Origin of the sequence: Acinetobacter sp. Lyrl_1, from assembly GCF_051948795.1 — a bacterium.
GTDB lineage: Bacteria > Pseudomonadota > Gammaproteobacteria > Pseudomonadales > Moraxellaceae > Acinetobacter > Acinetobacter towneri.
On sequence record NZ_JAYJLK010000021.1, the window covers coordinates 1 to 43339 of the forward strand.

Genomic DNA, 43339 nt, shown 5'->3' on the forward strand with positions numbered 1-43339 from the left:
CTTAGAGTTGACTTTGAATATAGTTTTCAATGCCTACCGTTTCAACCAAATCAAGTTGTGTCGTTGCCCAGTCTAAGTACTCTTCTTCTTTCTCTAGAATTTCCTGAACCAAATCACGGGTTACATAGTCCAGTTGTTGCTCTGCCAAAACCACCGCTTTTTGAATCGCTTCAATATTTTCTTGGACTTTACGCACATCGCAGTTTAAAACTTCAACTGTATGCTGACCGATATACAATTTGCCCAAGTGCTGTAAATTTGGCAGCCCTTCTAAAAATAAAATACGTTCAATAATTTTGTCAGCATGTTTCATTTGACGAATCGACTCTTTATATTCAGCCGAGCCGAGTTGTTCAATGCCCCAATCATTAAACATACGTGAATGTAAAAAATATTGGTTAATTGCAGTCAGGTGATGATACAAAACTTGGTTGAGTTGATTAATCACATCACGATTGCCTTTCATTGCAGCACTCCATCAACAATTTCTGCCTTAAACCGCTTAAGGCAATCTATATTTCTATCTTAAACAAGACTGGGCAAAATGGCGAGTGATTTAGGGGCTATTTATACTTCATAAATGGTTTGCGCTGTCGGCTAAAACTGAGCAGATAAGGCATGAAACGAAGGGAATAGCGAGACTATTGCCAAGTTTCATAACGCAATCTGAGAAAGTTTTAGCCACAGCCTTTCAGGACAAGCATATTTTTTGCTGCTATTGCGTTATGTGCCAGTCATTTAGAATGACTAAATTTCCTGTCCCATGCCTTATATCAGCTAAAAAATATGCGTCGTCGCAAACGTAGATGAAGTATAAATAGACCCCAGACCGCAAATGACAATCGCAATCAAAAACAATTGGCTAGGCAATGTGGAAAAATGTAAGCCAAGAAAAACCTGCTGTAGTCGGAAGCGGGAGAGGGAAACCTAGTAAAAATTATAATACTTAAATGCGGGAGAGCAATAAAACGTCAGCTTTAGGCAGCAACGGCAAGACGAGACGCAATTTGTGCAATTTCATCGCTAATGATAGCGCGAGTTTCAGGTGCACAGCGACCACAACAAGTGCCCAAGTCAAACATATCGCGAATTTCACGATAGCTCTCTGCACCATTGGCAACGGCTTCTTTGATGTCTTGATCTGTAATACCACGGCATAAGCAAACGTACATGAATGCAACCACAATAATTGAAATAAGATAAGTGTTATTATTGATAATTATTATCGTTTGTCAATAAAAATCATTTGAAAAGTCATTTATTGTAATTGGGTTTTTGAATTAAAAAATGCCACTTAATAGGTGGCATCGTTTATTTGTTTTTAAGTATCTGAATGATAATGACTTATGAATTGATAATCACCACGCCATCCATTTCAACTAAAGCACCTTTAGGTAAGCTGGCCACACCTAAGGCTGCACGCGCAGGGTAAGGTTGTGCAAAATATTCACCCATAATCTGATTGACCAATTGGAAGTGTGATAAATCGGTCAGGAAAATATTGAGCTTGGCAATATCGGCCAAAGAGCCACCCGCCGCTTCGCAAACGGCCTTTAAGTTATCAAATACGCGGCGAATTTGCGCTTCAATGCCTTCTACCAATTCCATGCTGTACGGGTCTAAACCAATTTGACCTGATAAATAAACGGTATTGCCCACTAAAATAGCTTGTGAGTAAGTACCAATTGCTGCAGGTGCATTTTCAGTATGGATGACTTGGCGAGACATTGATTTCTCCTAAAATAATGTACGAACATGATAGACCATCCGACTACCTTTCAGTAGCCTGATGAGTCAGTTATGCAAAAGCGATTGAATATGCAGCAATATCACCATGCAACACATTGAATTAACAAGCTTTGGCTTCTTCTACAATGCTGATGGGACGCGCTAAACGGCTAATCCGTGGGAAGCCATAATGCATACGCAAATCACGAATGATTTTTGCAATTTGCTTACGGTTATTCACCACAATATTGACATGGGTTTTGCCTTCGTGGCTACGCACCATCTCTACCCCAGTTTTCGCTTTACGGCATTGATAGATCAAATCGGAAATTTGTTCGTCATTCATATCCATATCAATGCTGAGGTAAGCGGTAAAACTCACGTCATCGACATCTTCTGAAGTCCATTGTAGCGGCATGATATTTTCAGGATGTTGATGCTGCTCATGCAGTAAGTTGTTGCAGCGCGCACGATGCACAATCAAACCACGACGTGACAAGTTGCCCTGAATTGGATCGCCCAGCACCGGGTTGCAACAGTGTGCATATTTGACGTCAATACCTTCTGTACCTTGAATCAGACGGTCAGAATGTTCGTTGCTATCCTGATCAAGTGCGTAAATGTGGTTTGCCACCAACTGCGGTAATAAATCACCGACTGCAATTTGCTCAAATAAACGGTCTTTGGAGTCGATATGACGCCATTGCAACACATTTAACCAATCTGCTTCGGTCAGGTCTTGAATCGAGTGATTAAACAGTTTTAGTGCACGGTTAAGTGCTTGTTGACCCACCAAACGCTGTTCTTCAATATCTTGATCACGCAAAATATTCTGTAGTGCACGACGGGCTTTTTGGGTATTAATAAAACTCAACCAATCTGGGTTGGGTGTGGCTAAAACATCGGTGATGATTTCGACCACTTGTCCGCTAATGAGTGGCGTCGAAAGCGGTTTGCTTTCGCCATTAATTTTTGTGCCTACAGCGTGGTTGCCTAAGAACAGACTGGCTGCATAGGCAAAATCTACCGCAGTTGCACCTTGTGGCAATTCATGTAAATGCCCGTGCGGGGTATAGACATGAATTTTCTCTTGATGCAGATAATCCAGCAAATCGCTAAATGTGGTTTTGGCACACTCACCATCAATCAACACATTCAAGCTTTTCATAGAGGCTTGAATGGCAGAACGGCAGGCTTGAGGTGCGTTTTCACCCAAGACCACACCAAAACGTGCCGCTTTACGCATCAGTTCAGTTTGAATGGTGAGTGATAAGGTGGTTTGCTCGCCTTTTAGACGCATCATGAGTGATTGGTTGCCACCTGGTAGTGGGCGACGAATATGATCTTCATAATGCAAGACCTGAAAGCTGTCACGTAAAATATCAGCCAAACGGTCACAGTCAGCAATACTTTGTAAAATAATTTCGAAGGCGTGGCTGTGGGTCAGTTCTTGTAGATCAATATCGTTTTTAACAAAGTGGCGCAGTAATTCAATGTTGTTATTTTTCTTTTTAATACGGCCTGCAATTTGATTGTCTTGCAGCAGGTCGGCAAGGTTTTGTTCCCATTTAGATTGGTATTCGCAGCGTTTTGGCTTGGTGTGCAACAGGGCAGCTTGCACATCGTTATACATATCTAAATCAAGGTTTTGATAACACAAATGTTCAAGGTTATCTGCCATTTCATTCATACCCACGATACGTGCCATGGGTACAAATACATCAAAGGTTTCTTGGGCGATACGTGCGCGTTTGTCTGGTCGCAGCGCATCTAAAGTGGTCATGTTGTGATAGCGGTCTGCCAGTTTCACAATAATGACACGTGGATCCTGTAAGGTCGCTTGCAGAATTTTACGGAACGATGCGGCTTTGTTGTATTCCTTGTCGCTGGAATGGCTAAGTTTGGTCACACCATCGACTAGTTCGGCAACGGTACGCCCGAATTTCTCCGTGATGTCATCCTTGCTGAAGTCAGTATCTTCAATAACATCATGCAAGAGGGCGGCAATCAAGGTGTCGGCATCCAAACGCATGTGCGCCAAGATACAACTTACCGCAATCGGGTGTAGCACATAAGGTTCACCACTTTTACGGGTAACGCCATCATGCGCATGCTCGGCATAATCGCAAGCCGTAAGCACCTGTTCGACTTCACTTACACTCAGGTAAGGTTCGATCATGGCTTGAAGCTGTTGTTTGGCTTGGCTAACCATCGTGCCTGGCATATAACACCCTTTAAAATACAAGTGATAACGAATCTACAGTTAGACCTTATAATGAAAAGCATATTGCATGACTTGTCAATTTTTTTCGTACCAAAACATAAGGTCATTAGACCATTTAAAATTAGGTCTTAATCCTTATGTTATAACGGTTTTTAGCGCAAGATTAAAGTTCAGACAACAAAAAAGCCTAGTAAAAAACTAGGCTTTTTCAGAAAGTCGTTCTTATTGGAAAGAAAAACCATCTAAATTCAAGTTATTTGCTGAAAGTGCGAGGTCAAGACTCGAAGTTTGATAATCTTGATCACGTTGTTTCAAAATGTCTTTAGAAACGTGACCTTCTGCAATTTCACGTAAAGCAACAACGGTAGGTTTGTCGTTGTCCCACTCAACGGTAGGTTCTATGCCTTGACGTGCCAATTGACGCGCGCGCTTGCTTGCCACTAGTACAAGCTCAAAGCGGTTGTCTACATGGTCTAAACAATCTTCAACGGTAACGCGTGCCATAAGAATTCTCGTTCGAATAATAAATTTAAACAGACTGTGCAGTATAAGGTGCTTTGCTTATAGACTCAAGTTTTAATCACGCGCTTGGCGGGCTAATTAACTTTTGAATCAAGGCTTGATGACGATGCGCCTGCTGCGCCATCACCAAACGATTAGCCGTAATCACAGATTCTAAATCGTGCAGAGCCTTATTAAAGTCATCATTAATAATCACATAGTCAAAATTGACATATTGTTGCATATCTTCAACTGCGCAGCCCAAACGATGCTCAATTACATCGACTGCATCGGTGCCACGGTTAGACAAACGCTCGCGTAAATCAAACTGACTTGGTGGAAGAATAAAAATTTGCTTCGATTCAGGAAAAAGATTGCGTACTTGCTGAGCACCTTGCCAGTCAATTTCAAGCAATACATCGTGACCTTTGGCTAACTGCTCTTTAACCGTCGCTTGCGCGGTACCATAATAGTTGCCAAATACTTCTGCATATTCAATAAAACCGCCTTGTTCTACCAAGTCGATAAAATCTTGTTTTTGTGTGAAGTGATAATGCACACCATCGAGTTCGCCGGGACGCTGACCACGTGTTGTGTGAGAGACTGAAACGTGTAAATTATTCACACGCTCAAGTAGAGCTTTAACAAGGGATGTTTTGCCTGTTCCTGAAGCGGCCGAAACGACAAACAATAGACCCGACATGATATTTTTCCTGATATGATAAAATATCTTCTCTATTTTAGAGTAGACGCCCCTTAAACAAAATAGCCAAGATGGCTTTTGTTGGCATAATTTTTTAAACATCCTACCTATTTAACTTCAACATAGAGGGTTCTATGGAAATTGTATTGGCGAATCCACGTGGTTTTTGTGCAGGTGTAGACCGAGCAATTGCGATTGTAAATCGTGCCCTTGAGTGTTTTAACCCTCCTGTATATGTACGTCACGAAGTGGTACACAATAAGTTTGTGGTAGATGACTTACGCCAACGCGGTGCAATTTTTGTCGATGAGCTAGATGAAGTGCCCGATGACAATATCGTGATTTTTAGTGCACATGGCGTATCTAAAGCGGTGCAGCAAGAAGCGGAGCGTCGTGGCTTAAAAGTATTTGATGCGACTTGTCCGTTGGTCACCAAAGTACATATTGAAGTCACCAAATATGCGCGTGAAGGCACAGAGGCGATTTTGATTGGTCACGAAGGACACCCCGAAGTTGAAGGGACGATGGGTCAGTACGACAAGAAAAATGGCGGTGAAATTTATTTGGTGGAAGATGAAGATGATGTGGCTGCACTTGCGGTTCAGCATCCAGATAAAGTGGCTTTTGTGACGCAAACTACTTTGTCGATTGATGATACTGCCAAAGTGATTGATGCCTTGCGCCAAAAATATCCAAATATTCAAGGGCCACGTAAAGACGATATTTGCTACGCCACTCAAAACCGTCAGGATGCAGTGCGTGACTTGGCCAATCAGTGTGATGTGGTGTTGGTGGTTGGTTCTCCAAACTCATCTAACTCCAACCGTTTGCGCGAGTTAGCCGAACGTATGGGGAAACACGCCTATTTGGTGGATAATGCAGACGAGTTGGAGCAAGCATGGTTTCAGCCGAATACAAAAATTGGTGTAACTGCGGGTGCATCTGCACCAGAAATTTTAATTAAACAAGTGATTCAGCGTTTGCAAGACTGGGGTGCAACTGCCCCTGAAGAGCTTGCAGGCCGTGAAGAAAATATTACCTTTAGTTTGCCAAAAGAGTTACGTATTCCTATAATACAGGCTTAAACTGCGAAGTACATAACACTTTAAAAAATTGATGAAAAATAGGCAGATAACTGTTGCATGACGGTTATCTGCTTTTTTATGCCTTTTATCCTGAAGTGTGAGGGTTTTGTAAAGTTGTTTGCTATTATTTTTAATAGGGCAAAGTCTGTGTCTTGGGGGGAGTATGCGAAAAAAAGAAAACGGGTTCACCTTAATTGAGTTGATGGTGACCATTGCGGTGATGGCGATTATCGCGATGATGGCGGCTCCTTCGTTTGGGGATTTATTGCAAAATCAAAATTTGAATAGAAGTACGCAGGAACTGATTGGTCAATTGAATAGTGCGCGTTCTAAAGCTGTGTTAGAGCGTAGAGAAGTTACAGTTAGGTTGAACTCTTTAGATGCAGATACACCAAACCGATTAAATTGGTCACCTAGAGGCCAAGCAGTGTTAAAAACAGGCTCTCCCACTACAATTACTTTTCAATTAAGTGGAGGAATTCAGGACTTTGCAGCCGATATTAGTGGGCAGCCATTTATTATTTGTAATGAAAGTGGTGGTAATAAATCTAAAAATATCAGTCTCTCTTTGATGGGTACCATACAAGTAACGGAAGGGACGTGCTAATGAAAATAAACAACTATCAACATGGTGTGGGTTTGGTTGAAGTATTAGTTGCAATGTTGGTTTTAGCTATCGGTGTATTAGGCTTTGTGGCATTGCAGTACCGTGCTGTTGAAGCAACTGCTGAAAGTAGCTATAGGGTGCAGGCTATTAATATTGCAAGAGATTTGGCGGAGCGAGTGAGGGTGAATCGTGGGGTTGTAGCAACTTATATGCAAGAAATGGGCGATCCCGATAGTCAGACAACTTCAACAGTAAATTGTTTTACGACTAATTGCTCACCAGCAGAGCTTGCAGATTTTGATGTGTCGCAAGTAACAACGCGCGCAAGATCGGTTGGAATGACAATGAATGTCATTGAGTGTCAAGGTAATAATGATGGGCGAAATTGTGTCTATGTAGCTTGGAATGATACATCTGCTACAGATGGTACAGGCGATGGAGATTGCACCAATAGTATAGCTTATAACCCAGTTTCAACTTGTTTGATTATGGAGTTGTATTAATGACTATATTTTATTCATCAGATAACACACCTACATATGAAATGAGCTCTTCTGCAGAAAAGCTAGATATTCAGTCGCATCATAAATCATGGGGATATGCTTCTGGTTTTACGTTACTAGAATTAATGATTGCACTTGCATTGGGATTGGTTATTGCAGCAGCGGCGACAATGTTATTTCTCACAGGGCAAAAAAGTTACGTTCTACAAACAGGTATGTCTGATTTACAAGATAATGCCAATTTCGGTTTGAATTACATTGCCAAAGATATTCGACTAACCAATTTAAATGCAACAACAGCACAAGTAAATGATGAAACCAAATATGGTGGCATGGTTTTAACTTCTTCTGTTAATGCTACTCAAATCCCTGCTGTTCCAGCAACAGCTACCTCACCTGCAGTTGATGCTATTCCTTTAAGTAATCTTTATAAAACGATTGTGGGTACTACCGCAAACGTAAACTTATTATCTAGAAGTCAGGGAATGTCACCAGGAGGAGTTCCTGTGTGGACTGGAGCATCAAACGTACAGCAAATAGGTGAAGATGCTGAAGGTAATGCCACAGGTACAGATATACTTAGTGATCAGCTTACGATTCAATTCACACCACAATATGTTTTAGATGATAAAGGCACAGCTGCTACAAATGATGATGAGTGGGTTGGAGGGTTTGATTGTGAAGGGCAGGAGTTAAGGTTTAGCGTGGAAAATCCTGGTGGAAATATGCCTTTCGGGCGGCAAATGATCGTGCAACGCTATTTCTTAAGAACTGATAATAATGCAGGTAATGAGCCTAATCAGCCATTGGCGCTCGCATGTGAAGCGGGTTTTTATGCCTTAACAGAAACAGGTGTAACTCGTGTAGAAGGAGGGGCTCCATCTCAGGTGTTAGGTACAGCTAACTTTGGTGCAAGTACGGGGCAAATTATTATGAAGCGAGTTGATCATTTTAGAGTCCAATTGGGTGTTCAAAATAATAATAGTTATCGTTATATGTCTATCAATGACTATATGGGGCTTGCAGCAGGTTCACGTCCTCGTATTTTATCCGTACAAATTGGTGCTTTAGTGCGTTCCAATCAGGCGGTTGGAGGGGATGCAATGGTTTCGGATGATCAAACTTTTTGGGTGTTAGATCAGCATGTCAAAATAAGAACTCCAGCAGCGAACGCACCTAAATATGTACGAGAAGTTGTTTCTCAAACAGTTGCATTGCGTAACACGTTTGGAGAAAGATAATGAAGTTTTATACATCACAGCGTGGCGCAACACTAATAGTTGTCATGATTATGCTGCTAGCGATTACTGTTATTGGAACATTAGCGATAAGACAAGGTTTGGTTTCATTAAATGTTGCTACGAATAGCCAAGCACAACAGCTATTAATGCAAAACTCAGATGCAGCTTTTTTTAATATTGAGCGAGAAGAGAATCTAATTCAAAGCTTAAGTGCTAGTGGGATGTTTGGTTATATCAATGGCGCTGCTAATAAAGATAAAGAGTTGGTCTTTTGCTTTTTAGGAGAAGAAGATACTTTTTTTGATATTAGCAGAGCCAGTTTAATGACGTGGGAAGCAGGCAGTTCTACACCAACGAATAATACTTTAGGCACAGACGGATATTGTAGTGTTTCAGCGACGACAGGTAACTTTTTTACCAGTGGGCGTCGTGCTGTTATGACACAGGTTGCAGTGAAATTTTCAAGTCAGTCCGACAATGATCCTTTCTACGGGATGCAATATGGCACCGATGAAAAAGGTGTAAAGTTTGAGAAAAATAAACCTGTAAAAGTATTTGCTGTATCTATTATGCCAACTTTAACGACAGCAACAGCTGGACAGATTGATACCTGTTTAAACTCACGTATGAGCGAGGTTACGATTCCATCTGGAACTGCTGTGGCAACCAATTCTGTATTTCGGCAGAGCGTAACGGACTGCTTGGCTGAATTGAATATACCCTTTACTTCGCAAGTTACTGAATACTTGATTGCACAAGATTTTACATAAATGGGGAATAGCGAGATGAAACAAATTCAAAATAGAGAAAAAAAATCCTATTGTCAGAAATTGCTTGTGACCTGTATTGCAGCAGTTTGTACCAGCATTATAGCAAGTGGTATCACTCAGGCCAGCGATATTGATATTTATCAAGAAGCGAGATCTGGTGATATTTCACTTATGTTTATGTTGGATATTTCAGGGAGTATGGGTGCTCCTCAGCAACTAGGTAACAAAAGTTCTTGTGATATTCCTGATGGTACGAGTGTCGATAACAATAGTAATGAAAACTCTACTAATGGGAGCCCAGTCTATAAACGTTATTATTGTAAAGTCAAACACGATGCTTATTTTTATAAACGCATAGGCTCGAGTGGTAACTATCAGTATTTTAGTTGTGGACCAAGTGGCTCAACGGATCAGGATGATTGTACGGAATCACTCCCAGTTTTGCCTAAAGATGCAAGCCAAATGACCCAATCAGGGACTGATACTGTTTATTACTATAAACCGAAAAGTACAGCAAAATATTATGACCGTATCACACGTTTAAAAGATGGTTTATTCGATCTTTTACATGGAAACACCTCAAAAGGTATTGTTAAATTAGACGATACTAAAGTGATCGGATTATCCACCTATTCACGTCCTACAAGTTTTAAGGATGGACAGCCACTCACTGCAGATAATGTCAGTGGCCAGGTCCGGATTCCCGCACGACCGTTAGGTGAAAAAGTCAATGGAGTGACTCAGCGCCAGATTTTATTGAATGAAATTGCTGTATTAGGGGCAAGGGGTGGAACACCGACAGCAAATGCTTATGCTGAAACAGCTGCATATTTGTTTGGAACCAGAACAACAGGAGCAACAACTGTCAGTATCCCTATGTATTTTAGGTATTATCCTAGCACTTCATCAGTAAAAACGTATATGTATCGTAAAAGTGGGAAAACATATTACAAATGTAATGGTGATACAGGTGTAACAACCACTTCAAGCTGTACAGGTAGTTCTGATACGGTGAAAAAAAATGTGGCCACAGCACTGAAAAATGAAAAAGTAAACAAAACTACCTATTATTTCAAGGAGGCTTCAGTTCAATCAACGACGCCAAATTATAAGACCTGTACCGAATATAATGCGGGTGGTTGTAATGAGTGGGGGGAGGCTAGTACTGTAAATCCTACTACCTTAAATTATGATAAATCATGTACAGAAGATGGAATAAGTGGTTCTTGTGCTTTTGAAAATAAAAGCATTCCTTCCGAAACTACAGATAGTGGTTTCGTGTATTCTTATCCTGCGACTAAAAATACTGCCGGGACTTTATATGTTTCTCCAGCGTCTTTGATTCAGAGTAATGAGATTAAACAATGTAGTGGACAAGGTATTTATGTACTAACCGATGGTGTGCCTAATAATAACGGAAATGCGAAAGGGTTGATGCAAGCTGCACTAGGGGAGAAAAGTTCAACCTTAAGTTGTACAAACTCTAGTACAGGTTGGGACTGTGTGCATAACTTTACTAAAAATCTACTAGACTCAACTAAAAATCCATTGGGTTTAAAAATCAAAACAGCAGTCGTTGGTTTTGGCTCTGATTTTAACTCGATAGAATCTTTTAATAAGGCTTTATCTCAAGAAGAAAATTTAGAACCATTTTTACAACTGGATAGTAACGGTAATATTAAAAGGGATAGTAATGGTAATGTACTGATAAGAACGAACTTGTCAGACCAAGAAGCGGCAGCATATTGGGGGGTAATTGGAGAAGGAGGATGGTATTCAGGTAATAGCTCAGAAGATATTGTAAATAGTGTGAATTCATTCTTAGGGGATTTGGGAGCTGAGATTCCATCTGTGACTACAGGTTCACCGACTATTCCGAAGGATGCTCTTAACCCTGTCATTTTACAAGATGATGCTTACTATCAACAGTTTAAGCCAACACCCGACAAAAATTATAGTCTTTGGGTTGGAAACTTGAAAAAATATACCGTTGGTGCTAATGGTAGGCTTCAAGGTAAAAATAATCGCAATGTACATGATAGTCGTGGCCGTTTGATTGAACCTACTTATGATGATAATGGTAAATTGTTATCTGCTGTATATGATTCTTGGGCATATGCTATTAGCGACAATACGACAACTGCAGATGCAGATGAAAATACGCTTGGTAGTCGTAAATTTTCTGCTCGAGGAGGTGTGTGGTCACAACTAAAATTACGTAGTGCAGACGATGGCACTGTACAACGTAAATTGCTAACAAATCGCGTAGGTAGTGGCACTGGTACATCAGCAAGTTTTACTGGCAGTAATACAACATTGCGAACAGTCAATCTTAATTATTTGACCGATACTACTTATACAGATGACCCAAAACGTGACTATCTAATGAGTTTGTTAGGGTATCGGATTGATGCTGGTGATCCTGAATTAAATACAGCTATATTAAGACCAGAGCTTCGCCAAGTAGGTGCTGTGATGCACTCCCTTCCTGTGCTTGTAACCAATAAAGGTAAAGTAACTTACAACTTAACCACTAAAACAATTGGCTCAACCAACCGTGACGATTATGTACTTTTTGGTACCACGCAAGGTTTGTTACATGTTGTGGATGCCAAGACTGGACAAGAAAAGTTTGCATTTGTGCCAAATGAAATGGTTGATAATCAATATAAAGGTTTTACAGATTACACATTAACTAATGGGGGAGTTAATCATCTCTATTATGGTATAGATGGACCTTGGACTGTGCATACCGAATATGTAATTGATAGTTCTGGTAATTTAACTGTAGGTACAGGTAAAGGCATAAATCAAAAAGGCAAGCAACTTGCATTTGGTGGTCTACGTATGGGTGGGCGCAGTTATTACTCTCTGGATTTGCAAAATATTGATGCACCTAAGCTAAATTTTCACATTAATCCTGATGCTGCAACTTCAGGACCTTTGAGTTATATGGGTGAAAGTTGGTCTAAACCAAGTATTGGCTATGTTAATTGGGCTGGTAAACGTAAGTTGGTGATGTTTGTTGGTGGTGGCTATGATCGTGGTTATGAAAACCACAACTACAATCAAGCTAACAAAAAAGGCGCTGGCGTTTATATGTTTAGTGCTGAAGGTAGTGATGCTGGAAGTTTATTATGGTGGTCAAGTGCCAATGCAGGTACAAGCAGTAGCGCAACTACAGATACAGGCGTAATAAAAACACATCATGATGATTTAAAATATAGTGTGGTGGGTGAAATTCGCACCGTAGACCGCGATGGTGATGATTTGGTTGATCATCTATATTTTGGAGATTTGGGGGGGCAGGTATTTCGTATTGATTTAAACAATAAAGCAACCAAGCTGGGAGGGTTTGCAAGAACACCTGTGCGATTGCTAGATTTAAACAATGCTGAAAAAAGTCCACGTTTTTATGATATGCCAAGCTTTTCAATTTATAATGAAAAAGGCACAACATTCGCAGTTATTTCAATAGGTAGTGGTAATCGTAGTCAGCCTTTACAAAGCTATACCGTAGGGACTACAGGTGTAAGTTATGATGCGGTTTATAATCTTTACGATAAAGATGTAGCACGTAAAGACTTATATACGGCAAGTAGTTTAAATACTCAAAATATTACTGGTTTAGCTTTGCTAACTGAAGATAATCGTTATAGTAATACAACACCAGTTGCTCCATATTCAACTAATGGTTGGTACTACCAATTTAATAACTGTGTTGCTGGAAGTGATGGTACCAAAAAGGGTTGTGATGATTATAAATTACAAAGTGAAAAAGTCTTTGGCACACCTTTAGTAATGAACTATCGTTTATATGTTTCAACATTTGATAGTAGTAAACCTGGTATTTCAGGAGATTGTGGTGCCGGGGTGAAAGGCGAAAGCTTTATGACCACCTTCTGTATGCCTTTTGGTCAGTGTAAGTCAAGTGAAGAGGGCGGGCGAGGTGTGCCTATTGGGATTGGTATCCAAAATATCACTACAGGTAATGATAATAAGTGTGTAGGTGATGATTGCGGTGATGATGAAGGTGGTGATAACCCTGACGAAACTACCAAGAATGAAGATAAAGTAGCAAGTAGCTTAAATTATTGTGCCAATACTGGTGGACGAATTTTAGTTACTACTACTGGTGCGGGTGGCGTTGGCCAAGCTACCCAAATGTGCTTAATTCCTCAACGTTGGTATGAAAAAAACAGTTTAATTAGGTAAAGGAGAGGTATATGAACAACACATTATCTATCCAAAAAGGTTTTACCTTAATTGAGCTGATGGTTGTGGTGGTGATTGTTGCAATTATTGCAGCAATCGCTATTCCAAGTTATCAGGAATATGCACGTAGAGCTAACGCAGCACAAGCACAGCAGGAAGTGCAGCGTTTAGCAAGTGAGCTTGAACGTTGGAAATCGCGTAATTTTAATTATTTAGGTTTTAATCTTACTCCAAATACTGTTCAAAACTATACTTTTGTGGTTAGAGATGGTGCTACGGGAAATCCAGCTCTTACGGTTGCAGCAGCAAGTGGAACGAGTTGGGTAATACGTGCTGTGCACAATGATGGTCGAAACTTTACATTCTTAATGAGTAGTAATGGAATTCGTTGTAAAAATAAAACCAGCAGCAATGTGACATTCACAGGTTGTGGAACAGAGGCGACAGGGAGTGAGACATGGTGAAAAAACACTTCTCTGGATTTACGCTCATCGAATTGATGATTGTAGTGGCAGTTATCGCTATTTTGGCCGCAATAGCCTATCCATCATACCAAGACTCAGTGCGGAGAGCGAAAAGAATAGATGCGCAAAGTACAATGATGGATATTGCGAGTAGGTTGCAGAAGTATAAAATTGCTCGTTTTAGCTTTGAAAAAGCAGATGGCAGTTTTGTTACGTTAGCAGATGTTGGTGTGACGAACCAAATACCTTCATCAGGAACGCCTTTATATACGATTGCATTATCAGATCAGGGGCTTGGTAGTTGGACTTTAACTGCAACACCAACAGGATCACAAAGTACGGATGGTCATTTGGTATTAAATCATCGTGGGCAGCGTTGTTGGACTAAAGGTTCTGATATCAATAGCGGTACGGCTTGTGTTCCATCCGCAACTTCCAACTGGGACGGAAAATAAATAAATTCAAATCTGCGGATAAATACGTTTAGATCTTTCATTCAGGGCAAATTTCACGTAAAATACTGCCCTCTATGAAAGGGGTTTGAAATGTATCGATGGTCGATACAGGGATAATCCGTAAAAACTATAAGGTTGTATCATGGTAGTTATTCGTCTTACTCGTGGTGGTGCTAAAAAGCGTCCATTCTATCAAATCGTTGTAACTGACAGCCGCAATGCGCGTGACGGTCGTTTCATCGAACGTATCGGTTTCTTTAACCCAACAGCTCAAGGTAAAGCAGAAAAACTTCGTTTAGATGCTGACCGTTTTGCACACTGGGTTGCTCAAGGCGCTCAACCGTCTGAACGTGTTGCTTCTTTAGCTGCTCAAGCGAAGAAAGCTGCAGCTGCTGCATAATTTTTACAAATTAAGTAGTAGGTTAGCCCATGACACCAACACAGAATGTGCCCGAAGATCGTATTCAGATTGGACAGCTACGTTCAGCTTATGGATTAAATGGGTGGCTCTGGGTCTATTCCAATACAGAACCCATGAGCAACATATTTGACTACCTGCCTTGGTACATTGAGACCAAAGCAGGTTGGCAAATGGTCGATGTAAAACGTTGGAAACCACATGGCAAAGGCTTGGTGGTCAGCTTAAAAGGTGTGAGTGATCGTACCGCAGCAGACAACTTGGTTGGCGCAAATATCTGGATTTCAAAAGCGCAACTGCCTCAACCGGGCGTGGACGAGTATTATTGGTCTGATTTAAAAGGTCTAACAGTGTTAGGTCTGGACGATGACGAACAAGAAGTGAACCTCGGTCAAATCCATGAACTGTTTGAAACAGGTGCCAATGACGTGATGGTGGTTCGCGCAACTGCCGATAGCGTCGATGGCGAAGAGCGTATGATTCCATGGCATAAAGATGTGGTACAACGCGTTGATCTCGAAGCGGGTCGCATCTACGTGAATTGGGGCGTAGATTATTAATCCTTTCAGGATTCGCAGAGCAGGAAAATAGAGGAGTCTGCGGTGTTTTTTGCAGTCATTACGCTTTTTCCTGAAATGTTTGAAGCGATTACAGCTTACGGTATTAGCGGACGTGCAGCAAAACGTGACTTGATGCAAATTCATTGTATTAATCCACGTGATTATGCACAGGGCAACTACAAACGGGTGGATGAACGTCCATTTGGTGGTGGTCCAGGTATGGTGATGATGGCAGAGCCTTTGGCGCAAGCAATCCAGAATGCCAAAAATCTTGCACAGCAAGCGGGTGCAGTTCATGTGCCAGTGGTGTATATGTCACCACAAGGCAAAACCCTAAATGAGACTGCAGTACAGCAATTCGTTGAATATGATGGATTAATTGTATTGTGTGGTCGTTATGAGGGTGTCGATGAGCGTTTAATTCAGCATTATGTCGATCAGGAATGGTCGATTGGCGATTACGTTTTATCGGGCGGTGAACTACCAGCGATGGTGTTGTTAGACAGTATTATCCGAAGACTTCCGGGTGCAATGTCTGATGAACAATCTCATGTGCAAGACTCATTTGTGGATGGTCTTTTAGATTGCCCACAATATACCAAGCCAGACCATTTTGAAGGGTTGGATGTGCCTGAAGTATTAAAGTCGGGTCATCATGCCAATATTGAAAAATGGCGGTTTTTGCAGCGTTATCAACGGACTTTAGAGCGTCGACCTGAGTTGATTGAAAAAGTTGAGTTGAGCAAGCAGCAAAAAAAATGGCTAAAAGATTCGCAAGGGTAGACCAAATAATTGGTTTATCTAAGCACCATGGCTACAGGCAGTTGGTTTGTAGTCTTAAATAGGCTCTTTATGCATTGAAGCGGTCAGGCATAAAGGGAAAGTCAATCGGGCCTATGCGCTTTAGCCTCTAGACCCAGTGGAAATCAGACCTCTTCTGACCCACACATACTGGAGATACCCCATGAGTGGTAAGCATCCTTTAGTACAAGCTGTTGAAAATGCACAGCTTAAGCAAGACATCCCAGCTTTTGCACCAGGCGATACAGTTATCGTTCAAGTAAAAGTAAAAGAAGGTGATCGTGAGCGTCTTCAAGCATTTGAAGGTGTGGTAATTGCGAAGAAAAACCGTGGTTTGAACTCTGCGTTCACAGTACGTAAAATTTCTAGCGGTGTTGGTGTTGAGCGTGTTTTCCAAACTCACTCTCCAATCGTTGCTAAAATTGAAGTGAAACGTCGTGGTGACGTTCGTCGTGCTAAACTTTACTACCTACGTGAACTTTCTGGTAAAGCTGCACGTATTCGTGAAAAGTTGCCAGCGCGTAAACAAGGTTAATTTTAACTTTGCTTTACTGCAAAAAAATGCGCCCTTGAGGCGCATTTTTTTGTCTGATCGTTGAGTTTATAAACCTTGTAATTTTAAACGGTTGGCATGTTGACGATAGACATCGACAGGGTCTGAGGCAAAAATACTTTTTAAACCCAGCAGTTGGTTTACTTCATCTAAATGATTCCAATAGTAATTGTCACGAATGGTTTTACCAAATTTGGCACTACAGCGTGAAACCAGACCATCGTTATCACGACCCGCATCAATCAATAAACTGGTTGCCAGCATGGCTGAGTCTGGATCGAGTAAATTAGTGACAGCCGTATTGCCCGTAAATGAATAGAACTGGATGCCTTTTTCTTGATAAGCGCCCTCACCACAACTTGTCGTTGGCATACCCATTGGGAATTTGCTGTTAAATTGTGCTGAACCTGTGGTGCTCAAACTGTTGGCACCTGCCAATGAGTCATGTGGATAGCTATTTGGATCTAAACCCTGTGCCCAAGTAATGGTTTTAGACACTAAATTGACCATATCAATTAATGGTTTTTCGAGTGGTGTACCTTGTACATTCAAAATAAAGTCTGCCACAGGCGAGCCTTTATTGGGTGCACCGACTGCAGTCAGTGATGCGACTTTGGACGGCATTACACCTGCAACATAACGAATGGTTGGCCCACCATGTGAGTGACCAATTAAGTTGACTTTGCTTGCACCTGTAATTGCAAGAATTTCATCGACTTGTTGTGCCAATTGTTCGCCACGAACTTCTGATGAGTTAAATGGAGATACACGGGTTGCCCAAGCATTGGCACCGTTACGTGCTAAATTGGGTAAAATTTGGTACCAATAGTCGACCCCTAACTGATCTCCACCAATATTGATAAAACCTGCCATACCGTGAGTAAACACAATTGGGTATTTGGTTTTGGCATAACTGGAGATTACGAAGTTAGATTTGACCTGTTCTGCATTGGATGCGTGCGCAGTACTGAGGGTACTGGCTGCGATTAAGCCTGCAATGAATAATCCATATTTCATATAACATCCTCTATTTTATTGTGCTTTCCTAGCATGACAATATCTATTGTCAAATATCATTATTCAGGAAATTTGCAAGATTGCAAGTTCTGAATGATTAATGGCTGTTGAAACATCAGTTGTTTTTAAAGGTTTTCCTGCACTTGAATTTCAAGCACAGGAAGATGGTTTTGCCAAGATTGAAATGAGCTTTACTATTACAAACCTTGTAATTTCAATCGGTTGGCATGTTGTCGATACAGTGCAACTGGGTCAGGTGCAAACAAGCCCGTTAAGCCAAACATCATGTTGGCAAGGTCGGTATGATTTAGTCGGTAGTTGTCACGAATGACGTGTCCAATGTGGGTACTACAACGTGCGACCATACCATCGTTGTCTAAATTGCCATAAGACAGTGGGCCGAGTTGCATTAAAACAGTGTCAATATCCAGTAAATTGGTGGCTTGTGCTACACCTGTCCATGAATAGTAATGAATCCCGCGATCTACTTTGGCACCGCTGCTGCTGCAATTTGCGGCCAAGGCTGTGGTTGGAAAACGACGGTTAAAATCTGCAGACGCTGTTTCGGTTAAAGAAGCCATCGATGCATCAAAATCGACAGGCATGTCTGGCTGTTGCTGCGCCCAAGTAATGAGAGGCGCCACCATATAGTCGCCTAAAATATTAAACGCGGTGCGTGATAAACGATTATTTTGAATATCATCGGCAACTTTGGAGCCACGGAATGTACCTGCAACGCCCGTAATTGATGCCACATATTCAGGTTTGGTCGCAGCTACATAACGTACTGTTGGGCCACCATGTGAGTGACCAATTAAATTGACTTTGGATTTGCCAGTGATTGCCATGACTTCTTCGACTTGGGCAATCAGTTGCTCACCTCGAAATTCAGTACGGTGTGCAGGGGAGAGTTGTGCGGCAAATACGGTTGCGCCATTACGTGCCATATCTGGCAAAATTTGATACCAATAATCCATATTAAAGGTTTCATTGCCAATGCGTGACCATCCGAGCCAGCCGTGTACCATGAGCAATGGATATTTGGTTTTGGCATAGTCAGATTTGGCCTGTTCCTGAATAGGCAACACGCTTGGAGCAGCTTGAGCGACACCCATTGAACCGAGCAAGCAGCTAGTGACAGCCAATGTAATTGCCCGTATGTTAGAGATGATGGTCATAAAACAATCCTGTGTTCTTTATTTTTATTACAAGTGAAGTGGTGGCTTCGCTTCCCTCCTGAAAGCTCAGATATGCAAATTGCCGTTGGTTACGGCACATTATTGTGAGTCATCCTCGACTATTTTTTGTACGCTCAGGTATTTTTTCATGCGTAATTTAGAAAAAACATATCATTTGGGGACAGTTATTGCGCATTGTCCCAGAGATTTGTAAATCTACATGCATATTGATATCTATTTAATATTTATAGACATTTGTATATTAAATCGTTGTGGTGAGTTTGTACTAAAACAGCTTTTCAGGCATAAAAATAGGGCATGTTGAATGCCCCAGTTTCCTATGTAGATATGTTAGTCAGCAAAAGGTAATTTTCCACCTTGATCATGTACCTGTTCAAAGGTTTCTAAACGCAATTGCTCTTGTGGATTTTGAAAATGCTGTCCGCGTAATTGTTTCACGGCTTGTTGCTTGGCTTGATCATTCATTCCACTTTGCATGATTTGATCACGCGTACTTAAATAATCCTCTACTCGTGATTTCCACTGACTGCGTTGCCCATCTAACTGTTCTAAACGCTGGGTAGCTTCTGGGCCTACCAAGTTTAGACGCATGTCACGAATTTCTGCGGCAGAACCGCCACGTGCTTTAATTGCTGCGGTTAAACTGCGCAAATCCTGTAAAGTATTTAACTGCTCTAAATTCTCCTGCCAATCTTGCGGGAGTTGTTTAAATAATTCCTGTAATTTTTGCGCTTTTTCAGCTTCGGACAATTTTTTATCATCCATCACCGCCATGCGTTTTAAGGTGTATTCGGTGTAGATATCTTCCGTACCAAATAAACCTTCAATTTCATAATCTGAAAAATACTGTTTACGCAGGTTTTGCATATTGCTAAAAATGCTGCGGTAATATTGTGGATCTTCCTGACTCAAGTTCGGTGCTTGCAGTTGCCCCAACGCATTTCTGTAGTCTAAATAACGCTGCCATAAATCTAAAATTTGCGATAAAGCAGGTTCTTTATGGCTTTGCGTGATATAGGCTTTAAAATCTGTGCTGATTGCTTCAAGGCTCTTTTCGCCATATTGGGTAATAAAATATTCAAAACAATTGCGGGTTTGTTCATTAACGATCAGGCGGTTGCTTGAATCTAGTCTGAGCTGACAATTGATTTCGGTATCTTGCTGGCTTGGACTTAAAAATGACGCGGCAGCGTTATTGTGCATGGCCTGCTGCATGCGTATCTTTTCTGCACTTTGTGTATCTGAAGTCTGTTCACGAGAAGTAGATTCAGATGTGCCTGACTGCGGCATCAGCCAATACACCAATGCGGCAATGGCTAGAATAACAACAGCTAAAACAACCCATATTTTATTTTTCTGCATTCCGATGCACCTGTTTCATCCGTTTTATTTTTTTAATCGGGTTTCAATATGCCATAAAAGTTGGTAGCTGTTCTAGAAAAGTTGTCATTTATCTCGGCAGATTGTTACCATGACGCAGTTTTGCTTTAACTTACTTTTTGCTATGAAATCATCTGCGGCTAAAATTCAGCGTCGTGCCATTAGTGGTGTGTTTTTATTAAATAAACCTTTGGGGATTAGTTCCAATGCGGCTTTGCAAAAAGTACGCTGGTTGTTTCGGGCGCAAAAAGCAGGACATACTGGGGCATTAGACCCATTGGCTTCAGGTTTGTTGCCTATTTGTTTAGGTGAAGCGACCAAGTTTTCACATTATTTACTTGATTCTGTAAAACGCTATCAGACCACCATTCAACTCGGGCATAGCACTACGACAGGAGATGTAGAAGGTGAAGTCTTGTTACAGCAAGCTGTGCCAGCTTTGAGCCAAGAAAAAATTGAACAGGTTTTGACGAAGTTTCAGGGCGATATTATGCAAGTCCCGCCCATGTATTCTGCCTTAAAAAAAGAAGGTCGTCCGCTATATGAGCTGGCACGTCAAGGCATTGAAATTGAACGTGAAGCACGCCCAGTTACCATTTATGCGATTGAGTTACTGTCATTTACCGAAAACAGTATCACGCTGGATGTGACCTGTTCCAAAGGTACATACATTCGTGTGTTGGGTGAAGATATTGCCAAAGCTTTAGGCACTTATGGACACCTGACTTATTTGCATCGGATTAAAACGGGGCATTTTGACCTGATTCCAAGCTATAGCATTGAATATTTGGAAAGTTTAAGCGAAGCGGAACGTGAAGCCTTATTACTGCCTGCTTATGCGCCTGTACAGCATTTTCCACAGGTTCAGGTGCCTGAAGGTCGGGCCGAATATTTTAGCCGAGGCATGGAAAGTAATATCGAGCATCCCGCTGCTGCGCAAGTATTGGTTTTTGATGGTGAGCGTTGTTTAGGCTTGGCTGAAATTACCGAAAAAAAACGCTTGGTGCCTAAACGAGTGTTAAATCTTTAAAATGCAGTGAGATAGTCTGTTTAAACTTGTGCTATGCAGACGTAAAGTTTCTCATACAAATCTTTGCAGGATTTCAGCGCCATGCCCTATACAGTAATTAGAGCTAAAAACTGAAATTAAAAACCGACAATAAAACCGAGCGTTGCGTTAGCCAGTGACATTTGCTTGCCAACCAGCATCGGTTTAAAACAAGAGGTCTGCACATGAATATTTTTGAAGCTTTGCGCCAGAGTCACGAGATTCAACGAGATTTAGCCACCCAACTCATTCAAACTTCGGGCGATAGTCCTGAGCGTAGAGACTATTTTGAGCAACTCAAAAATGAGTTGTTTGCCCATGCTGTGGCAGAAGACCGTTATTTTTATATCCCTTTGATGATGATGGATGCAGGGTTGAATATTACCCGCCATGCCTTGTCTGAACATCATGAAATTGATGAGTTGCTAGAACAGTTGACCGAAACTGAAATGAGCAATACAGGCTGGTTGGCTGTAGCTAAACAATTGTCAGAAAAAGTCCATCATCATTTAAAAGAAGAAGAACACGGTTTTTTTCAGCAGGCAGGCAAAATTTTATCTGAACAGCAAAAACAAAGTCTAGCCAAGCAATATTTGGCAGAATATGAAAAATACCAACAGATGTCTAAAAACAGTTTGGTTTAAACATTCTGCGGCTGTTTGGATTTTTTTACTGCTCTAAAAGTAACGCCCACCGAAGCTAACATAATGCAGCATAACGCGAGCCATTGCAGTGAAGTAATTTTCTCACCCAACAATACCAAGCCTGTCAGTGCAGCCAAAGCAGGCGATAAACTGGAAAGTGTGCCATAACTCATTTTGCTGAGTTGTTTTAAGGCCTGTAAATCCAGCGCATAAGGAATGGCCGTGGCAAGCACTGCAATGGCAAGCGCCTTGCCCCAATACTGGGTTTCAAACAGTGCGGGGGGATTGTTATACAGTCCGAATGGAATCAAAGCCAAAGCCGAAATACTGATGGCGATGGTCAGCGCGTGCATGCCAATATTTTGCTGCACCACTTTTTGCCCAAAATAAATATAAAAAGCCCAGCACAATCCTGCACCTAAGGCACATGCTGTACCAAACAGACTAAAATGATCACCTTGCGCTTTCCCCCAAGGCACCATAAGAATAATGCCTAAAATTGCCAACAATACCCAGACATAATCTTTACGGTTTTGAATGGACAATAAAGCTAAGCCCAAAGGCCCGACAAACTCTAAACCCACCGCAATACCTTGCGGCAACTTGCCCAAAGACAGATAAAACAGAATATTCATTAAGCCCAAGGCGGCGCTATAGCACAATAAATCACGCCATTTTAAATGTGCGAGCCGCGACAGAATTTGCCATGAGCGAAACATGATTGCCACAATTACACTGGCAAAGCACAGTCGCAAAATCGTCACAGTAAGCGGGTCAAGCACCTGAAACAATTGTTTGGCAAAAGAAGCACTGATTTGATAGGAGATCATGGATAAAACCATGAACAACACCGCAGTGAGTTGGGCGTTTGGCATGGGGCAGAAAAATACTCAACAGTGTGGAAATGGGAAGGTCAGGCAGATTATAGCAAGTTTAAAAATACAGGGCTGTGGCAACTCAAGGTTACTCATAGATCAGGCATAAAAAACCACAGTGCTAAGACTGTGGTTTTTTGTAGCACCAGCGTGTGGTCTTAGAACAAGACACGTACGCGAATTGTGCCTTCAACTTCGTGTAAAGTATCTAGTGCTTCTTTAGATGCAGTCGCATCAACATCCATCACTAAATAACCGACATCACCTTTGGTCATAAGTGATTGACCAGAGATGTTGATGCCGTGTTCAGCAAACAAGTTGTTGATTTTAGACAATACACCTGGAATATTTTGGTGAATATGCAATAAACGGTGCTTGCCTTCAGTCAATGGCAGTGCAATTTCAGGGAAGTTCACTGCAGACAAAGTCATACCTTTATCTGAATATGCAACAAATTTCTCTGCCACTTCTAAACCAATGTTCGCTTGCGCTTCCATGGTCGAACCACCCACGTGCGGTGTTAAAATCACGTTTGGTAGGTTACGTAGTGGGGAAACAAATTCTTCACCATTGGCTTTTGGTTCTTTCGGGAATACGTCAACTGCAGCACCTGCAATATGACCAGACTTGATGGCATCTGCCAAATCTTCAATCACCACACAAGTACCACGTGCCGCGTTAATGAAAATTGCGCCTTCTTTCATTTGTGCAAATTGTTCTTTTGCCATGAAATTGCGGGTAGAGGGTACATCTGGAACGTGTAAAGAAACCACGTCAGCATTTGCCAATAATTCGCCCATAGAGCCAACTTGACGTGCATTACCTAACGGTAACTTGGTCACAGCATCATAATAAATGACCTGCATACCCAAGCTTTCAGCCAATACTGAAAGTTGAGAACCGATTGAACCGTAACCCACGATACCTAAAGTTTTACCACGTGTTTCAAATGAACCTACAGCAGACTTGTTCCAGCCACCTGCATGTGTATCGGTTGATTTTTCAGGTACGCGACGTAGCAATAAAATTGCTTCAGCCAATACCAATTCTGCAACCGAACGGGTGTTTGAATAAGGGGCATTGAAAACTGGAATACCACGTTCCATTGCTGCAGTTAAGTTCACTTGGTTTGTACCAATACAGAAACAACCTACCGCAATCAGTTTGTTCGCAGCTTCAAAAACTTCTTCAGTTAGCTGTGTACGTGAACGAATTCCAATGAAATGCGCATCTTTAATCGCTTCTTTTAACGCATCGCCCTCAAGCGCTGTTTTACGATAATCGATGTTGGTATAACCCGCTGCATTTAACACGTCGATTGCGTTCTGGTGTACGCCTTCTAACAACAAGAAACGAATTTTATCTTTAGGTAGTGAAAGATGTTGGCTCATTACGGCTCCGCTACAAAGGCCAAATTTAGTGGCGGTATGATAACATAGGAGACGGGTCGATATACATTTCCTTTATGACCAAGAGTGCAGGTATTTTTTGTCAGATATAATCTCTTTCAGAAATATTGCCCAAAATTACCCTGTTCTTACCACGTTATATTATCGGAATTGCCAATATTCACAGGTTTTTCAAAAAAATCGCTTATAATAAGCGGCACACATGAAAGCCAACCCACGCTGTTGCTTTGATGCACATATTTAGTCTGCAGTATCTTCAAATTGATCAAGATATGCAGACAGCCGCTTTTCTTCCTGTTTAATTCTTGCTAGGTCTGCAAACGATGAATGCTCCAGTCGCTTTAACCCCTGAGTTATTGACCCAATTAACGGCAATAGTCGGTGAAAACCGTATTAAAACGGATGCCGATAGCCTCCAAAACTGGGGTCGTGACCATACAAAGCATTTTGATCCGAACCCATCGGTCATCGTTTTCCCATCAAGCACAGAGCAAGTACAAGCCATTGTAAAACTGGCGAATCAGTTTAATGTGGCCATTACTCCATCGGGCGGACGTACAGGTTTATCTGCGGGTGCGGTGGCAGCCAATGGTGAAATTGTAGTCAGCATGGACAAGATGAACCAAATCTTGGAATTTTTCCCTGCAGACCGTATGGTACGTGTGCAAGCGGGTGTGGTGACTGAGCAACTACAAAACTATGCCGAAGAACAAGGCATGTATTATCCAGTCGATTTTGCATCTTCAGGTTCTTCACAAATTGGCGGTAATATTGGTACCAATGCGGGCGGTATTAAAGTCATTAAATACGGCATGACCCGTAACTGGGTGTTGGGTCTGACTGTGGTAACAGGCAAAGGAGATATCCTGCGTCTGAACAAAGGCATGATCAAAAACGCAACAGGTTATGCGCTGCAACATTTATTTATTGGCGGTGAAGGCACACTTGGCTTAGTGACCGAAGCTGAAATTAAGCTAGAACGCCAACCGCAAGATTTACAAGTGATGGTGTTGGGCGTACCTGATTTTAATTCGGTGATGCCTGTATTACATGCTTTCCAAGCCAAAATTGATTTGACTGCATTTGAATTCTTTGGTGAATTGGCGATGCAAAAGGTCTTGGATCATGGTCATGTGCAACGTCCATTTGAAACCGAATGTCCATTTTACGTGTTGCTCGAATTTGAAGCGCCATTTGAGCCAATTATGGACAAGGCGATGGAAATTTTCGAACACTGTATGGAACAAGGCTGGGTAATGGATGGCGTATTGAGCCAAAGCTTAGACCAAGTTGAAAGCTTATGGCGTTTGCGTGAAGACATTTCTGAGTCGATTGCACCGTTTATTCCATACAAAAACGATATTTCAGTATTGATTACTCATGTTCCTGCATTTATTCAAGAAATTGATGCAATTGTGGCAGAAAACTATCCTGACTTTGAAATTTGCTGGTTCGGTCATATTGGTGATGGTAACTTGCACCTGAACATTCTAAAACCTGCCGATTTAAGCAAAGACGAATTCTTTGCCAAATGTCAGGTGGTAAATAAGTATGTATTTGATACTGTGAAGAAATATGATGGTTCTATTTCTGCAGAACACGGTGTAGGCATGACCAAAAAACCATATTTGGAATATTCACGTTCAGCTGAAGAAATTGAATATATGAAAGCGTTGAAAAAGGTTTTTGACCCTCAAGGCATTATGAACCCAGGCAAATTATTTGATTTGTAATTCCTTTCGCCTTTCATTTATTTAAGTGAATTGAAAAACGCATCCTCGTGATGCGTTTTTTTATGCCGCTGTTTTAATTTTACATTTCTGTTCTAGCGTTTCTGCTCGAACAAGGCATCATAGAAGCATAAATAATAATCAACATTTTGGAGGAGTTATGTTGCGTTTAATCACGGTTTCCGCATTGGGTGTTGCGTTATTGTCAGGCTGTGCGACTACACAGAATATTATTTCACAAGTTACGCCTGCAGAAACACCTTTGGCGCAGGTACTCAAACAACGTCCAGATTTGCGTAAAGAATTGGCTACCGTTGAAATTCGTCAATACTTTAACCGTGTCGAAGCACCAACTGCGGCAGAAGTAAAAATTACCGAAACAGGCTTAATGGATGATTCGGTACGTTCAATTCGTAGTATTTATCACTTTAAAAATATTAATGGACAATGGCAGCAGGGTGATGTGCAAACCGCTTACTTATGCGCACGTGGTAAAAATACCAAGACTTTCCAAAGCAAAAAATGTCCTTAAATTGCTGTAGGGCTTAGGTAAATCTTGCATGATGTTCTAAAAATGCAACAAAGCGTCTGTGGATAATACTCATGTTATCCACAGCTTTTATTTAGGATGACTTCATTCGATTCAAAAACGTGTGAGCGCAGCATGTCCATCAAAACTCTAGCATTTCTACACCGCAATGATAGCCGTTTTGCCGTGGGTGATTTTTATCCTGTGCTTTCGGTATTTTCACATTATGAATTGGGCAATACCGTATCGCCTTTTTTGCTGCTTGATCATTTGGGGCCGGGCATTTTAAAACCGACGCAATTAAGTAAAGGCGTCAGTGAACATCCACATCGTGGTTTTGAAACAGTCACCATTATGTTTCAGGGCGAATTAGAACATCGAGATTCAAGCGGTGGTGGCGGTATTATTGCAGCGGGTGATGTGCAATGGATGACTGCAGCTTCGGGTGTGATGCATAAAGAAGTCTTTAGTGAAGCATTTTCTAGGCAGGGTGGTGCGTTTGAAATGCTACAACTGTGGGTCAATTTGCCTGCCAAAGACAAAATGAATCGCCCACGTTATCAGCGTTTACGTGCAGACACGATTCCTCAAATTGCCTTGGCAGATGATGCGGGGTATGTGCGTGTGATTGCAGGTGCGTATTTACAGCATGTAGGCCCTGCACAAGTACATTCGCCTATGCAAGTTTATGATGTGTTTGTGAAAAAAGGGCATCGAGTTCAATTGCCTGCGCAATCGGGCGATACCACCTTATTGTATATGCGTTCGGGGCGCGCACAATTTCAGCCTACCGATGAGGAATGGGATGATCACGCTTTGGCTGTGATGTCGAGTTTGGGAAATAACATCGAGTTGACCGCTTTACGTGACTGTCATTTTCTGTTTTTAAGCGCAGCGCCATTACATGAACCGATCAATGGACATGGTCCATTTGTGATGAATAGCTATGCTGAAATTTTAGAAGCATTTGATGATATTAAAACAGGCAATTTTATTCGATATCCTGCCGAGGGCAGTGATGCTTAATTGAATGATCACACAGCGTTATTGATATGGCGACCACAAGATGAGATTAACGCATCTTGTGGTTTTTTCATTGTTCGGCAGCTAACTACTGCTACAAAACTGTATTAAGCTTCTGCTGGTTGTTGTTCTAATTTTTTCAATTTGTGATCAAATACAAAAGGCCCGAAAGGTAAAATAGAGGCAATGAGACCTAGAATAAACATTTTTAGTGACCATTTTTGCTTTTCACAGACCACAAACAGCACCACTAAAAAGGCGATAAATAATACGCCGTGCCCCATTCCGACATATTTCACTAAAATTGGGTTGTCGAACATATATTTCATGGGCATTGCAATAAATAACAATAATAAGAATGAAATACCTTCTAGGAAACCAACCAAACGTAATGTTTTAATGTTCATGCCCAAATCTTTTTCATGTCGATAAAACAGCAGTGTAGCGCAAATAGTGACAATAGCAAAGACGAGCTGTTGCGAGCTCTGCACATTGATGAACTAGATACGATGGCTGCAAAATTGAGCTAATTTTGTGCAAGTTAGTAGCAAGTTATTCAAAAACGAGTAAGTGTGGTTATGAAATACGACCGATATAAAGCAAGAAGAGCTGCATTGAGTGTCGTTTGAGAATAATCCTCAAAAAGATAAATTTTACTTTTTGCGGATAAGTCGAAAGGCATGTGTATAACCCTTAACTTATCCACAATTGGTAATAAATGTTTTATTGAAAATGCATCATGCTCGCTTAAATAATCCCACAGGCAATTCGCTCACCGCCGCCGCCCAATGGTTTTGGATGGTCAGCATAGTTATCACCGCCTGCATGAATCATCAAGGCCAACCCTTCAACTTGTGCCAATGTTAAACGGGGTGCAATCACAGTCACTTTGGCTGTTCCGTCGTTTGCAACACTTAAAGCCGGTAAGTCCCCTAAATGTCCTGTCAGCGGTGTACCATGATTCGGGATATTTTTGGGATTAAAATGTCCGCCCGCTGCCAAAGCAGCAACCATTTTTCCATCTTTTTCTGCTGCTGCACATGAACCTTTTTCATGGATATGAAAACCTCGTTCGCCTGCAGGGAGTTGTTGGAGTTGGGGGTGAATGACTAAGCCTGCTGCACTGTCACGCAGTTCAACCGTACCTAATTCCTTGCCAATCCCTTGTGCTGAAACAGCATGCATTTTTAAGATTTTAGATTTTTGTTGTGTGGTCGCGGTGGTGCTGCAACCCATAAGTACTAGGCTGCTAAAAGCAGCAAGACTGGCAAATTTGAGTATTGAGCGCATAAAAGACATCCTGTTTGTTGTGCATAATATTTAGGGATGTCTTGATTGAAGCAAAGTTAGCTCCGTTACAATACAACGTTTGCGTAGTAGTATGTATGTACTGTGTTGAGCTGATTTATTCAGATCAACACAGCCATGTGAGCAATATGATCAGTAAAACAGCTTAATCAAGCTTTGAATTGGATGATGAATCGTCTTCAGGGAGATCATGCGCAAGGGTAGCTTTGGGCATCATTAATCCTTCATTGTTGTTTTCATGCAACCACTCACGCCAAATAGCGAGTAAGACTGCCAAAATCACAGGGCCAATAAATAGACCAATCAGACCAAAACTGGCAATTCCACCTAAAACTCCAAACATGATCAACAGGAATGGAATTTGAGTGGCACCCGAAATCACCAAAGGACGAATCACGTTATCAGCAGTGCTGACCACACACACGCCCCACGCCATCACACCAATGGCTTCCATGGTATGCCCTTGGCTAAATAACCACAGCGACACCGAACCATAAGCTAACGGTGGGCCAAACGGAATTAAGGCAAATAAGAAAGTCACAATGGTCAGTACCATCGGATTAGGTACCCCAGCGACAAAATAGCTCACGCCTGCGAGTAAGGCTTGCGCAATTGCGGTGAGTCCAACGCCATAGACCACAGCACGTGTGGTTTCAGAAATAGTATCTAAATAGTGATGAATACGTGGCCCAATCACCATTTCCAAAGCTTTGCTGACTTGATGCAAAATGGTGTGACCATCGCGGTAGAAAAAGAATAACGATAGCAGGGCAAAACCAAGTTTGATTAGGTTTTTGCTGACTTCATTAATCACCACTTTGCCGTAATTTAAATGCCCTTGAATCCATAAGGAAATGGATTGCACAATGCTGTTCGGATCGTGATTAATTTCTTTAAGGGTGCGGGTGACTTCTTTACCAATAATAGGTAAATTGCGAATGAAATCAGGGACATTTAAGTGTCCGGAAAAGACCTGTTTTTGTAATTCGTAATATAAGTTGCGACCTTCATGTTGCAGGATAAAAATGGCAAAAGTGAGTGGAATGCCGACCACCAACGTGACCATCAGCATCATTAAGGCTGCGCTAAGCGTAGGACGATGACCGCATAAACGTAGCACCGACTGATATAGTGGCCAGCTCATATAGGCAATGATTGCTGCCCAAACAACAGGAACAATAAAATATTTGAGTATGTGAAAACCCAAAAAGATCAGGACAAAAAACAGTCCAAACAATAAAATTTTTTGTAATGTTGGCGCGTACTGTTGCACTGAATTCACTGAAACATTCCTAAGGTCATGTGCCATATTAACTGAAAAAAAAGCTCCCGAAAACGAGAGCTTGGTAAGTTCTGGTGAATAAGTTCTAAACGGTGGCGATTCTAGGCTTTAAAACCATTGAGCAGGGTCATCTACAATGGTGTTTAATACAGGTTGCCATTGGTTTTGCATCTGTAAATAAGATTTTTGGGTTTTATCAAAAATACTGAGACCCTGCATGGCCAATTGTCCGTAAGCGGCACGTTCTGAAATCCAAGCCACAGGTTGTTGTTCAATTTTCTGGAAAAAATCCTGAATATCTTTAGAACTGGCAGAGTTTGGTTTAACACGGTTGGCCAGCAATAAAATTTGTACCTTGCCTTTGCGAATCCGCTTAATATCTTGTAAATGCTTTAAAAAGCGACGGGTGGAGTCAATGTCAAAAAATGAAGGCTGTAGAGGTGTGATAATGGCATGTGCTTCGCTAATCAGCTGCTCGGCATGCTCACCCGATAACGCACCAGGTGCATCAATAATTAAATATTCAATGTTTTTGGGTGCATCGCCAATCGACTTTTCATGACGCCAATCTAAACTTTGAATTGGAGCGGCTGTTTCTGGTCGTTGTTTTAACCATTGCAGCGCAGATTTTTGATTGTCGGCATCCGCCAAAGCAACTTTATAGCCTTTTTGTGCAAGCGCAGATGCTAAACTAATAGCCGTAATGGTTTTTCCACAGCCACCTTTTTGGTTGGCAATTAATATAGTTTTCATGACCCTCGAATCGATTTTAATCTGCTCATCCCTAGCATATCATTGTTTTGTGCTCGGAATATGACAGTTGACAAAAGTCGTATCAAGTTCTGCAAAAAGGTTTAGGAAGGTTTTTATGTCAATCTGGATGGCAATGCTGATGGGTGCCTGTATCGGCGTGGTGTTGACCACCTTAATATTAAGCAATAGCCGCAATGGACGGATTAAAGCCGAGTATGAACAATATATTGCAGAAATTGAATTGGCACATCAGCAGGCGTTATTGCAGGCACAAAAGCGCAGTGTAAATACCAGTCGTGCGGTGTTGAAAGGCAAAATGGCAGAGCAATTAGCACCGATTATGCCCGAATTTCAGTATTTACCGAGCGATGCCAAATTTTTAGGTGATCCTGTTGATTATATCGTGTTTGATGGTTATACCGATTATCGGGATGGCAATGGGCGTGCCGAAGATATTGCAATTGTCCTGATTGATATTAAGAGTGGTGGCGCACGTTTGACCAAAGGTCAGCAAGCAATTGCGCAGGCCATTCAGCAGGGCAGACTGCGTTTTGAAACCATTCGGATTGATTTTCAAGATGCTGATTAAGCTTGATCAAGGTGAAGCATGAGTCAAATACAGGACAGCGTAACATGAAACAACTTTCCATTGCCTTGGCTTTATTTTGTGTGCTGTTATGGAGTTGGGCCGAGTTTTTTCGTGCCATTCCACATTTACAAGAATCTGGGGTTTTAAAGAATTTCAAACTAAGTTCAGTCGCAGCGTTTCAGACAGAAGTGACCGTGCTCAATAAGCGTTTTGTTAAACCACAGCGGCAGGTTCTACACCAAGCCAGCCCTTATGTGGGGCATTTTAATGACTTGGCTTATGTGAGTAATATTGATGTATTGGTGACTCAAAAAAGTTTGCCAAATATGTCTGCAAAACTGACGTTTGACCAACCTAGACGTTGCTTCAAGGTTGAAGGACAGCTGAGTGCAGCAGAACAGGCAGTAATACAACAGCAGGTTCAACATTTAAGTGTGATTGCCGCCAATGCGCAAATCGCAAATCAAATTCGTCGGCTAAAAGCGGGGCAGCGTATACAGCTACAAGGCGATATTGTTCACGTACATTCTGTGAAATCTGGGCAGGCCTTTTGGGTTGGCGTTGGTTCAGCCTATGCAGCGCAATGTGTGTTGCTGCGTATCACTCATATTCAGAAAATTGCTGCTTGAGGTTTATGCACTCGCGCCAATAACATGCGCTGTGCCAGCCTTGGAATGCCTGCAACATCGAAATATTGAACTTCTCCCAATTCAAAACCAGTTTCGAGTAGGGCAATTTCAATGTCACGGTTTAAGTGACAGCCATCTGCAACTTTTTTTTGAATAGGCGTGAGCAGATGCTGTAAACGCTGAATATTCAAGTTGTGTCGATTTAAAACGTGTTCTACGAGGTGCAAAGTGCCGCCCGGTTGTAAGACACGATAAATCTCTCGCAAGCTTTGTTCTAGGTCTGGAATACTGCACAACGTCCAAGTGGATACCACATGCTGTAATTGATTATTTGCAAAAGGCAGTTGTTCTGCACTTGCGGTGATCTGCTCAACCACGAACGGTGCTGCATCAATTCGTTCCTGCGCCAATTGGAAAATTGCTGCATTGGATTCTAAGGCATACACGGTATCTACACCTTGATAAAAAGGTAAATTTAAACCCGTACCAAAGCCAATTTCCAAAACCTCGCCCGATACGCACAATAAAAGCTCACGTCGTAAATCCATTAAGGATGGAGTTTGCATGACCTGATTCAGCAAGTGCGGGAAAATATGTTTTTGATAAAATTTATAGAGCATGTGCAGATCTAATTATTGATTTTTATGCCGATAAGCTTAGCTGAAATTACAGGGTTTTTGCCATGTCAGAATGAGCCAATGACTGCATTTTGTTACCAATTTCAACTATTGTATTCATGATCTGTGATTAAGATAAATATAGATAGATGAATTTAATAGGCAGATTTTAAGATGAACACGCATATTTCGCTAAAACTCACGGCATTGTTACTGACTCTGGCTTTGCCATGTTCCGTCTATGCTGCGGTCGAGCGTAATATTGCCAAAGGCTTGCCTCCTGTCGTGAAAGGTCAGTCGATTGAAGTGTTGCAACCTTTTAAGGGTGATTTTCGAATTTTGGGTTCAAAAACCTATCAGGATGATGCCCAAGCCAAATTTTCTCCGATTGATTATGCGGTGAGTTGGGGTTTATTTGCTGAGCCTGAAATTGCCCGTCATATTACCGTCAATCAATATGACCGCTATTTAAACTGGAAAATAGACCGTTTACCTGTGCCTGCAGAACAAGCCATGCAAATGGTGTCTAATATGCATATCATTCCTGCCAACCCAAAAATTGCCAAAGACATTCAAAAAGTAAAACGTGGTGATTTGGTGCGTTTAAAAGGTGAGTTGGTTGAGGTGAAAGATCAGGACTTGGTTTGGACGTCATCGCTTACCCCTACCGATACGGGGGATGGTGCGTGCGAAGTATTTCGCGTCAGTTCAATTCAGTGGATTGAAAAGGTTAAAAGTTAGGACAGGGTGATGAATTGCTATTTGCGCATGGGTTTGAGTGGATGTGTTGTGGCATTGGGCTTAAGCGCATGCACAGGTATGAATTCAAGCATTGATGGGCAAACTTTTAAATTTACAGCGCAGCAGCAATGTCCCGCATTGTTAGAGATGGATGTCGGACAAACTTTAGAATTACAACTGAATGAAAACCCAAGTACAGGCTATCAATGGAGTTTGGTAGAGTCACTGAAGCTATTTGATGTAGAAAGTATTTATCATACTGCTGAAGCTTCATCTTCTGCTCAAGTAGGGCAAGGTGGACAAAAAATATTTTATTTTCAGGCAGTCAAGGCTGGTCAGGAATTGCTCCACGTGAAACATGCCCGTGCATGGGAAAAAACCGCAATACAAGAATGGCAATGTCGGGTGCGTATTTCTTGATATGTTTGATTATGCTAAACAGCTTGAATTGTTGTGAGATTTAGCAGCAAAAAATCTATAATTTTCTTAAAATAAAAAGCCGTGTGAGGCTGTTTATAATCAGTATCGCACGGCTTTTCTATCTAAATTTAAAACTAAAATACTAAAAATTATTTGGCGCTGAGTGCTTGTCCTTCAAATTGGATGCCATCCCAACCATGTTGCATAAACTGGCGAATATTTTGGTGGTCACTGCTTGTCGGGTTTGCACGTACCGAGGCATAGTGTTCTGCAAACAAACTGAGGGTTTGTGCCTGATCTAAACCTTTTAACTGAGCAAAAGAAAACACTTTGGCGCTGCCCTGATTTTCAGTGGCCGCATTGTTTTGTTGTCCATTTTTAAATGCGGTTGGGGTGTGGTTATAGTGTGCTTCAATGAATGCAATCACATCGGCAAATGTTGCACTGCCTGCCTCAACTTGAGCCAATAATTCTTTTGCCATGACATCCTCCACATGTGCCTAAATTGAAATAATATGCAGACTAGCGCAATTTGGTTTTGAGTGGAAAACTTTTTCGTGTATTTAACTTATGTGATTTAGGAAGATGTAAAATCTGAGCAAAGATATGGATGCTTCGGGCAAGAATATCTTGAAATACAGAGAGAGATCACATGTGACTAAAAATTATGGCTGTGAGAAATACACGACATAGCCGCAAAAAGGACAGTAGAACAGATGAATTGGCTATTGGTAGCAATGGGCGGTGCAATTGGCGCAAGTTTACGTTATGCCGCAAGCCTGTATTTATTTAAATCGGCACAGCATTTTCCATGGGCAACGTGGTCGGTCAATCTGTTTGGCTGCTTTTTGGCAGGTGTATTTTTTGCATTGAGTCAGAAATATCCTGTGTTGCAGCAGGAAGCCCGCTTATTACTGATGGTAGGTATTTTTGGTGGCTTTACCACTTTTTCCAGTTTTAGTTTGGAAACTTGGCAACTCTTAAGACATGGACAGCAAGGTATGGCGTTTAGTTATGCGCTTTCCAGTGTGGTTTTGGGAGTGATGTTGCTGGGATTGGGTTTTTATGTGATTCAACAGTTTTTAAAACATTAGATTAGGGTCTGTACCAAATCAATCGTTGAGTAGAAAAATCCATTAGATAAAAATTATAAATAAAAAGAAGCCCAAGCTGGAGGAGAGTGCTTGGGCTTTGAAGATAGAGGATATCCCATCGTTTCGATGAGCAATCTTGCTATGTTTAAAATATAAAACAAAAAGCTTAACTGAATATGAAGTGATTGTGAGATTTTGCAATAAAACTCAAGCTTTGCGTTTGAAACGTGCAAAGCGTTTGTTGAAGCTCGCAACACGTCCTTCATTGCTGGTTTGACGTTGCTCGCCTGTGTAGAACGGATGCGATGCGCTTGAAATATCCAAAGTCACATAAGGATATACCTTGCCTTCATATTCTTTACTTTGGCTGCTTTGTAAGGTGCTGCCAATCACAAAACAGGCATTGGCGTTGGTGTCGTGGAATAAAACTTCACGATATTCTGGGTGGATATTTGGACGCATGAGATTTCTCCAAACTAAATGTGTAATTTGTGAAATGTTATAACATAATAATTAATTTGGCAAATAAAACCCACATGCATTTTTTCTAGTGAGTTTTACATCAAAAATTATCCAATCCCTTTTTAAACCTGTTGTATAAGGGCTGTCATTGAGGGAATAGTGTCTGCACAGATTAAATAATTTTTTCTATTGGAAGTGAAAAGGCATCGTAAGAACAAGTTTGACCCATGCCATTTTAAGGCATAAAATGGCATTCAGTGGTATGTATGGAGTAGATGATGACAACATTGGTAAAAAAACGGGTTCAATACACGGTTGATCAGGCAATTATGGAATCGGCAGAATACATTATGACAAAAGTTGGTCTGACGCCTGCCACTGTAATGAGCATGGTTTACGCTGAAATTGCACGAACTGGAAAAATACCTGTCACGACTCAAGTGAGTGACGAGGATTTGAATACAGCAAGATTAATCGCGATGAGCCATAATGTTCCTAGTGTAAAAGTGTCTAGCGCTGCGGATACTGCTGCTTTTTTAGAAGATGATGGCGGCTACTAATGACCCAACAACTCTATTGGGCTTATGTTGGCTTTACAGATATTGCCGAGGGTAAGACCAGACCTGTGTTGTATATTCGCCAAACGGACACCGACTATGTTGTATTCCGTTTAAGTAGTCAGTACGAAAATAAGTCTGCTTTTATTAAAAGCAAATATGTGGAAATTAAAAACTGGCAACAGGCTGGTTTAAAAAAGCCATCGTGGATTGATACAGTACAAACATATCAGCTGCCTATCCAAAAAACACAACTCACTTATATTGGACAACTGTCTGCCGATGATCTGGAATGCTTAATCAAACACCTTGAAATTCAATAATTTGAATTTCATCGTTTCAACTTGAATGAATCGGTTTAGATAACAAAAAATCCTCCTACATTTGGGAGGATTTTTTGTCTGGATTATAATTTTAGTTACGGAGCATAAAACAGATTGGGCTTTATTTTCAGCATCCTTTGCTGAGTCCAAAGTTGAGTCTAAGCTCGCGGTGGAACCAACTCCTCAAAAATATCATTTAAATTATCATGTACTTTTAAATGAATTAAATTCCAATAATGCCCTGAAACAGTTCGATTCACCATTAAGGTATCGGGAGAAGGCTTAAACACATCCCAATATTTCAATGAACTTTTGACCAACTCAACGCCATCATGATGGGCAGAATTTTCAGCAAAATCATAATGTGTGGTTAGCGGACGCATCAGCACTTCTAACCATTGCAAATATAAATCTTCAGGGAATTTACCCAATGCAGAAATTGCCTGCAGTGCATCTAGATGCTGTTCAATTTCGGCAATATCTTGCGCACGCGCAGCATGAATCAGTTGTCGAAAATGATGCACTACATCATTCGATAGAGTTTTGACGCCGCCGTAATCATAAATCACCACAGAACCATCTTGGCGGAACGCAAAGTTGCCCGGATGCGGGTCGCAATGAAAGCGTTTTAAATAAAAGATTTCTTGACCCATGGCACGCAATAAACGTCGTCCCAAAGTGTTGCGGGTACGCTGTGACCATGTGCTTGCCGTTTCTATATTTTCACCTTGTTCCAAACTTAAGGTGAGAATATGCCGCGAAGAATAGTCTTTAAACACTTGTGGGATAATAATTTTATCATCCAAAGCCGCGTGAAAGGTACGCGCTACTTCTAGGTTTTGTGCCTCAATCTGGTAGTTCAGCTCATTGTCTAAACTTTCCTGAACTTCCTGAAATAGACGGTCTTGTAATTTACGGTCTATTTTAAGTACACCCATTAAACGCAGTGCCAGACGGACTTGTTTTAGGTCACTTTCGCAGGCTTCATCGACCCCAGGATATTGCACTTTGACCACCACTTGCTCGCCATTGGGTAAAATGGCTTTATGCACTTGCCCAATAGATGCGGCTGCAAACGGAGTTTCATCAAAGTGTTTAAAAATTTTGTCGAGCGGTTTACCGAGTTCTTTTTCAACTTGTGCCTTAATTTCAGCAAAAGGCATGGCAGGTGCTTGGCGCTGTAATTTACTGATGGCTTTGGCAACTTCAGGCGGAAAAATATCTTTATATTGCGAGGCAATTTGCCCGACTTTCATCACCGCACCTTTCATTTCGCCTAAGGTATCAGCAATTTGGATACCAATATCCTGAAACAATTGGCTGCGTGCCGCATTTTTTTGTTCTTCATCTGCGGTGAGGTTTTTAATCGAGTTCGATACCGTTTTGGTTGCAATACTTGCTGTCATGCTCGCAAGTTTCATAAAGCGACGACCAGGTGTACGCGCCGTTTTTGCCATGCGATGTTCCTCAAGATCATCTTTACTATCTTTTGATCATAAGTGTTCGTGAGCAAAATGCCTACTTTTAATTGTTAAAGTATTTTTTGATCACAAGACCCACGTGCCAAAACGTATTTTGGCATGTAGGTGAGTAGGCTGAGGTTTATGCTGTAAATTGGCGTTCCAGTCGTTGATTGTTGAAATATAAACGGGTCAGAAGTAACACACAGGCAATGCTTAAACCGACAATCAGCCCGACCCAAACCCCTGCAGCGCCCATACTGCTGTAACGAGTTAAATACACGCCAATGGGGAAAGCCACAACCCAATAAGCAAGCATGGTAATCCACATTGGGCCCTGAGTGTCTTGCATGCCACGCAAACAACCTGCTGCGCTAATTTGCCATGCATCCATGAGTTGATAGGCAATCGCAAATAATAATAGAGACATCGTCACTTGCGCCACTTGCGGGTCGCGGGTGTAAATTGAAATGATTTCAGGACGGAAAAACCACATCAGCGTCATTGTAGAAAAGGCAAATACAGTTGCAGTTGCAAAGCCTAAGCCTTGTACTTTACGCATGGCGTGAATATTTTGTTCGCCATAATATGTGCCAATACGAATGGTCAGGGCAATTGCCAAAGACATGGGAATCATAAATAACTGAGATGTGACTGACATGGCAATTTGATGGGCTGCCAGTTTGGTTTCTCCCAAAGGACTGATTACAATGGCGGCAGTACTAAAAATACTCACTTCAAAGAAAATGGCTAAACCAATGGGCAGTCCTAACAGCAAAATACGTTTAATCCAGACCGCATCAATCGCTTCCCATTGGCTAAATACCTGCGTGCTTTGATAGGCGCGACTTTTAAAAATATAAAATGCCAAACTTATGAACATTAACCATTGCAAAATGGCGGTGGCAAAACCGCAACCCGCACTGCCCAGTTCAGGCAGAGGCCCCCAGCCATACATAAACATAAAGTTCAGCGGAACCAATAAAACCAATGCCAACAGACTAATTACAGTCACAGGGCGTGGATAGCCCAGTGCTTCCGAATAACCGCGCAAGGCAGCATACATGGTCACGGCAGGCATCCCAAAACCAATGGCATGTAAAAATAAGCCTGCTTTGGGCTGTAAATTTTCAGGCACACCAAATAATGGCAATAGTGCAGGCATGAGCTGTAAAATCAGCCCTGCAATCACACCTAAAATAAACGCAATCCATAAAGACTGACGGGCGATGGTTGCAATTTTTTCTGGGGTACGCGCGCCTTTAGCCTCGGCGACTAAGGGTGTGGTAGCAATCATAATGCCACTGAACAGCAGCATAATGGGCATCCACAAACCGACCCCAACAGCAATAGCAGCTAAGTCGGTGGCAGACATGTGACCTGCCATAATGGTATCAATCAGACCTAAACCTGCTTGCGCAAATTGTGTGACCAAAATTGGAATCATCAGTTGAAAAAGCTGTTTTAATTCAAAACGGGTCGTGGTCACAGAATGTATATTTGACACAAAAAATCTCAATGCATGAGGTGCTTAGCGTTTGGGTATTAGCGTTGTAAAGTGAGAAGCACACCAATAAAAATCACCACGCTACCTAAAAGACGTTGCCAATTGATACTGACTTTTTCAGTGCCCAAGAACCCAAAATGATCAATCAGCATTGATGTGACCATTTGTCCAAAAATAATCACCCCAGATAAAGTGAGTAAACTTAGTTTTGGAGCACTATAAATACTCATGCTGATGGCATAAACCCCTAGACATCCGCCAATCCATAAATACCATGGGATGTTGAGCAAGATGCTGAGGTTGGGTTTTTCGACTTGCTGAAAAAATACCAGTATGGCTAAAACTATTGTACCAACCAAAAAAGAGAAAAGGGCAGCTTGTAACGGAGAATATAAATATTCACGCAATTGGCTGTTGATTGCAGTTTGAAAGGCCATTGCAATCCCGATGCCCATCGCCAGTGGCAAAATTAAGAGTAATTGGCTGGATATCTTCATCATTTTCACATTTTTTCTTATTAAACAGATTCTAGTCTAAAGCAAATTCTAGGGAATACATCAGTGTCCTGCTGTAGTCATGTTAAAATCTGTATCACTGTTTTGATTTTGCATTGAGTCTGTCTTTGAATCCGCTTCAACCCATTGATATTCCTTTATCTTTATATATTCACATGCCGTGGTGCGTGCGTAAGTGTCCGTATTGTGATTTTAATTCACATGCTGTGCCTGACGGTAAGTTGAGTTTAGATTTAGAACAGGAATATCTACAGGCTTTGCTGGAAGATTTTAAAACCCAGACTCAGTTTGCGCAGGGGCGGAAAATTCACAGTGTTTTTATTGGCGGTGGCACACCTTCGCTAATTTCAGCACAGGGGTATCAATGGTTATTTACACAGCTGAAAGCCGTGCTAGCTTTTGAAGATGACTGCGAAATTACGTTGGAAGCTAATCCGGGAACAGTGGAGCATGATCCCTTTGCAGATTATTTGGCTGCAGGCATTAACCGTTTGTCGATTGGCGTGCAGAGTTTTAATACTGAGCATTTAAAAAAATTAGGGCGTATTCATTCTAATGATGATGCGATTGCCGCAATTGGCTTGGCGCGTGAAGCGGGCTTTCAGCGAATTAATGTCGATTTAATGCATGGCTTGCCTGAACAGACTTTGCAGCAAGCACTGCAGGATTTAAAACTGGCAGTGGAACATGGTGCAACGCATATTTCATGGTATCAATTGACTATTGAGCCTAATACTGTTTTTTTCCGCACTCAGCCAATTTTACCTGTAGATGATGTCTTGGAAGAAATTCAAGCGCAGGGTGAAGCCTATTTAACTGCGCAAGGTTTTGTGAATTATGAAGTGTCTGCATGGCGTAAAGAGTTGCCGTCTGCACATAATTTAAATTATTGGCAGTTTGGCGATTATTTGGCGATAGGTGCGGGGGCGCATGGCAAAGTGACTTTGCATGATGGTGTGTATCGCTTCCAAAAAACCCGTTTGCCGAAAGATTACTTAGCCAAAGTACCTGCGGAAAACTTGCAGTTTAAAGCAATTGCAGCCGATGAGTTGCCATTTGAATTTATGATGAATGCACTGCGCCTGAATGATGGGGTTGAGGCAAACTTGTATACTGCCCGCACAGGTTTAAACTTGGATGATTTGCAGGATATTTTAAATACATTGCGTCAGCGGCAATTGTTGCAGGATGATCCGAAGCGATTGGCATGTACTGCGCAAGGGCATGTGTTTTTAAATTCGGTGTTGGAAGCGTTTTTGTGATTTGAGTTCAGCTCAGGCATCTGTCCTAACGCTTATCGAATATTGTGCTAGAGCGACAGCTTGTGTCTTGCACTGCATGCTATTTAAGGTAAATTTTGTTATTGTAATGGCTTTGTTATTGTATCGCCTTGAAGGTTTGAGATGAACTCTACTAGTCCAAAAGTTTTAAAGGCTCATGGTGAATTAGTGGTAAACAAAGAGGAAAACCTTTCCCTCTTTGAATCAATCCCTTTTTATCCAGAATACCCAAGTAAATTTAAATTTATTGACCTATTCGCAGGAATTGGTGGATTTCGGCTAGCGTTACAAAATCTTGGTGGCGAGTGCGTATTTTCATCAGAAATAGACCTATATGCCCAAAAAACATATTCCGTCAATTTTGGTGAAACGCCTTATGGTGATATCACTTTAGAGTCTACTAAAAATGCGATACCTGATCATTTCGATATTTTATGTGGAGGCTTCCCTTGTCAGGCTTTTTCAATTGCAGGTAAAAGATCTGGATTTGAAGATACACGCGGTACGCTATTTTTTGACGTTGCGGATATTATAAAACGGAAACAACCTAAAGCTTTCTTTTTAGAAAATGTTAAAGGCTTAATTAGTCATGATAAGGGAAATACACTTAAAACTATTTTAAAAACATTAAGAGATGATTTAGGTTACTACGTTGCTGAGCCTCAAATTATAAATGCTAAAGATTTTGGTGTTCCCCAAAATAGAGAGCGAATTTTTATTGTAGGCTTCCATAAAGATACTGGAATTCAAAATTTCTCTTATCCACAACCATTAAATAAAAAAACCTGTTTTGCCGATATAAAGGAAACTCAGGTTGTACCTACTAAATATTACTTATCTACACAGTATTTAGATACCTTGGAAAAGCATAAAGCTCGACATGAAAATAAAGGAAATGGTTTTGGTTACGCTATTATTCCAGATCACGCAATTGCCAATGCCATAGTTGTAGGTGGAATGGGGAGAGAGCGTAATTTAGTTATAGATCATAGAATTACAGACTTTACTCCAACTACTAGAATTAAAGGAGAGGTAAATCGGAAAGGTATTCGGAAAATGACGCCAAGAGAATGGGCACGGTTGCAGGGGTTTCCAGATCATTTCAAAATCGTGGTTTCAGATGCCTCAGCCTATAAACAATTTGGAAATTCTGTTGCTATTCCAGCGATACAGGCAACTGCAAAAGAAATATTAAAAGCATTGAAGATTGGTGAGTATGATTACAGCAAATAAGGGGGAATGGAGTGAACTCTATGCCCTTTTTAAATTACTATGTGATGGGGAGTTAAGTGCGGGTGATGAAAACTTAAATAAAATAAATAATTTAATTTATCCTGTAATTAGAATTTTACGTCAAGAACATCATCATTTATTCACTTATGTACCGCATAAATCAGAGGGTATAGTAGAGATTTTGCGGGGTGAAGATGTTTTTCAGATACCATTACAGGAACTCAGAGATATTACTCAGTTTTTGCTGGCAGAATTACAGAAAAAGCAAACGGCATCATTTACTATTCCAGATGTGGAAAACTTTATATCCAGATACCAATCAAATAAGATTAAAGCAAAATCTAGTGCGAAAAGTGATATTAGAATCGTAATTTATGATGCAAAAATTGGAACAATGCCTGAATTGGGATTTAGCATAAAGTCAAAATTAGGTAAACCATCCACATTGTTAAATGCAGGAAAGACAACAAATTTTATTTTTGAAATAAAAAATATTTGCCTAACCGAAAAAGAGATTGAAGATTTTAATCAGCTTGCATTGCCACAACCAATTATTAAATCTCGTATAGCACATTTAAAAATGTTGGGAGCCGATATTAAATTTTCCCATTTAAATAATGCTGTATTTGAGAATAATTTAATTTTGTTGGATAGTTTACTACCAAAAATTATGGCAGAAGCTATATTTAAATATTACACATCAACTCTTAATTCAGTTAAAGATATTTTTAATGAAATTTCTTATGAAAATCCAATGAAATATTCTTTTGAACATCAGCATCCTTTTTATCAGTTTAAAATTAAAAAATTATTGTGTGAAATAGCAATTGGAATGATGCCTGGTACAGTTTGGACAGGTAACGAAATTGATTCTACAGGTGGATATT

The 43339-nt window shown here is 41.1% G+C and carries 49 protein-coding genes; 28 read left to right on the forward strand and 21 right to left on the reverse strand.

The features are described 5' to 3' along the window. Window position 1: 1 nt before the first annotated feature. The 6 genes from bfr to gmk form a co-directional block, all read right to left on the reverse strand. Window positions 2-466 (reverse strand): heteropolymeric bacterioferritin subunit Bfr, encoded by a 465-nt coding sequence (gene bfr, locus VF675_RS08125; protein WP_131260631.1) that lies wholly within the window; start codon window positions 464-466, stop codon window positions 2-4. A gap of 511 nt (window positions 467-977) precedes the next feature. Continuing rightward, window positions 978-1172: a bacterioferritin-associated ferredoxin gene (locus VF675_RS08130; RefSeq protein WP_004809963.1), complete on the reverse strand. Its 195-nt coding sequence runs from the start codon at window positions 1170-1172 to the stop codon at window positions 978-980. A gap of 172 nt (window positions 1173-1344) precedes the next feature. Further along, the gene (locus VF675_RS08135) at window positions 1345-1728 is read right to left on the reverse strand and encodes a RidA family protein (protein ID WP_004809961.1); all 384 of its coding nucleotides are present in this window, start codon (window positions 1726-1728) and stop codon (window positions 1345-1347) included. Between the two features lie 121 nt (window positions 1729-1849). Next, window positions 1850-3952 carry a RelA/SpoT family protein gene (locus tag VF675_RS08140; RefSeq protein ID WP_440205041.1) on the reverse strand — a complete coding sequence of 701 codons (2103 nt, stop codon included), beginning with the start codon at window positions 3950-3952 and terminating at the stop codon, window positions 1850-1852. Window positions 3953-4174: 222 nt separating this feature from the next. Beyond that, the gene (gene rpoZ / locus VF675_RS08145; protein ID WP_004809957.1) at window positions 4175-4456 is read right to left on the reverse strand and encodes a DNA-directed RNA polymerase subunit omega; all 282 of its coding nucleotides are present in this window, start codon (window positions 4454-4456) and stop codon (window positions 4175-4177) included. A 76-nt stretch (window positions 4457-4532) separates the two neighbouring features. Further along, window positions 4533-5156: a guanylate kinase gene (gene gmk / locus VF675_RS08150; protein WP_004974513.1), complete on the reverse strand. Its 624-nt coding sequence runs from the start codon at window positions 5154-5156 to the stop codon at window positions 4533-4535. Between the two features lie 134 nt (window positions 5157-5290). Between gmk and ispH the strand changes: the two genes are divergently transcribed. From ispH to rplS, 12 genes are all read left to right on the forward strand, one after another. Continuing rightward, window positions 5291-6241 (forward strand): 4-hydroxy-3-methylbut-2-enyl diphosphate reductase, encoded by a 951-nt coding sequence (gene ispH / locus VF675_RS08155; RefSeq protein WP_440205042.1) that lies wholly within the window; start codon window positions 5291-5293, stop codon window positions 6239-6241. A gap of 163 nt (window positions 6242-6404) precedes the next feature. Then, the gene (locus VF675_RS08160) at window positions 6405-6848 is read left to right on the forward strand and encodes a GspH/FimT family pseudopilin (RefSeq protein WP_440205043.1); all 444 of its coding nucleotides are present in this window, start codon (window positions 6405-6407) and stop codon (window positions 6846-6848) included. Further along, complete coding sequence (gene pilV, locus VF675_RS08165; RefSeq protein ID WP_286409096.1) at window positions 6848-7351, forward strand: type IV pilus modification protein PilV; 504 nt, start codon at window positions 6848-6850, stop codon at window positions 7349-7351. Before VF675_RS08160 ends, pilV begins: the two co-directional genes overlap by 1 nt. A 41-nt stretch (window positions 7352-7392) precedes the next feature. Next, complete coding sequence (locus tag VF675_RS08170) at window positions 7393-8592, forward strand: PilW family protein (protein WP_286409154.1); 1200 nt, start codon at window positions 7393-7395, stop codon at window positions 8590-8592. Next, window positions 8592-9362, forward strand: a complete 771-nt coding sequence (locus VF675_RS08175) for a pilus assembly PilX family protein (RefSeq protein ID WP_440205044.1) — start codon at window positions 8592-8594, stop codon at window positions 9360-9362. The genes VF675_RS08170 and VF675_RS08175 overlap by 1 nt, the downstream gene beginning before the upstream one ends. Window positions 9363-9377: 15 nt before the next feature. Next, the gene (locus VF675_RS08180; RefSeq protein WP_440205045.1) at window positions 9378-13577 is read left to right on the forward strand and encodes a pilus assembly protein; all 4200 of its coding nucleotides are present in this window, start codon (window positions 9378-9380) and stop codon (window positions 13575-13577) included. 11 nt (window positions 13578-13588) lie between these two features. Further along, a complete protein-coding gene (locus VF675_RS08185) occupies window positions 13589-14041 on the forward strand; it encodes a type IV pilin protein (RefSeq protein ID WP_179997171.1) in 453 nt (150 codons plus the stop codon). Continuing rightward, window positions 14035-14496: a type IV pilin protein gene (locus tag VF675_RS08190; RefSeq protein WP_179997170.1), complete on the forward strand. Its 462-nt coding sequence runs from the start codon at window positions 14035-14037 to the stop codon at window positions 14494-14496. The genes VF675_RS08185 and VF675_RS08190 overlap by 7 nt, the downstream gene beginning before the upstream one ends. A 142-nt stretch (window positions 14497-14638) precedes the next feature. Then, a complete protein-coding gene (gene rpsP / locus VF675_RS08195; RefSeq protein ID WP_004974526.1) occupies window positions 14639-14896 on the forward strand; it encodes a 30S ribosomal protein S16 in 258 nt (85 codons plus the stop codon). A gap of 29 nt (window positions 14897-14925) precedes the next feature. Then, the gene (rimM, locus tag VF675_RS08200; protein WP_004974527.1) at window positions 14926-15474 is read left to right on the forward strand and encodes a ribosome maturation factor RimM; all 549 of its coding nucleotides are present in this window, start codon (window positions 14926-14928) and stop codon (window positions 15472-15474) included. A 42-nt stretch (window positions 15475-15516) separates the two neighbouring features. Then, window positions 15517-16257, forward strand: coding sequence for a tRNA (guanosine(37)-N1)-methyltransferase TrmD (trmD, locus tag VF675_RS08205; RefSeq protein ID WP_440205046.1), 741 nt, complete (start codon window positions 15517-15519; stop codon window positions 16255-16257). 181 nt (window positions 16258-16438) lie between these two features. Further along, entirely contained in the window at window positions 16439-16810 is a 372-nt protein-coding gene (rplS, locus tag VF675_RS08210; protein WP_004974529.1) for a 50S ribosomal protein L19, read from the forward strand. A gap of 66 nt (window positions 16811-16876) precedes the next feature. Here the strand turns inward: rplS and VF675_RS08215 are convergent, their stop codons facing one another. The 3 genes from VF675_RS08215 to VF675_RS08225 all read right to left on the reverse strand — a co-directional run bounded on the left by VF675_RS08215 (window position 16877) and on the right by VF675_RS08225 (window position 20406). Then, window positions 16877-17845 carry a lipase family alpha/beta hydrolase gene (locus VF675_RS08215; protein ID WP_440205047.1) on the reverse strand — a complete coding sequence of 323 codons (969 nt, stop codon included), beginning with the start codon at window positions 17843-17845 and terminating at the stop codon, window positions 16877-16879. A gap of 197 nt (window positions 17846-18042) precedes the next feature. Then, complete coding sequence (locus tag VF675_RS08220) at window positions 18043-19023, reverse strand: esterase/lipase family protein (RefSeq protein ID WP_004974531.1); 981 nt, start codon at window positions 19021-19023, stop codon at window positions 18043-18045. Window positions 19024-19374: 351 nt separating this feature from the next. Then, window positions 19375-20406 carry a lipase secretion chaperone gene (locus VF675_RS08225; protein ID WP_440205048.1) on the reverse strand — a complete coding sequence of 344 codons (1032 nt, stop codon included), beginning with the start codon at window positions 20404-20406 and terminating at the stop codon, window positions 19375-19377. 142 nt (window positions 20407-20548) lie between these two features. On the opposite strand from VF675_RS08225, the gene truB reads away from it, so the two are divergent. Together truB and VF675_RS08235 are read left to right on the forward strand one after the other, a co-directional pair. Further along, window positions 20549-21454 (forward strand): tRNA pseudouridine(55) synthase TruB, encoded by a 906-nt coding sequence (gene truB, locus VF675_RS08230; protein ID WP_440205057.1) that lies wholly within the window; start codon window positions 20549-20551, stop codon window positions 21452-21454. Between the two features lie 203 nt (window positions 21455-21657). Continuing rightward, on the forward strand, window positions 21658-22116 hold the full coding sequence (locus VF675_RS08235; RefSeq protein ID WP_440205049.1) for a hemerythrin domain-containing protein: 459 nt from the start codon (window positions 21658-21660) through the stop codon (window positions 22114-22116). Here the strand turns inward: VF675_RS08235 and VF675_RS08240 are convergent. Beyond that, complete coding sequence (locus VF675_RS08240; RefSeq protein WP_440205050.1) at window positions 22113-22991, reverse strand: EamA family transporter; 879 nt, start codon at window positions 22989-22991, stop codon at window positions 22113-22115. The two genes, VF675_RS08235 and VF675_RS08240, sit on opposite strands and share 4 nt — an antisense overlap. On the opposite strand from VF675_RS08240, the gene VF675_RS08245 reads away from it, so the two are divergent. Next, window positions 22945-23100: a hypothetical protein gene (locus VF675_RS08245; protein WP_162164694.1), complete on the forward strand. Its 156-nt coding sequence runs from the start codon at window positions 22945-22947 to the stop codon at window positions 23098-23100. The genes VF675_RS08240 and VF675_RS08245 overlap by 47 nt on opposite strands. A gap of 49 nt (window positions 23101-23149) precedes the next feature. Here the strand turns inward: VF675_RS08245 and serA are convergent, their stop codons facing one another. After that, entirely contained in the window at window positions 23150-24382 is a 1233-nt protein-coding gene (serA, locus tag VF675_RS08250) for a phosphoglycerate dehydrogenase (protein WP_104852617.1), read from the reverse strand. Between the two features lie 341 nt (window positions 24383-24723). Between serA and VF675_RS08255 the strand changes: the two genes are divergently transcribed. The 3 genes from VF675_RS08255 (at window position 24724) to VF675_RS08265 (ending at window position 27685) form a co-directional block, all read left to right on the forward strand. Further along, window positions 24724-26133, forward strand: coding sequence for an FAD-binding oxidoreductase (locus VF675_RS08255; protein WP_154320282.1), 1410 nt, complete (start codon window positions 24724-24726; stop codon window positions 26131-26133). A gap of 157 nt (window positions 26134-26290) precedes the next feature. Beyond that, window positions 26291-26662 carry a hypothetical protein gene (locus VF675_RS08260; protein ID WP_004974545.1) on the forward strand — a complete coding sequence of 124 codons (372 nt, stop codon included), beginning with the start codon at window positions 26291-26293 and terminating at the stop codon, window positions 26660-26662. A 138-nt stretch (window positions 26663-26800) separates the two neighbouring features. Further along, window positions 26801-27685, forward strand: coding sequence for a pirin family protein (locus VF675_RS08265; protein WP_440205058.1), 885 nt, complete (start codon window positions 26801-26803; stop codon window positions 27683-27685). A 104-nt stretch (window positions 27686-27789) separates the two neighbouring features. On the opposite strand, the gene VF675_RS08270 is transcribed toward VF675_RS08265, so the two are convergent. The 4 genes from VF675_RS08270 to VF675_RS08285 all read right to left on the reverse strand — a co-directional run bounded on the left by VF675_RS08270 (window position 27790) and on the right by VF675_RS08285 (window position 31025). Beyond that, window positions 27790-28089: a DUF3817 domain-containing protein gene (locus VF675_RS08270; RefSeq protein ID WP_303363602.1), complete on the reverse strand. Its 300-nt coding sequence runs from the start codon at window positions 28087-28089 to the stop codon at window positions 27790-27792. 340 nt (window positions 28090-28429) lie between these two features. Continuing rightward, window positions 28430-28972, reverse strand: a complete 543-nt coding sequence (sodC, locus tag VF675_RS08275; protein WP_180158757.1) for a superoxide dismutase family protein — start codon at window positions 28970-28972, stop codon at window positions 28430-28432. Window positions 28973-29135: 163 nt separating this feature from the next. Next, window positions 29136-30272 carry an AI-2E family transporter gene (locus VF675_RS08280; RefSeq protein WP_004974553.1) on the reverse strand — a complete coding sequence of 379 codons (1137 nt, stop codon included), beginning with the start codon at window positions 30270-30272 and terminating at the stop codon, window positions 29136-29138. Between the two features lie 108 nt (window positions 30273-30380). Continuing rightward, on the reverse strand, window positions 30381-31025 hold the full coding sequence (locus tag VF675_RS08285) for a ParA family protein (protein ID WP_180043375.1): 645 nt from the start codon (window positions 31023-31025) through the stop codon (window positions 30381-30383). A gap of 115 nt (window positions 31026-31140) precedes the next feature. On the opposite strand from VF675_RS08285, the gene VF675_RS08290 reads away from it, so the two are divergent. Together VF675_RS08290 and VF675_RS08295 are read left to right on the forward strand one after the other, a co-directional pair. Beyond that, window positions 31141-31614: a Holliday junction resolvase-like protein gene (locus tag VF675_RS08290; RefSeq protein WP_440205051.1), complete on the forward strand. Its 474-nt coding sequence runs from the start codon at window positions 31141-31143 to the stop codon at window positions 31612-31614. Between the two features lie 44 nt (window positions 31615-31658). Next, the gene (locus VF675_RS08295; RefSeq protein ID WP_180062287.1) at window positions 31659-32243 is read left to right on the forward strand and encodes a hypothetical protein; all 585 of its coding nucleotides are present in this window, start codon (window positions 31659-31661) and stop codon (window positions 32241-32243) included. On the opposite strand, the gene VF675_RS08300 is transcribed toward VF675_RS08295, so the two are convergent. Then, window positions 32225-32863, reverse strand: coding sequence for a class I SAM-dependent methyltransferase (locus VF675_RS08300; protein ID WP_440205052.1), 639 nt, complete (start codon window positions 32861-32863; stop codon window positions 32225-32227). The genes VF675_RS08295 and VF675_RS08300 overlap by 19 nt on opposite strands. Window positions 32864-33034: 171 nt before the next feature. Here VF675_RS08300 and VF675_RS08305 point away from each other — a divergent pair, with 171 nt between their 5' ends. Next, window positions 33035-33601 (forward strand): hypothetical protein, encoded by a 567-nt coding sequence (locus VF675_RS08305; RefSeq protein ID WP_179991508.1) that lies wholly within the window; start codon window positions 33035-33037, stop codon window positions 33599-33601. Between the two features lie 9 nt (window positions 33602-33610). Then, window positions 33611-34021: a protease inhibitor I42 family protein gene (locus tag VF675_RS08310; protein WP_136144550.1), complete on the forward strand. Its 411-nt coding sequence runs from the start codon at window positions 33611-33613 to the stop codon at window positions 34019-34021. 149 nt (window positions 34022-34170) lie between these two features. Here the strand turns inward: VF675_RS08310 and VF675_RS08315 are convergent, their stop codons facing one another. Next, window positions 34171-34503 (reverse strand): HopJ type III effector protein, encoded by a 333-nt coding sequence (locus tag VF675_RS08315; protein ID WP_136144551.1) that lies wholly within the window; start codon window positions 34501-34503, stop codon window positions 34171-34173. A 234-nt stretch (window positions 34504-34737) separates the two neighbouring features. On the opposite strand from VF675_RS08315, the gene crcB reads away from it, so the two are divergent. Further along, a complete protein-coding gene (gene crcB, locus VF675_RS08320; RefSeq protein WP_179994098.1) occupies window positions 34738-35115 on the forward strand; it encodes a fluoride efflux transporter CrcB in 378 nt (125 codons plus the stop codon). 207 nt (window positions 35116-35322) lie between these two features. Here crcB and VF675_RS08325 read toward each other — a convergent pair whose 3' ends face one another. After that, complete coding sequence (locus tag VF675_RS08325) at window positions 35323-35577, reverse strand: type B 50S ribosomal protein L31 (RefSeq protein ID WP_440205053.1); 255 nt, start codon at window positions 35575-35577, stop codon at window positions 35323-35325. A gap of 278 nt (window positions 35578-35855) precedes the next feature. Here VF675_RS08325 and VF675_RS08330 point away from each other — a divergent pair, with 278 nt between their 5' ends. Further along, window positions 35856-36137: a type II toxin-antitoxin system RelB/DinJ family antitoxin gene (locus VF675_RS08330; RefSeq protein WP_136144463.1), complete on the forward strand. Its 282-nt coding sequence runs from the start codon at window positions 35856-35858 to the stop codon at window positions 36135-36137. After that, the gene (locus VF675_RS08335; RefSeq protein ID WP_131260605.1) at window positions 36137-36457 is read left to right on the forward strand and encodes a type II toxin-antitoxin system PemK/MazF family toxin; all 321 of its coding nucleotides are present in this window, start codon (window positions 36137-36139) and stop codon (window positions 36455-36457) included. Before VF675_RS08330 ends, VF675_RS08335 begins: the two co-directional genes overlap by 1 nt. A 158-nt stretch (window positions 36458-36615) precedes the next feature. Here the strand turns inward: VF675_RS08335 and VF675_RS08340 are convergent, their stop codons facing one another. From VF675_RS08340 to VF675_RS08350, 3 genes are all read right to left on the reverse strand, one after another. Further along, entirely contained in the window at window positions 36616-37914 is a 1299-nt protein-coding gene (locus tag VF675_RS08340; protein WP_440205054.1) for an ABC1 kinase family protein, read from the reverse strand. 145 nt (window positions 37915-38059) lie between these two features. Beyond that, on the reverse strand, window positions 38060-39424 hold the full coding sequence (locus VF675_RS08345) for an MATE family efflux transporter (protein WP_131260604.1): 1365 nt from the start codon (window positions 39422-39424) through the stop codon (window positions 38060-38062). 38 nt (window positions 39425-39462) lie between these two features. Beyond that, on the reverse strand, window positions 39463-39924 hold the full coding sequence (locus tag VF675_RS08350) for a DMT family transporter (protein WP_440205055.1): 462 nt from the start codon (window positions 39922-39924) through the stop codon (window positions 39463-39465). A 122-nt stretch (window positions 39925-40046) separates the two neighbouring features. Between VF675_RS08350 and hemW the strand changes: the two genes are divergently transcribed. From hemW to VF675_RS08365, 3 genes are all read left to right on the forward strand, one after another. Continuing rightward, window positions 40047-41201 carry a radical SAM family heme chaperone HemW gene (gene hemW, locus VF675_RS08355; protein ID WP_131260602.1) on the forward strand — a complete coding sequence of 385 codons (1155 nt, stop codon included), beginning with the start codon at window positions 40047-40049 and terminating at the stop codon, window positions 41199-41201. Between the two features lie 141 nt (window positions 41202-41342). Continuing rightward, entirely contained in the window at window positions 41343-42452 is a 1110-nt protein-coding gene (locus VF675_RS08360; protein ID WP_004974609.1) for a DNA cytosine methyltransferase, read from the forward strand. Beyond that, a partial coding sequence (locus VF675_RS08365) for an HpaII family restriction endonuclease (protein ID WP_440205056.1) occupies window positions 42436-43339 on the forward strand: 904 nt, incomplete at its 3' end. The genes VF675_RS08360 and VF675_RS08365, both read left to right, overlap by 17 nt.

Bases quoted from the DNA above. Each gene is read 5' to 3' on its own strand.
- VF675_RS08335 (WP_131260605.1), top strand. From the start codon at position 36,137: ATGACCCAACAACTCTATTGGGCTTATGTTGGCTTTACAGATATTGCC.
- VF675_RS08240 (WP_440205050.1), bottom strand. From the start codon at position 22,991: ATGCCAAACGCCCAACTCACTGCGGTGTTGTTCATGGTTTTATCCATG.
- VF675_RS08360 (WP_004974609.1), top strand. From the start codon at position 41,343: ATGAACTCTACTAGTCCAAAAGTTTTAAAGGCTCATGGTGAATTAGTG.
- sodC (WP_180158757.1), bottom strand. From the start codon at position 28,972: ATGCGCTCAATACTCAAATTTGCCAGTCTTGCTGCTTTTAGCAGCCTA.
- VF675_RS08255 (WP_154320282.1), top strand. From the start codon at position 24,724: ATGAATGCTCCAGTCGCTTTAACCCCTGAGTTATTGACCCAATTAACG.
- VF675_RS08295 (WP_180062287.1), top strand. From the start codon at position 31,659: ATGAAACAACTTTCCATTGCCTTGGCTTTATTTTGTGTGCTGTTATGG.
- rimM (WP_004974527.1), top strand. From the start codon at position 14,926: ATGACACCAACACAGAATGTGCCCGAAGATCGTATTCAGATTGGACAG.
- bfr (WP_131260631.1), bottom strand. From the start codon at position 466: ATGAAAGGCAATCGTGATGTGATTAATCAACTCAACCAAGTTTTGTAT.
- VF675_RS08220 (WP_004974531.1), bottom strand. From the start codon at position 19,023: ATGACCATCATCTCTAACATACGGGCAATTACATTGGCTGTCACTAGC.
- crcB (WP_179994098.1), top strand. From the start codon at position 34,738: ATGAATTGGCTATTGGTAGCAATGGGCGGTGCAATTGGCGCAAGTTTA.
- pilV (WP_286409096.1), top strand. From the start codon at position 6,848: ATGAAAATAAACAACTATCAACATGGTGTGGGTTTGGTTGAAGTATTA.
- VF675_RS08185 (WP_179997171.1), top strand. From the start codon at position 13,589: ATGAACAACACATTATCTATCCAAAAAGGTTTTACCTTAATTGAGCTG.
- gmk (WP_004974513.1), bottom strand. From the start codon at position 5,156: ATGTCGGGTCTATTGTTTGTCGTTTCGGCCGCTTCAGGAACAGGCAAA.
- rpsP (WP_004974526.1), top strand. From the start codon at position 14,639: ATGGTAGTTATTCGTCTTACTCGTGGTGGTGCTAAAAAGCGTCCATTC.
- VF675_RS08310 (WP_136144550.1), top strand. From the start codon at position 33,611: ATGAATTGCTATTTGCGCATGGGTTTGAGTGGATGTGTTGTGGCATTG.
- VF675_RS08340 (WP_440205054.1), bottom strand. From the start codon at position 37,914: ATGGCAAAAACGGCGCGTACACCTGGTCGTCGCTTTATGAAACTTGCG.
- serA (WP_104852617.1), bottom strand. From the start codon at position 24,382: ATGAGCCAACATCTTTCACTACCTAAAGATAAAATTCGTTTCTTGTTG.
- VF675_RS08285 (WP_180043375.1), bottom strand. From the start codon at position 31,025: ATGAAAACTATATTAATTGCCAACCAAAAAGGTGGCTGTGGAAAAACC.
- VF675_RS08140 (WP_440205041.1), bottom strand. From the start codon at position 3,952: ATGCCAGGCACGATGGTTAGCCAAGCCAAACAACAGCTTCAAGCCATG.
- VF675_RS08190 (WP_179997170.1), top strand. From the start codon at position 14,035: ATGGTGAAAAAACACTTCTCTGGATTTACGCTCATCGAATTGATGATT.
- VF675_RS08290 (WP_440205051.1), top strand. From the start codon at position 31,141: ATGTCAATCTGGATGGCAATGCTGATGGGTGCCTGTATCGGCGTGGTG.
- VF675_RS08225 (WP_440205048.1), bottom strand. From the start codon at position 20,406: ATGCAGAAAAATAAAATATGGGTTGTTTTAGCTGTTGTTATTCTAGCC.
- VF675_RS08350 (WP_440205055.1), bottom strand. From the start codon at position 39,924: ATGATGAAGATATCCAGCCAATTACTCTTAATTTTGCCACTGGCGATG.
- VF675_RS08215 (WP_440205047.1), bottom strand. From the start codon at position 17,845: ATGAAATATGGATTATTCATTGCAGGCTTAATCGCAGCCAGTACCCTC.
- VF675_RS08305 (WP_179991508.1), top strand. From the start codon at position 33,035: ATGAACACGCATATTTCGCTAAAACTCACGGCATTGTTACTGACTCTG.
- VF675_RS08180 (WP_440205045.1), top strand. From the start codon at position 9,378: ATGAAACAAATTCAAAATAGAGAAAAAAAATCCTATTGTCAGAAATTG.
- rplS (WP_004974529.1), top strand. From the start codon at position 16,439: ATGAGTGGTAAGCATCCTTTAGTACAAGCTGTTGAAAATGCACAGCTT.
- VF675_RS08135 (WP_004809961.1), bottom strand. From the start codon at position 1,728: ATGTCTCGCCAAGTCATCCATACTGAAAATGCACCTGCAGCAATTGGT.
- VF675_RS08130 (WP_004809963.1), bottom strand. From the start codon at position 1,172: ATGTACGTTTGCTTATGCCGTGGTATTACAGATCAAGACATCAAAGAA.
- VF675_RS08330 (WP_136144463.1), top strand. From the start codon at position 35,856: ATGACAACATTGGTAAAAAAACGGGTTCAATACACGGTTGATCAGGCA.
- truB (WP_440205057.1), top strand. From the start codon at position 20,549: ATGAAATCATCTGCGGCTAAAATTCAGCGTCGTGCCATTAGTGGTGTG.
- VF675_RS08170 (WP_286409154.1), top strand. From the start codon at position 7,393: ATGAGCTCTTCTGCAGAAAAGCTAGATATTCAGTCGCATCATAAATCA.
- VF675_RS08160 (WP_440205043.1), top strand. From the start codon at position 6,405: ATGCGAAAAAAAGAAAACGGGTTCACCTTAATTGAGTTGATGGTGACC.
- VF675_RS08325 (WP_440205053.1), bottom strand. From the start codon at position 35,577: ATGCGTCCAAATATCCACCCAGAATATCGTGAAGTTTTATTCCACGAC.
- VF675_RS08260 (WP_004974545.1), top strand. From the start codon at position 26,291: ATGTTGCGTTTAATCACGGTTTCCGCATTGGGTGTTGCGTTATTGTCA.
- VF675_RS08315 (WP_136144551.1), bottom strand. From the start codon at position 34,503: ATGGCAAAAGAATTATTGGCTCAAGTTGAGGCAGGCAGTGCAACATTT.
- ispH (WP_440205042.1), top strand. From the start codon at position 5,291: ATGGAAATTGTATTGGCGAATCCACGTGGTTTTTGTGCAGGTGTAGAC.
- VF675_RS08175 (WP_440205044.1), top strand. From the start codon at position 8,592: ATGAAGTTTTATACATCACAGCGTGGCGCAACACTAATAGTTGTCATG.
- VF675_RS08300 (WP_440205052.1), bottom strand. From the start codon at position 32,863: ATGCTCTATAAATTTTATCAAAAACATATTTTCCCGCACTTGCTGAAT.
- rpoZ (WP_004809957.1), bottom strand. From the start codon at position 4,456: ATGGCACGCGTTACCGTTGAAGATTGTTTAGACCATGTAGACAACCGC.
- VF675_RS08245 (WP_162164694.1), top strand. From the start codon at position 22,945: ATGGATAAAACCATGAACAACACCGCAGTGAGTTGGGCGTTTGGCATG.
- VF675_RS08235 (WP_440205049.1), top strand. From the start codon at position 21,658: ATGAATATTTTTGAAGCTTTGCGCCAGAGTCACGAGATTCAACGAGAT.
- VF675_RS08270 (WP_303363602.1), bottom strand. From the start codon at position 28,089: ATGAACATTAAAACATTACGTTTGGTTGGTTTCCTAGAAGGTATTTCA.